The organism is Flavobacterium tibetense, assembly GCF_003293845.1.
Lineage (GTDB): Bacteria > Bacteroidota > Bacteroidia > Flavobacteriales > Flavobacteriaceae > Flavobacterium > Flavobacterium tibetense.
Window position 1 is genome coordinate 1 of the sequence record NZ_QLST01000009.1, and the last position, 57,671, is coordinate 57,671.

Here is a 57,671-nt window from a genome sequence, read left to right on the forward strand (position 1 = left end):
TTAGAAAACCCTCTAACTTTACGTTACTTGGCTTTGGATTTGTGCCCGTTTACAATAAAGGAAACAAGAATCAATACCAACTCGTAGTAGCCGAAAAGGCATGGAAAAACCTAAAGATGCGATTCAAAAGCATTACCCGAAAAACCACCCCAGCCAAACTAGAAGAACGTATCACCAAGATAAAGGAAATCCAACGAGGATGGCTAAACTATTTTCGAGGAACCAACATCATGGGAAAACTACGAGATATGGATGGTTGGCTGCGGAATCGCATCCGCTATTGTATTTGGCACGACTGGAAGAAACCTGAAAGGAAAAGGAAAAACCTGATTCGATTGGGGGTTGACCAAGACCACGCCTATGCATGGAGCAGAACTCGAAAAGGTGGTTGGGCGATTGCCCAAAGTCCCATTTTAGGAACAACTATTACCTTGAAACGCTTGAAACAAAAAGGATACGAATCCTTAACGGAAATCTACATTCAACTCAACCCATCTTTTTGCGAACCGCCGAGTACGTGACCCGTATGCTCGGTGGTGTGAGAGGCTCACCCTGTCAGTTTCTGGCAGGGCAGTCTACTCGATTGGCAATAGTGATTCATTTAAATTGTTTTTCCATTTCATTCCGTTGATTTTCCACTATCCAACTGTCAAATTTTTCCAAGTTCTCTTTTAAATCAGATGTCCTATCGCTAAACATTAAGCAACCTCTGTCATCGTACATCCAAAACCATTTTTTCGTTTTCGGTTGAAAAAAATAAATAAGTTGATGTATCGTTGGTGAAAACCCCATTTCGGTATTCGCTATTCCATTAAATATTTCAGAGTATTTAATTTCATTTCTTTCCGCTCTGCAAATCGTTAATTTTCCTTTTACACGCTCAATATTATCTTCGTGGTCAAAATATCTTGTTGCTAAATTTTCCTCAAACTGTTCAGTTTTTATGTTTTCCGATTTTAATAACTCGTAAATGTGGTTTGGTGTTCGCGCGAACATTTCATCTACAAAGTCATAAATTATCAAGTAGATTTCTGAATTTTCGCTAATATGGTTTTCAAATAATTCGGCAGCTCTTTTGGTCGCTTGATTTACTCGCTTTTTTGTTCCGTTTTCATATGGGTCTCCAAGTTCAAATCTCAAATGATATTTTAATCCACGTTCTATTGTATTAAAATCAGTCAAGTCAATCGCTGAATTCAAATATTCTAATTTTATTTCGAGGTCTTTTTTCATCATTATTGCCAACTTGTTTATATGTATGACTGCGTCATACATATCTCTCTATTTTTGGGTAGATATGTATGATAAAGATCATACATTATTTCAATTGTAAATATATAAAAATTATTACAATTCATCAACTGAGATTTAATCGGTTAAAAACAAAAACGGTATTAAAAGTAAAAGTAATTCCTATAACTCCAATCGGTTAATGCGAATAATGAAATTGTTTTGGTAATTAAACGAATACTTCTATATATATGTTTAGATAAAAAAAAATCCCGATTCATTCGGGATTTATTTATGCAGGATTTTGAGTTTTTGTATTGGCTTCCAATTTTTTCTCAACTACTTCCCAATTGATTACTTCAAAGAAAGCGTCAATATAATCGGCTCTTTTGTTTTGGTATTTTAGATAATAGCTGTGTTCCCATAAATCTAATCCTAAAATTGGAGTTCCTTTTACAGTTGCATTTGGCATCAACGGATTGTCTTGGTTGGTTGTAGTTGTGATTGCTAATTTTCCGTCATTGGTTACAACTAACCAAGTCCAACCTGAACCAAAATGATTAGTAGATGCTTGTATAAATTTTCGCTTAAACTCATCAAAAGAGCCAAAGTTACTATTTATAGCTTCAAGGGTTTTGTTATTTGGTTTTTTGGTACTTTTTGGAGTTAAAATCTCAAAAAACAAGCTGTGATTGTAATAACCGCCAGCATTATTTTTTAAAGTAGGATTAACATCTGAAACCAAAGCCAAAACTTCTTCAATATTTTTAGTTTCAATTTTAGCTTCTTTTAAAGACGCATTCATTTTATTGGTATAACCCACATAATGTTTAGAAAAGTGAATTTCCATAGTTTTTCCATCAAAATGCGGTTCTAAATCACCAAACTGATACGGGATTTCTACCAATGCAAATGTTCCAACATCAATTTTTACGTTTTTAGGTTCAATGTATGTTGGTGCTGAAATTTCTTCCGGTTCTGGAAGTTCAACTTCAACTAATCCGTTATTGTTATTGCAAGAAATAAAAAGAAATAAGAAACTTAAAGAATAGAAAATAGGTTTCATAAATTTCGTTCTTTCATTAATTGATTAATAATATCGATGTATTGTTGTTTGGCATCGTCAATGCTTAAATGCTTTACTTGCATCCAAGCATTTAGTTTAAAAGCATTAATAATATCTTGTGGATTTTGATACATAGTGTTGTGAGCATTACCGCTAGTAGCCTGTTTGTATAGTCCATACAAAATCAACTGTTGGTCTGGCGGAACCGAATCTTGTGGAATCAATTGCGCATTGTTAAAAGCTTCATCAAATAAAGTATCTAAATCTTTTTCAGCCATGTTTATTTTTTTGTAATTACTGTTTTTCCGCCAATAGCTTTTTGACCAAGAACTACATCAATTGGAGTTCCTAAAGGAAAATACATATCTACTCTTGAACCAAATTTGATAAAACCAGCGTCTTTTCCTTGAATTACTCGCATACCTTCTTCAGCATAATTAACAATTCTTCTCGCTAATGCACCAGCAATTTGGCGGTACATCACTTCTCCGTAGATTCTATTATCTATTACAACGGTTGTACGTTCGTTTTCTTCACTTGCTTTTGGATGCCAAGCTACCAAATATTTTCCTGGATGGTATTTGCTGTATTTTACAACACCATTTAATGCATAACGCGTAACGTGAACATTAATTGGCGACATGAAAATGGAAACCATTAAGCGCTTGTCTTTAAAGTATTCAGGTTCGTAAACTTCTTCAATTACTACTACTTTTCCATCAACTGGAGCCAAAACATGATTGTCGCTGTTGTCAATTTCTCTTTTTGGATTTCTGAAAAATTGTAGAACCAATACTAAGAAAACAATGGCAATCAAAATTAAAACTGTTTTTAACCAAGGGATTGCGATAAAATCTGTAGCGAAAATTACTCCAACTACCAATAGTAGTGTAATGAAAATGATTTTTGAACCTTCTTTATGAAACATAGCGTAAAATTAAATAAAACAAGTTAATAAAAGGAATTACAAATATAATACTATCTAATCGATCTAAAATACCTCCATGACCGGGCATGATTTTGCCGCTGTCTTTGATTCCAGCCACGCGTTTAAATTTGGACTCGATTAAATCGCCAAGTGTACTAAATACACTTACTATAATTGCAATTATAATCCAAATGTATAAAATATTGGCGCCAATGTAAAATTTAGCGAGTAAAATTCCACTCACAATTGTAAAAAACATACCACCAAAAAATCCTTCTACTGTTTTTTTAGGTGAAACAAGTGGCAGTAATTTTGTTTTTCCGAAGTTTTTTCCAACCAAATAAGCAAAAGTATCGTTACTCCAAATGAGAATTAAAATGGAAACCAAAATTTTAGGGTTGTAGCCTTTTGTACCCATTGCAATATAATTGGTAATGACAAAAGGAAAAATGAGGTAACCAAATAAAATTAAATATTTAGTTCCTATTTTAAAAGAGGATTCGTTTTGCTTGAAAAGAAATACCAGCAAACCTATAGAAACAATAGTGGTAAAGAGTGTGATGCTGTCGTTGATTGGGAAATTTTTATGTTGATTCCAAAGCATAACATAAGTCCCAGCGGCTAGCAGTAAACTTAAATAACGATTTATTGTTATAAGTTTTGAAAATTCAAATACACCAATGACTAAAAACATGCCAAAAAGAATTGCTAAACTTTCTTTGGAGTGTAAAATACAGCCTAATAGTACGATAATGTAAACGGCTCCAGATAATGCTCTTTTTAGCGTTTCATTCATTTTAGAGGTCTTCTAACAAAAGCAAATATAAGTTTTTATGAGTACTTCCATAATGAAGGAAATCTTCTTCTTTTGCTTTTTCAAAATACTTTATAGTGGTAATATTGGTTGGATATTCTTTTTCGTATTTGTTTTTAATGAAGCGCATACCATCACTTTTGTTACCTGCTAACTGACTCATAGTAGCAAAAACAACCATATTTGTTGGTAGTTCGTTTGGTTTCAAGTGGCTAATTTGCTTTGATGAAAATAAAATTGAACCTTCGTCAGCAATAAGATTTTCGCAAGAAGATAGAATGAAATTTGGATTTTTAACGTTTGTATGATTGATTTTGTTTTCGTCTAGCAAATAAAATAATCGAGAATCAAAACACAAAGCTTCACCTTCAAACCAATCGTTTTCTTCTAAAATATTAAGAAAGTTTTCATTAACTTCTTCGAGAGAGTCACAATAGATAAATTTCCCACCATTTTTCATGAAATTGTGAGTAAACATTTCGTCTATTGGTAAACTAACTTCTGGAGTGTATGGACTTTTATCTTCGTTTGTCTCATCACTCTTGGAATTGTCTCCTGAGTTCCCAAAAAATTTTCTAAAAAGGCTCATTAATTTTTTGTAGGTAATTTTCTAATATGAGCCAAAGATAAAAAAATCTTAGCTCAAATCGTTATTTGAACTAAGATTTTTACAAAATGTGATATTTTTTTATTCTACAATTGGATTCTCAGAAAAATCTTCAGTTTTTCCAAAAGGTCTTTTTCCAAAAATAGTCTCTAAATCGTCTTTAAAAATAACTTCTTTCTCAATTAAAATATCGGCTAATTGCGTAAGTTTATCTTTATTATCTTCTAATAAACGAATAGCTCTTTGGTATTCTTTTTCAATGATACCTGAAATTTCCTTATCAATTACTTGTGCTGTTTCTTCAGAATAGGGTTTTGAGAAACTGTACTCACTTTGACCCGTAGAATCGTAGTAAGTAATGTTGCCTAATTTTTCGTTCAAACCATAAATGGTTACCATGGCACGAGCTTGTTTGGTAACTTTCTCCAAATCACTCAAAGCTCCAGTCGAAATTTTATTAAACATTACCTTTTCAGCTGCTCTTCCGCCCATTGTAGCACACATTTCATCAAGCATTTGTTCCGGTCTAACAATTAGTCTTTCTTCAGGTAAATACCAAGCAGCACCTAAGCTTTGACCACGAGGAACAATAGTTACTTTTACTAATGGAGCGGCATGTTCTAACATCCAGCTCACTGTAGCGTGACCAGCTTCATGAACAGCAATAGCGCGTTTTTCATCTGGTGTAACAATTTTATTTTTCTTTTCTAAACCGCCTACAATTCTATCAACGGCATCTAAGAAATCTTGTTTGTCAACCGCTTTTTTGCCTTTTCTAGCAGCAATTAAAGCCGCTTCGTTACAAACATTAGCAATGTCAGCTCCAGAAAACCCTGGTGTTTGTTTGGCTAAAAATTCAGTATCTAATTCTTCTGATTTTTTTATTGGTTTTAAATGGACTTCAAAAATTGCTTTACGTTCTCTAATGTCTGGTAAATCCACATAAATTTGACGATCAAAACGTCCCGCACGCATTAATGCTTTATCTAATACATCGGCACGGTTGGTAGCAGCTAATACAATTACATTAGTATTGGTTCCAAAACCATCCATTTCAGTTAACAATTGGTTTAAGGTGTTTTCTCTTTCGTCGTTTCCGCCTGTCATGTTGTTTTTCCCACGAGCACGACCCACAGCATCAATTTCATCAATAAAAATAATAGCTGGAGCTTTTTCTTTAGCTTGTTTGAATAAATCTCTTACACGAGAAGCACCAACACCCACAAACATTTCCACGAAATCAGAACCTGATAAAGAGAAAAACGGAACTTTAGCTTCACCTGCAACGGCTTTCGCTAATAATGTTTTTCCTGTTCCTGGAGGTCCAACTAATAAAGCTCCTTTTGGAATTTTCCCACCAATGGAAGTGTATTTTTCAGGGTTTTTCAAGAACTCAACAATTTCTTCAATTTCTTCTTTTGCGCCTTCTAATCCAGCAACGTTTTCAAAAGTTACTTTAACGTCATTTTTTTCATCAAATAATTTCGCTTTCGATTTACCAATGTTGAAAATTTGTCCGCCACCGCCAGCACCACCACCTGACATTCTACGCATCATGAAAATCCACAATGCAGCAATCAGAATGAAAGGCAATAAGAAGCCAAGTAATTCACCCCACATACTCTCTGGTTCTTTGTCGTAGGAAGCAATTGTCCCTTTTTGACGCGCTTCTTCTATGGTTTTTTGGAACAGTTCTATATTTCCAATTTCAGTAAAATAATGAGGTCCTTTGGTATTGGTTTTTCCAAATACATCATCTTTTACTTTTTTGTGTTCTTCAGCAGTAAGTGCTTCTTCTTTCAAGAAAATACTAGCTCTTGTATTGGAAAAAGTTATTTTTTCAATTTGATTAGAATCTAAATATTGATAAAATTTAGATAAAGTAGTTGGTTTCGGATTACTAAAATCTAAACCTCTTCCAAATAATGAAATTAGTAATAAAATACCAATGGCTAATCCATAGAATAACCAAGGGTTTACCTTAAGTTTTGGATTTTTATTGTCTGACATATATTTTTAGTATTTACTTGCTATAGATGTAATTTTGGCATCGCCCCACAAACTTTCAATGTTGTAATATTCACGAATGTGCTTTTGAAATACATGAACTACTACATTCACATAATCCATTAAAACCCATTCGCCATTTTCTGTTCCTTCCACGTGCCATGGCTTTTCTTTAAGTTCTTTAGAAACTGCTTTTTGTATGGAATTTGTAATTGCTACCACTTGTGTGTTGGAATTTCCATTACAAATAATGAAGTAATCACATACCGTGTTGTCTAATGCTCTTAAATCTAAGATATCAATGTTTTCTCCTTTAACGTCTTCTATTCCTTTTAAGATATTCGCTACTAAATCGTCGTTGCTCGTATTTTTTGTCATCTAATATTATTAAGTTTTATGCAAAGTTATCAAATTTTGTCTTTAATTTTGAACCTTAACATAACATTAAAATTAATTCAAGTTATTTTTTCTTCATGAACATCATCAAACTCAGTGCCATTCCTTCTACAAATACTTTTTTAAAAGAGCTGTCAGCTACCGAAAATTTACCTGAATTCACTATTGTTGTAGCTGAAAACCAGCAAGAAGGCAAAGGACAACGAGGTAGTAATTGGGCTTCAGAAGGAGGTAAAAACTTGACTTTTAGCGTATTGGTTAAGAATTTTACAACAAAACACGATTCTGTTTTTGTGTTAAACATTTTGGTTGCCAATGCTTTACTAAACACGTTAAATAAATTTCAAATTCCAAATGTATCCATCAAATGGCCAAACGACATTTTGTCAGGGAAAAAGAAAGTGGCTGGAATTTTAATCGAAAATAGCTTTAAATCTGCAAACGAGATTACTTCTATCATTGGAATAGGATTAAATGTAAACCAAACGAATTTCGAAAACTTACCACTAGCAAGTTCATTGGCAGTTGTTGCTAATACATTATTTGATAAAGACCAACTTTTAACCGAAATTGTAACTGAAATCAAATTGCTTTTGGAAGAATTAAGTCATTCTAATGCAGAATTTCTTTGGAAAACGTATCATCAAAATCTTTTCATGAAAGACAAAGTCGCTAGTTTTCAAGTGGGTAATGAAAAACCGTTTAGTGCTGTTATTCAGGGTGTTTCGGTTGAAGGAAAATTACTTTTGCTACAAGAAGATGATTTGGTTCACGAATATGATATCAAAGAAATTAAGTTACTGTATTAAACAAAAATAAACCTTTGTTAAACTTCTTAAAATGTTTTGCAATTTGAGTAACTTTGCAATCGTTTAAATTATGCCTCATGGACAAAAAAATATTTTCTTTCTTGTTTTCCACGCGTTTAATGGCCGTTTTGTTTATTGCTTTTGCTGTTGCAATGGCGGTTGGAACTTTTATAGAAAACGAATACAATACAGATACAGCTCGAATTTTAGTCTACAACGCTTGGTGGTTTGAAGCTATCATGGGAATTTTCGCGATTAACTTCATTGGAAATATCAAACGTTACCAATTACATAAAAAAGAAAAATGGGCTACTTTATTGTTGCACTTGTCTTTCATTTTCATTTTGGTTGGCGCTTTTGTTACGCGCTATATTAGCTACGAAGGCATGATGCTAATTCGTGAAGGCGAAACGGAAAATCGAGTATATTCAGACGTGCCGCACATTACTGCTTTTGTTGATGGTGATTTTCAAGGCGAAACAAGACGTAGATTTTTTGAAAAGAAAAAATACTTTTCACCTGTTACCAATAACAATTTCACGATGAAAGGTGAATTTAATAGTATTCCTTTTGAAATTGTGTACGAAGATTACATCATGAATGCTACCGAAACACTTGTGCCATCAGAAGATGGTGAATTGTACTTGAAAATGGTAGAATCAGGAACGGGAAGTCGCCACGAGCATTATTTGAAAGCAGGTGAAGTGCAAAATATTCATAATGTGTTGTTTGCTTTCAATAAATTTACAGAAGGAGCAATTAATATTTCTATAGTTAACGGTGCTTACTTGTTGCAAACGCCATTCGAAGGAAATTATATGATTATGGCATCGCAAACGCAAGGAGCAGTAGTGAAAGATTCGGTACAACCTTTAAATTTACGTTCGTTGTATAGTTTAGCTGGAACCCAATTTGTGTTTCCAGAACCTGCTATTAAAGGAAAAATGGAATTGAAATCGAATAATGATTTCAAAGACAAAATGACAAATGATGCTTTGTTAGTAAAAGTAAAATCGCAAGGTGAAGAACAAGTTTTAACCTTAATGGGCGCTCGTGGTATGCAAGGAATTCCGCAAAGTGTGAAAGTAGGGGCTTTAGATTTTACGTTGTTTTTTGGTAGTAAAGTATATGAATTGCCTTTTAAAATCAAATTAGAAGATTTTATTGCAGATAAATATCCAGGAACTGAAAATAGTTATTCGGCATTTAAATCGAAAATTGAAATTATTGACCAAGAAAAAAACAAAACCTTCCGCGATAGTGTTTTTATGAATAATATTTTAGACTACAGAGGCTATCGTTTCTTCCAAGCTGGTTTTGACCAAGACGAAGGCGGAACGCATTTATCTGTAAATCACGATGGACTTGGAACTGGATTAACTTACATTGGTTACTTTCTTCTGTATTTTGGTTTGATGGTTATTTTATTTGATAAAAATACCCGTTTTGGCGATTTAAAAACGAAAATCGAGAAAATCAAACAGAAAAAGGCTTCGATGTTGACTGTATTGGCGTTTTTTGTCTTTGGAAGTACTATTGCGCAAAATCATTCGCACCAACCTACAGACCAAAAACAAATTCTAGAGTTTTTACAGAAATTTAAAGTTTCGGAAGAACATGCGGCTAACTTTGGAAAAGTAGTCATTCAAGATAGAGGAGGCCGTATGAAGCCTATCAATACATTTTCTTCAGAATTACTTCGTAAAGTTTCTAAAAGTGATACCTATGAAGGAATGACTTCGGATCAGGTTTTCATTTCTATGACGCAATTTCCACAGTATTGGTATAATGTGCCGATTATTTACTTGAAAAGAGGAAATGATAGCATCAGGAAAATTGCCAATATTGAATCGTCTGCTAAATATGCTTCATTGATAAACTTTTTTGATGAGCAAGGCGCTTATAAATTAGCTCCGTATTTAGATGATGCTTATGGAGCTGCTATTCCAAATCAATTCCAAAAAGATTTTATTGAGACTGATAAAAAAGTAAACTTATTGTATTCGGCATTAACAGGCGAAATCATGCGTGTTTTCCCCATTCCAAACGATAAGAATAACAAATGGGTTTCTTATTTGGAATTAAATGAACCAACAGGAACTGCTCTGGATTCTATCAAAAACGTAATGCCATTTTATTTGGACGCGGCAAGTAAAGCTTCGCAATCAAACAATTATGAAATAGCGAATAGTTTATTGGTAGGATTAAAAAAATACCAAGAGAAATTTGGTGCAAAAGTAGTTCCATCAGAAGATAGAATCAATTCGGAAATTTTGTACAACAAATACGATATTTTCAAACGTTTGTTTTATTTGTATTTAATTGGAGGTGTTTTCATGATGATTTTCACTTTGTTCCAAATGTTTTCAAATAACAAAGTAGTGCGTTATGGTGTGAATTTCTTCTTTGGTGTAGTTGGATTTTTCTTCCTTTTGCATACTTTGGGATTAATCGCTAGATGGTATATTTCAGGTCACGCACCATGGAGTGATGCTTATGAAAGTATGATTTATGTAGCTTGGGCAACCATGTTGTTTGGTTTATTATTTGGAAATCGTTCAAAATTAACCGTTGCTTCAACAGCATTTGTAACTTCAATGATTTTGATGATTGCACATTGGAATTGGATGGATCCAACGATTGCCAACTTACAACCAGTTTTAAATTCGTATTGGTTAATGATTCACGTTGCGGTTATTGTAGCTAGTTACGGACCATTTACTTTGGGAATGATTTTAGGAATTGTTACCTTGTTCTTGATTTTGTTTACAAATGAAAAAAACAAAGCCAAAATGAAGCTTTCTATTGATGAATTAAGTTATATCAATGAAATGGCGCTTGTGGTTGGTTTAGTGATGTTAACCATTGGAAACTTCTTAGGTGGTCAATGGGCAAATGAGAGTTGGGGACGCTACTGGGGTTGGGATCCAAAAGAAACTTGGGCATTAATTAGTATTATGGTGTATGCCTTTGTAATTCACGCAAGATTAGTTCCAGGATTAAGAAGCAGATGGGTTTTCAATGTAATGGCAGTATTTGCTTTTTATTCTATTTTGATGACGTATTTTGGAGTGAATTTCTACTTATCAGGATTGCATTCGTATGCTAGCGGTGATAAAGTGGTAACGCCAACATTTATATACGTTTCATTAGCATTAGTGACATTATTAAGTGTGTTGTCTTACTTTAAGTTTAAAAAGTATTATAAGAAATAGTTTTAAACAAGAAACCAACTTTTAAAGTTGGTTTCTTGCTTTTGTTGATAATGTAGTTTTCTTTTTTCGTTCTTTAATTTTGTTTAGTTTTTCATCTCTGTAATGATTGTGAACGGTATTGATAAAACCTAAAATAATTCCTAATCCTAAAATGATGTAGAAAATAGTAAAAAGCTTTCCTTCATCGGTTTGAGGAGAAAAATCACCATAACCCACAGTTGTTAATGTAATTACACAGAAATAAAGTGAATCAATGTAATTCCATCCTTCTAAATAATGGTATACAATAGTTCCAAAAACAATTATTCCAATTGTTGTAAGTAATAAATCTCTATACTCGTCATCTTCTAAGAATGATAATAAGGTCTTTAGGAAAAACATATAATTTTAAACTATTTTTTAATGAAATTACTAACTAACTAGGCAAAATTAACAAAGGTGTTAGCTTTGATTTTAAAACCGAATTAGTCGTAAATTTTCTTGAAATGACATCAACCAAATTTCTCGTTCCTTTTTGAATGATTAACAGCGTTTCTGGGCTCGTTACATGTTCAATTTCAGAAAAAGAATTGTTAGAATAAATAATTTTTGTCTTGATATCCAAATTTGGAAAATGCGATTTTAGTTCTTCTAAATGTTGATTTACTTTGGTTTCGTCATCACTATCATTTACAATGGTAAAAAAGGTAATATGATCAATTTTCTTTGATAAAGCATTTATAACCGTTTCTAATTTTCTGTAGTTCACTGGAAATTTGTAATGCGTAGCAAACTTGATTTTGGTTACAGATGTAATTTCTTTGTCGCAAGGCAAAATTACCTTAATGAAATCGGTTTCATCAATAATTTTTTGAATGGTTCCTTTGGTAAAATAATGCATAATGGAATCATGTGTTTTTAAACCCGTAACAACCCAATCGTCATAATCTATTGAAGTGTATTCGGATATGAACTCAACCACATTTCTCTCAGTAACCATTAAATCAAATGCTTTATTTTCAAATGCTTTAGTTTGTAATTCTAGTTTCTTAATAGCTTCTTTTTTTTCGTCAGACATTAAGGCTCTTTTTTGGTCAGAATCTACAAAAGCTGGAAAAACTCTTGTAACTTCGTGTGCTAAAACAATATCACCATCTATCAATGAAGAAAAATGTTGGATAGAAGGATATAACGGTTTAGTCTCTTCTGAAAGATCGACTAATGCAACAAGTCTATTTTTTCTCATGATAAAAAGTTTTAAAGTTTACCTAGCTAATTTACAAAAATTAAACTACTTTTAATAACTGTTTAAGTTAATTTTTACTTAATTAATACTAACTTTGGTTAAAAATAGAATATGAAACATTTAATAACTTTGTTAATGATAACTCCGTTTATTTGGAGTTGTTACAACCAAGCTCAAAAGAAAACCAATAACGAATCTTCAAGCAGTCAAACGATGAGCAAACAAACTATTTACCAATTCCAAGTAGAAGATTTAGAAGGAAATACTTTCGATTTTTCTACTTTAAAAGGAAAGAAAATTTTAGTGGTAAATACCGCATCAGAATGTGGATTAACACCGCAATACGAACAATTACAAGCGATTTACGAAAAACACAAAGACAAAAATTTTGTAATTATAGGTTTTCCTGCTAATAATTTTGGGTCGCAAGAACCAGGAACCAACCAACAAATTGCTACTTTCTGCCAAAAGAATTTCGGTGTTTCATTTCCAATGATGTCAAAAATATCGGTGAAAGGAAATGACATGCATGCTGTTTACCAATTTTTAACACAAAAAGCTAAAAATGGTTTAGAAGATAGCGAAGTACAATGGAATTTCCAGAAATATCTAATCAACGAAAAAGGGGAATTAGATAAAGTAGTGTCACCAAGAACGTTGCCAACAGACGCTGAAATAGTGAATTGGATTGAAAGTTAATCAAGCATTTTCTGCATAAAAACAGAATGCAACCAGCGATTAAACTTAAAGCCTGATTCTTTAATAATACCAACGGTTTCAAAGCCAAGTTTTTCATGAAACTTCACGCTACCCTGATTTTCCGAATCAATAACGGCAATCATAGTGTGAAGTTTTTGGTTTTTAGCTAGAGCAATTAAAGCTTCTAAAAGTTGATGACCAATTTTTAATCCTTGAAAATTGGGATGCACATAAACCGAATGCTCAACAGTAAACCGATATGCCTCACGAAAACGAAATTCGCTATAATAACCAAAACCTACAATTTTATTGTCTAAAACAGCCACTAAAATCGGAAAATCCTTTTGTAACTTATCATCAAAAATGGCTTCTTGTTGGGCAAGTGTTCGCGGATGATAATCATACAAAGCAGTAGAATGGATGATGTTATAATTGATGATTTCCAAAATAGCAGCACAATCGGTTACTACATAAGGTCGGAGTTCTAATTGCATTATTAAATTATTTGCTGTAAAAGTACTAAAACCTTTGCAATTTTGTAAATTTGTATTTTATTTCCAAGAAAAATGATATATCCCAAAATTCCTTTAGCTCAAAGCGTTATCGAAATTTGCAAAGCCAAAGGAATCCAACACATCGTAATTTCACCAGGTTCAAGAAATGCACCGCTAACTATTGGGTTTACCAATAATCCGTATTTTACTTGTTACAGTATTGCAGATGAGCGTTGTGCGGCTTTTTTTGCTATGGGAATTGCCCAACAAATCCAAAAACCTGTTGCCGTAGTTTGTACTTCGGGTTCGGCGGTTTTGAACTATTACCCAGCAGTAGCCGAAGCTTTTTATAGCCAAATTCCATTGGTGATTTTAAGCGCTGATAGACCACAAAATAAAATTGATATTGGCGACGGACAAACCATTCGTCAGGAAAATGTATTTGCAAATCATATCTTATTTTCAGCAAATTTGACCGAATTAACTTCCAAAGAAAACGATAGTTTAATCAATCAAGCGATAAATTCGGCTGTTGAAAATCGTGGACCAGTTCATATTAATATTCCTTTTGAAGAACCACTTTATGATACGGTGGAAATATTGGAAGTACAACCAGAATTAATTCCTAATTTAAAGCCTTCGAATGATTTTGAATTAGAGAAAACGTTTATTTCCCAATGGAATCTAGCCAAAAAGAAATTGATTTTGGTTGGTGAATTATTTCCAAATACATTAGAAAAAGAAATTATCCAAAAATTAGGCGAAGATGAAAGTATTGTAGTAGTAACAGAAGCTACTTCTAATTTGCATCATCCCAATTTTATTACCAATATCGATTCTTTAATAACGCCATTTTCAACCGAAGATTTTGAGGCTTTTCAACCTGAAATTCTAGTAACTTTCGGCGGAATGGTAGTTTCCAAACGAATCAAAGCGTTTTTGAGAAAATTTCAACCCAAAAATCATTGGCATGTTGATAAATTGCGAGCTTATGATACTTTTGGTTGTTTGACCCAACATTTCAAAACGCATCCGAATTTGTTTTTTAACCAACTTTTGACTGAAAATACAGCATCAGATTACCAAAAACACTTTCTTACGATTCATAATTTCAGAAAGCAAAAAAGGGAAATTTATACCTATGAAATTCCGTTTTCTGATTTCAAAGTATTTGATTTTTTATCAAAACATTTGCCTGAAGTTTGTCAGTTGCAAATTAGTAACAGTTCGGCTATTCGTTACATGCAATTATTCGACTTGAACCCAAATACAACTGTTTTCTGTAATCGTGGTACTAGTGGCATCGACGGAAGTTCATCAACAGCAATTGGAGCGGCTTTAGTTTCGCCAAAATCAACCATTTTGATTACAGGCGATATTAGTTTCTTTTATGATAGTAACGCGCTTTGGAACAATTATATCCCGAAGAATTTTAAAATTATATTAGTTAATAACAGTGGTGGCGGGATTTTCAGAATTTTACCTGGTCATCAAGAAACACCAACATTCAATACTTTTTTTGAAACTTCGCACCATTTGAATGCTTCACACTTGGCAAAAATGTTTGATTTTCAGTATTTCAATGCTAATTCATCGGAAGATTTAGAGAGAAATTGGGAAGCATTTATTACTAATGAGAATCAACCTTCAATTTTAGAAATCTTTACACCAGAAAAGGAAAACAATAAGATTTTACTTGAATTTTTCAAAAAAATAACTTGAAAAAAATCGTTTGTAATATTTTTTTAATTAAATTTGGGTAAATCAAAAAAACAATTAAATTAAAAATTATGAGTAAAAGAGATGAATTAATCGCAAAATATGCGGCAGATTTAAAAGACAAATGTGGTGTTACACCAGATATGGATTTGTTAACAAAAGTTACGATTGGTTGTGGGCCATCAATTTATAATGCAGATTCATCAACTGTTGCTGGTTCTGATCAAAAAGAGTTAGATACAGTTAAAAATAATTTCTTAATCAAGAAGTTAGGTTTAAAAGATAGTGCTGATTTAGATAAAGCTATTGATGCAGTTATGGAACAATATGGTCGTTCAAATAAGAGTAAATACAGAGCAGTAGTTTACTATTTATTAGCAAAACACTTCAAAAAAGAAGCTATTTATAAATAAGATTTTCTTTTTCTAATAAAAAGCTCGGTTTTCCGAGCTTTTCTTTTTTACATTGCTACTTATTTTTTAATTTAGCCTTTTAAAATCTATAACTTGATGATTACACAAGAACAATTTCAAGCCGAGTTACAAATTATCATTGAAAACGCCATAAGAGAAGATGTTGGAGATGGTGATCATAGTTCGTTAGCTTGTATTCCAAGTTTGGTTACTGGAAGAGCCAAATTGCTTGTAAAAGATCAGGGAATTATTGCAGGAGTAGATTTTGCTAAAATGATATTTCAGTATGTGGATCAATCATTAAAAGTTGAAACTTTTATAAACGACGGAACTCCAGTAAAATATGGCGATATTGTTTTTCATGTTTCGGGAAGTTCGCAATCCATTTTAAAAGCAGAACGTTTGGTTTTAAATTCCATGCAACGAATGAGTGCCATTGCTACCAAAACTAAATCATTCGTAGACTTATTGGAAGGAACAACTACCAAAGTTTTAGATACCAGAAAAACGACTCCAGGAATCAGAGCGATTGAAAAATGGGCGGTTAAAATTGGTGGTGGCGAAAATCATCGTTTTGCGTTGTACGACATGATTATGTTGAAAGACAATCATATCGATTTTGCAGGAGGCATTCCGCAAGCCATTCAAAAAACGAAAGAATATCTAAAAGCAACGAATCGCGATTTAAAGATTATTGTTGAAGCAAGAAATTTAGATGAAGTTACTCAAATTTTGACTGCTGGCGGCGTGTATCGTATTTTGTTAGATAATTTTGATTATGAAACTACAAAAGATGCCGTGAAGCTAATTGGCGACCAATGTTTAACTGAATCTTCAGGAAATATCAACGAGAAAACCATCAGAAACTATGCTGAATGTGGTGTGAATTATATTTCATCAGGAGCTTTAACACATTCCATTTATAACTTAGACTTAAGTTTAAAAGCTTTCTAATGTCGGAAGTAATAGAAAATAAACTCGAAAAAATTCCAGTTGTGAAACAATTGGTTCGTTTTGCTAAGAAAATTTCGGTTTCTTCTTTGCAAGGATTGAGTTTGTATGATATTTTAGAATTATATGTTTTAGGAATTTTTAAAGGCGCATTTTCCTATAGAGCAAGTGCTATTGCTTTTAGTTTCTTTATGGCATTATTTCCGTTTGCGTTGTTTATTTTAAATTTGATTCCGCACATTCCAATAGAAAATTTTCAGCAAGATTTCTTGCAATTTGTTGAGCAAGGCGTTCCACCAAATACATATGATGCTATTTATCTAATCATTGAAGATATTTTAAATAATAGTTACCAAGGCTTGTTGTCTTCTGGTTTTATTTTGTCAATTTTTTTAATGACAAATGGGGTTAATGCTATTTTAGGAGGTTTTGAAATGTCAAGTCATATCACCATTACAAGAAGTTTTTTCAAGCAATATTTCATTTCACTAGCAATATCTATCGCACTTTCATTGATTTTATTGGTTACAGTAGCAGCTATTATTGTTTTTGAAGTTGTTATTCAAAAGATAAAACATCAAGGTTTTATTAGTAATGATTTGTTTTTATTGGAATACGGACGCTATTTGTTTGTGATTTTAATGATTTTATTTACAACTTCAATCTTATATAAATTTGGAACAAAAGAAGTTAGTAACATTTCTTTTATAAGCTATGGAGCTGTTTTTACAACGTTATTAATTGTTTTATCTTCCTATATTTTCGGAATTTATGTAGAGAAATTTGCCAATTATAATGAGTTGTATGGTTCTATTGGCACACTTCTTGTTTTGATGTTTTATATCTGGATTAACTGCATGGTTTTGCTTTTAGGTTTTGAATTAAATGCAACTATCAGTAAATTGAAAAGAAAAAATTTATATATTTAACACAATTAAAAATTACTATTATGAAAAAACAAATGATTACCTTTTTTGTATTGATTGCAACAGCAATGACAATGAATGCTCAAAAAACCGTAGCTGGCGTTAAAGTAGATGACAAACTAGCTATTGAAGGTCAAAACTTAGTGCTGAACGGAGTAGGAACAAGAGTAAAAATGTTCATGGACATGTATGTTGGTGCTTTATATGTAGAGAAAAAAAGTACTAATGCCAATGAAATTATGGCTAGTAAAGATGGATCAGCGATTCGTTTAACAATCGTTTCTGGATTAATCAGTTCAGATAAAATGATTGATGCGGTTACTGAAGGTTTTGAAAATTCAACTGGAGGGAAAACAGCGCCATTAAAATCAAAAATTGATAAATTCATCAGTTTCTTTAAAGATGAAATCAAAAAAGGCGATGTGTTCACTATGGTAAATACTGATGAAGGTGTTGTAGTTTACAAAAACAATACTAAAAAAGGAACCATCGAAGGAAACGATTTCAAAAAAGCCTTATTCGGAATTTGGTTGTCAGCAAAACCAGCTGACAAAAACTTGAAGAAAGCGATGTTAGGACAATAGTCTTAAATAAAAATAATTAAAAGAACACTTTCATTTTGGAAGTGTTTTTTTATACTAAAATCTTTCGTTGTTCTGATTTTCAAATTATCTTTGTTTCATGTTGTACTTTGTTGAAGTGGTTTTGCCTTTAGCAGTTCCCAAAAATTTTACTTACCAAATTTCTGAAACCGAGTTCCATTATATTCAAATTGGAATGCGAGTGGCGGTGCCTTTTGGTAAAAGTAAAATTTACACCGCATTAGTCATTACTAAACATCACAATCCGCCGCAATTATATCAAGCCAAAGAAATTCATCAAATTTTAGATGAAAAACCCATTGTAAATGAAACTCAAATTGCACATTGGCAATGGATAGCTTCATATTATATGTGTTCGTTGGGAGAAGTTTTTAGAGCTGCGTTGCCAACGGGTTATATTTTGGAAAGTGAAACCATAGTAACTGCATCAAAAAATCAAACCGAAACTAATGGACTTCAAGATGATGAGTTTTTGATTTTTGAAGCTTTACAACAACAATCATCGATTTCGATTCAAGATGTGGTGAAGATTTTGGGTAAAAAAACGGTTTTGCCAGTTATTAATAGAATGTTAGCCAAAGGGGCTTTGGAATTGCAAGAAGAAATCAACGAGCAATACAAACCCAAGTTAATGCGCTACATCAAAATGCCCGAACATTTGTTGCAACCAGAAGCTTTAACCCAAGTTTTAGCAATGGTAACCAAAGCCAAAAAACAACACGAATTGGTTTTGAAATACTTCCAATTGCAAGCCCAACATAAAAAACCAATTTCGGTTAAGCATTTACTAGATTTTTCCGGAAGTGCTGCTGCTATTGTGAAGGCTTTGGTAGAAAAAGAAATTTTTGAAGAATACTATTTACATCAAGACCGCGTAGTTTTTGAGAAAAAAAATGATGCCGATTTTACTCTAAGTGAACACCAACAAACCGCTTTTGATGCCATACAAACTAATTTTAATTCTAATGACGTTTGTTTGCTTCATGGTGTAACCGCTTCGGGTAAAACAGAAATTTACATCAAATTGATGGAGCAGTATTTGCATCAAGACAAACAAGTGTTGTTTTTATTGCCTGAAATTGCACTAACTTTTCAATTAGTGCAACGATTAACGGCTTATTTTGGAAATCAAGTAGCTGTTTTTCATTCCAAATATACCAATAACGAACGCATTGAAGTTTGGAATCAATTAGTAGCCAATTCCGAAAAAGCGAAAATTGTCATTGGTGTTCGAAGTGCATTGTTTCTACCGTTTTCAAATTTGGGTTTATTAGTCATTGATGAAGAACATGAAGCTACATTCAAACAGCAAGATCCAGCGCCACGTTATCATGCGCGTGATGCTGCAGTAGTTTTAGCCAAAATGCATCAAGCAAAAGTGCTTTTAGGAAGCGCCACACCAAGTTTGGAAACGTATTACAACACCAAAAATGGGAAATACGGTTTAGTAACTTTAAAAGAGCGTTTTGGAAATGTAGTGTTGCCTGAAATTGAATTGGTAGATTTAAAAGATTGTTATTTCCGTAAGCGAATGTCAGGACATTTTTCAGATACTTTATTGAAAGAAATCACAGAAACATTGGCTTTGGGTGAACAAGTTATTTTGTTCCAAAACCGCAGAGGTTATTCGTCTTATGTGGAATGTATTCCGTGTGGTCATGTGCCGCATTGCCCGAGTTGTGATGTGAGTTTAACGTATCATAAATTCAAAAACCAATTGCGTTGTCATTATTGTGGTTATTCGATTGCGAATCCAACGCATTGTCACAGTTGTCAATCAGTAGATTTAACAACCAAAGGTTTTGGAACGGAGCAAATTGAATTGGAATTAAAAACCTTATTTCCAGAGAAGAAAATTGGTAGAATGGATCAAGATACCACTCGAGGAAAATTTGGCTACGAAAAAATCATCGATGCTTTCAAAAATCAAGAATATGATATTTTGGTAGGAACGCAAATGTTAGCTAAAGGATTGCATTTCGATAATGTTACATTAGTTGGAGTAATGAATGCCGATAATTTATTGAATCAACCGCATTTTAGAGCGTATGAAAGAGCATTTCAAATGCTAACTCAAGTCGCAGGTCGAGCAGGAAGAAAAGCCAAAAAAGGGAAAGTGATTATTCAAACGTATAATCCGTATCACAATACCATTCAGCAAGTGGTTTCTAATGATTATTTGGCCATGTTTAAAGAACAGTTGTACGAGCGACAAAATTTCAATTATCCGCCGTTTTGCAGAATTATCCGAATTACAGTAAAACATAGAGATTTTGAAAAATTGAAAGAAGGTGCTATGTGGTTGTACAATGTATTGCAACAACAATTACAAATTCCAGTTTTAGGTCCAGAAGAACCAGCCATAAACAGAATTAGAAATGAATATATTAGAACGATTTTGATTAAAATTCCAACAACTGCCAATTTGGGGCAAAAGAAGCAAGTTGTAGCGAAGTGTTTGTCAAGTTTTGAAGCCATTGCGGCTTATCGTTCTATTAAAGTTACTTTGAATGTTGATTACAGTTAAAGTGCTGCGATTGCAGTAGTAATTACATCTTTTTTGTTTCTACTAATAGGGATTTTTGTTGGACCAACTTCAGCAAATTTACTATTGAATTTGTCGATGCGTTCTACATTAACGATATAGGATTTGTGCACTCTAACAAATTTTCCTTCAGGTAATTCACTCTCAAAAGATTTCATTGTCGATAAAACCAAATGGTTTTCATCATCAGTTATGATTTTGATGTAATCACCGTATGCTTCAATCCATTTAATTTTTGAAGTGTAAATTTTTAATTTTTTCAGATTGCTTTTAATAATGATAGATTCACCATGATCTTCGGGTGCTTCATTACGCAATTGATGCAATTCCAAAGCTTTTTTAACCGCTTTTAGAAAACGTTCTTTGGAAATAGGTTTTTGTAAGAAATCTGTGGCTTCATAGTCAAACGCTTTTACTGCATAATCCGCTTTGGAAGTAATAAAGACAATTTGTGGTTTTACTTTCAATCCATCCAATAAATCAAATCCATTGATTAAAGGCATTTCAATGTCAAGAAAAATCAAATCAACTTTGTTGTGATTTAAACTGTTTTTTGCTTCCAATGCATTTGCAAAGTCGCCAACAAGATGTAAACTAGTAGAGTCATTTACAAGTTTAGTTATAGTCATTCTTTGAATGGTGCTATCGTCAACTACTATACAATTCAGTTTCATAGGCTCGTATTTTATGTCATAAATATACTGTAAAAAAAAATATAAATTTAGTTTTTTTATAAAAAATGTGAAATAATTCATGTTGAGTTTGAAAGTTCTAATAAAATGCTTACTTTTGCACCCAATTTAAAATAATTTAAATCATTATTATTATGAATCATTATGAAACTGTTTTCATCTTGAATCCCGTTTTATCTGAACAACAGGTAAAGGAAACAGTAAGCAAATTCGAAGATTTTCTTACTTCTAGAGGGGCTGAGATGGTATCAAAAGAGGATTGGGGCTTAAAAAAATTAGCTTATGAAATCCAACACAAGAAAAGTGGTTTTTATCACTTATTTGAGTTCAAAGCACCAGGAGAAATTATTATCGGTTTTGAAACGGAATTCCGTAGAGATGAGCGTATTATGCGTTTCTTAACAGTAGCTTTAGATAAGCACGCTGTTTCTTGGGCAGAAAGAAGAAGAACAAAGTTAAAATCTAAATCAAACTAATTATGTCTACACTAGAGCAATCTGCAAAAGGGAAAAAAGAGGGTGATATTAGATATCTAACTCCTTTAAATATTGAGACAAACAAACAAAAGAAATATTGTCGTTTCAAAAAATCAGGTATCAAGTATATCGATTATAAAGATGCTGATTTCTTATTGAAATTCGTTAACGAGCAAGGTAAAATTTTACCAAGACGTTTAACTGGAACTTCATTAAAATACCAAAGAAAAGTTTCTGTAGCTGTTAAAAGAGCTCGTCACTTAGCTTTAATGCCATACGTGGCCGATTTATTAAAATAATAATTAACGAATAGTTGTTGTCTCGATAACAATCGGGACTAACTTCTAAAATAAAGGACAACAACATGGAACTTATTTTAAAACAAGACGTTGCTAACTTAGGATTTAAAGACGATGTAGTTACTGTAAAAAACGGTTACGGACGTAACTTTTTAATTCCTCAAGGTTTTGCTATTTTAGCAACGCCTTCAGCTAAAAAAGTATTAGCTGAAAACTTAAAACAAAAAGCACACAAAGAAGCTAAAATTGTTGCTGATGCAAAAGCTTTAGCTGAATCTTTGAAAGCTTTGGAAATCAAAATTACTGCTAAGGCTGGTGGTGATAAATTATTTGGTTCTGTATCTAATGCAAACATCGTTGAGGCGTTGGCTGCTAATGGTCACTCAATCGATAGAAAATTTGTTACTAGCGGATTAGTGAAACGTGTTGGTAAATATACTGCAAGTATTAGACTTCACAGAGATGTAATCGTTGAATTACCATATGAAATTGTTGCTGAAAAAGCATAATTTTATAAAAAATATGAATTAGCCTTCCTTTTTTGGAGGGCTTTTTTTTTATATTTACCACATGAAATACATTAGATTAACCAAAGAACAATTAGAAGAGTTACATCCTGAATTCATTACTTTTTTAGCTACACAGTCTATTGATAAAAAGGAATGGGATGAAATTAAAACCAATAAACCAGAAGTTGCTGAACAAGAAATTGATGTTTTTTCCGATTTAATTTGGGATAAAGCCATGACCAATGTTTCTTACATCGATCATTTTTCTGCTAATTACATTTTTTTATTTAAATGTGAGGCAACTATAGTGTATTCGTATGTTATTAATACCTCTAATGCTACAGTGGATTTCCTTTCAGCTGAAGGAATTCAATGGTTGAGTGAAAATATGTTTTCTGATGAAGTAGCCATTCAACGAGGAAAAAAAGATATTTCTGAAGATAGAAATGGTGCTTTGTTTGCCATAATAAAACAAGGTGGAATCATTAGTAAAGGAGAATTATTTAGTAAATTAGACTTGCTTTTAAACCAATAATTTTATGTCGGTTCAACAACAAATTCAAGCGCTTAGAGAGGAGCTCAATCAGCATAATTACAATTATTACGTTTTAGATAACCCAACAATTTCAGATTTTGAATTCGATACTAAATTGAAGCAACTTCAAGATTTAGAAGCACAATATCCCGAGTTTTTTGATGAAAATTCACCTACACAGCGCGTGGGTGGCGCAATTACGAAAAATTTTGAAACCATTCCTCACGAATTCCGAATGTATTCCTTGGATAATTCCTATTCCAAAGAAGATTTATTAGATTGGGAAAATCGTTGTCAAAAAATATTAGGTGATGTTCCGTTAGAATTTACTTGCGAATTGAAATATGATGGTGCTTCTATTAGTATTTTATACGAAAACGGAAAATTGAAAAGAGCAGTGACTCGCGGTGATGGCTTTCAAGGCGATGATGTTACAAACAATGTAAAAACCATTAAATCGGTTCCTATTCAATTGAAAGGCGATTTTCCAACCAAATTTGAAATCAGAGGTGAAATTATTTTACCATTTGCTGGTTTTGAAAAAATGAATCAAGAGTTAATCGAAATTGGTGAAACACCTTATTCTAACCCTAGGAATACAGCTTCAGGAAGTTTGAAATTGCAAGATAGCGCTGAGGTTGCTAAACGTCCGTTAGATTGTTTGTTGTATACTTTGGTGGGGAATAATTTGCCCATTCAAACGCATTATGAAGGTTTAGAAAAAGCGAGAACCTTTGGTTTTAAAGTTCCAATGCAATCCAAATTGGCTAAAAATATTCAAGAAGTTTTTGAATTTATTGATTATTGGGATAAAAACCGTCACAATTTACCTTATGAAACTGATGGAGTAGTGGTTAAAGTCAACCAAATTCAATACCAAGAAGAGTTGGGTTATACGGCAAAATCACCGCGTTGGGCAATTGCCTATAAGTTCAAAGCCGAACAAGTGAGTACGATTCTAGAGTCTATTTCTTACCAAGTAGGAAGAACTGGAGCGATTACGCCTGTTGCTAATTTGCAACCCGTTCAGTTAGCAGGAACAATAGTAAAACGCGCTTCATTACACAACGCAGATCAAATTGCGAAATTAGACATTAGAGTTGGTGATACGGTTTTTGTTGAAAAAGGAGGAGAAATTATTCCAAAAATTATTGGAGTTTCTCTTGATCATAGATCACATAATTCTGTTCCAACGAAATATATCGATACTTGTCCAGAATGTCAAACAGCATTGGTAAGAACAGAAGGTGAAGCCCAACATTATTGTCCGAATTTTTACGGTTGTCCGCCGCAAATTATTGGAAGAATTCAGCATTTTATCACCAGAAAAGCCATGGATATTGATGGATTAGGTGGAGAAACAGTAGCTTTATTGTTCAATAATGGTTTGGTTCAAAATTATGCCGATTTATACGAACTCAAAAAAGAGCAAATCATTCCATTAGAACGAATGGCCGAAAAATCAGCTGAAAATTTGATTAATGGAATCGAAAAATCCAAGCAAATTCCTTTTGAACGTGTTTTGTACGCATTAGGAATTCGTTATGTGGGAGAAACTGTTGCCAAAAAATTAGCCAAACATTATGAGAATGTTGACGCAATTTCTAAAGCTTCCATGATGGAATTGATTTTGGTAGATGAAATTGGAGAAAAAATTGCACAAAGCGTAGTTCAGTTTTTTGAAAACCCAATAAACCAAGAAATTATTGGTCGTTTAAAATCAGTTGGATTGCAGTTTGAAATTAACAAAAAAAATAGTACCTTAGTATCCAGTAAGTTAGGAGGTAAAACTTTTGTGGTTTCGGGTGTTTTTCAAACTTTTTCAAGAGATGATCTAAAAAAAGCAATTGAAGACAACGGCGGAAAAGTAGGTAGTTCCATTTCTTCAAAAACAGATTTTGTTGTTGCTGGTGATAATATGGGGCCAGCAAAGCTAGACAAAGCCAATCAATTGAAGATTCCAATTATCACTGAATTTGATTTTTCGAAAATGATTCAAAATGAGTAAAAACCCGGCCATATATTTGTATCTAACATCAGGATTGCTTTTTCTGTTGGCCATTTTTTTTCGAAATGAAGAATTTATGTTGGTTACTAAACCAATAATTATTCCTTCCATTCTGTTTTATTATTATTTAGAAACTAAAGGGAGAGTTAATAGTGTTTTTGTCATATCACTGATTTTGTTTTTTATTGGCGATATGCTGTTTCTTATCAATTTTGATGATTTTTATATTATTGGGTTGCTTATTTTTTTACTTCCTTATTTGTTTGTTATTCACTTTTTATACCAAGATATTAAGGAAATCATAGCTAAAAGAAAAAACAAGAAAATCGATTATACGTTTATCGTTATATTGTTGCTTTTAGTAAATTTATTGGTTACGGTATTAATTAATTTAGAATCTTCTTCATTCATAGAAGAGGTTTTCTTTCTTTTGTTTGGTATAGAATTGGTTGCAATGGGAGTAATGGCTGCTATGATTTATTTTCATTCTTCAATAAAAAGAAACTTCTTTTTAGCTATAACGGTAGCAACTTTCATCATGTCTGATTTGTTTTTCATTCTAAACAAGAATGTGCAAAATTTGTTGGTTTTTGAGTTAATAAATGGTTTAGCTCAAACAGCATCTTATTATTTTTATGTAAAATATTTTTTGGAACGCAAAAAACAAGTTAGTTATGAAAGTTAAAGATATTGCTCTTGTTTTGTTTTTCATTGCCAATGCATGTTATCTTTTTTTCTTTAGAATTATGGAAAACAAAGACATGTCTTTAGTGTTTAAACCTATGATAATTCCTTTTATTTTTCTGTATTATACTATTGAATCTAAAAAGAAAAAAAATCCATTGCATTTATTGCTTTTGGGTTTAATTTTTATTGCAGATAATATCAATTTATTGCTTGAAACTATTTTTTATCAATTCGCAATTTTGATTTATCTAATTGTCTTAGTGATTTTGTTTTTCTTAATTGTTAAAGATGCTAAAATCATTAATCAAAACTCTAAATTGTCCAAATATCTCGGACTTCTTTTTATAGTTGCTATAGCTTTTGCTTTAATTACCAAAATAACGTCAGTTTTCATTGTGAAAACAAAGTTTCATAGCTACTATTTAATTTTAAATTACATAGTATTTTTTGTAGGGGTTTTAGCAATGAGCTTTTATAATTTTATAAAGTTTAAGAGTAAAAGCGCTAAATTTTTATTGTTAGCTCTTGGTTTTATGTTTTTGTCAGATATGTTATCAGTAACAAAAACCTATTATTTGAAATATGATGTCTTTGTTTATCTGAGTATGTTATTAGAGTTGCCTGTATATTACTTTTTTGCTCAATTTTTCATTGAGCGAGACAAAAATGCTGAAAAAATTAAAGAATAATATTTCTTGTTTTTGTATCGTAATGTTTGTCACTTGAGAAATAGAAATCAATTCTTCCTAAGTTTATTCCAAAACAACCTACTTGATTAATTAAAACCGGTTGACCATCGCGATTGGTTTCTACAATTGGTTTATCTAAAAAGGTATGTGTATGACCACCAATAATCAAATCGATGTTTTTTGTTTTTTGAGCCAATAACACATCACAAACTTTTTCTGGGGCGTTAGTGTATTTAAAACCCAAATGCGAAAGACAAATGACCAAATCACATTTCTCTTGTTCTTTCAAAGTTTGTGTCATTTCTTCAGCAATTTCAATTGGATTTAGATATTTGGTTTCTTTGTAAAGTTTTTTGTCCACTAAACCATTCAACTCAACGCCTAATCCAAATATCCCGATTTTAATTCCGTCTTTTTTGATGATTTTATAGGGTTTCACTATTCCGTCTAAAATAGTGTTTTTGAAATCATAATTAGCGGATACAAAATCAAATTTCGCATGAGGTAATTGCGCATAAAAACCATCAATTCCATTGTCAAAATCATGATTTCCCATGGTTGCTACATCATATTGCATCATGCTCATTAATTTGAATTCCAATTCGCCGCCATAATAATTAAAATACGGAGTTCCTTGAAAAATATCACCAGCATCTAAAAGCAAAACATTCTCTTCTTCTTGTCTGATTTTTTGAATGGCATTTGCTCTTCTCGCTGCTCCGCCCATTCCAGGATTTTTAGGATGATCAACTGGAAAAGGATCAATGTGACTATGCGTATCATTGGTATGAAGAATAGTTATTTTTTTAGTTTTTTTGGTAGTAAAACTACTCAAAGTTAAACCGCTAAAACTTAGAAAAGCCGAACTACTTACGGTTTGCTGTATAAAATTTCTTCTTTTCATAAGTTACTCGATGATGATTTTAGGTTCAGTTAGATTAGGAATGGTATCCACTCGTTTGAAGTAGTCAATAAATACATTTCTGAGTTTGTAATCCAAATCATAATTTTTGGAACTCGATTTTAAAAAAATCATGTTGTCACCGCCATTAGCTAAATAATCGGAAGTTAGAACATAGTATATTTTGTTTTGGTCGAGCGGTTGTTGGTTTATTTCGATTCGCTTAATCGTTTTTTCGTCCTTTTCAAGGAAAATTTTAATTCCTGCCAATGGATGAGGTTTCTTGTCCAAAATCATATAATTTGCCAATTCAGCTATTGCTTTTCCATCTAATGTTAAAACTACTATACTATTTTCAAAAGGCATGATTTCGTATGCTGTTCTAGTGGTTACATTTCCTTTTGGAATTATAGCCCTAATTCCACCATGATTTAAAATGCAGATGTCGATTGTTTTATTTTCTCTTTGAAAAAAAATGGGATTGCTCATCAATAGTGTCGTTTCTGCAAAAAAGTTTCCAATATTGGTTTCCCATTTGCCTTTACTTTTATCTTGAGTGATTGGGTTGTAGGCTAAAATACTATCTAAATCTTTATTGATGTGATTTTTATAGGGTGACACAAAAGCGTCAATTTCTGCATCAGTTTCAAAGCTCTCATTAATGTTGATTTGCTTGCCTTGAATCTCATATAAATGATTTATTTTTGACTTACAAGAAGCAATCAAAGTAAATGTTAATAATATAACAAAATAGCACAAATAATATTTTTTCTTTTTTACATTTACCATTCCTTTGTAGCTTTAAATATTTAATTTTGTTCAATTCGTAAATTTACTATGTTTTCTAAAATAATAAAGGAGTTTTTTCTAAAAAAGTTGGTTAACAAAAAGCTAACGCAACATGAACTAAATGAAGCTGATGGCAAAATAACGACCATCGGAATTTTAGTAGATGAAACCTATTTTGAGAACAAAGAACATTTATACCAACAATTTTTAGCTCAAGGATTTTTACCTGAAAACATAGTTTTGTTGTCTTTTAAAAACAAATACAAAGCCAAAGAAACGGTAAAAGAACCTTATTTTTCGCTAACCAATGTGGGTTTGTCTGGAAGAATAAACAAAAAGGAAGTTCAAGATTTCATCAAAACACCTTTCGATATGTTGGTTAGTTTTTACGATGAACGAAAAGCACCATTAATGTTGGTAACCAAACAATCCAAAGCTAAGTTTAAAGTTGGTTTTTCATCAGTCGACAAACGAATGTTTCATTTGATGATAGCATCACAAGTGGAAAAGCAAGAAGAGTTTACATCAGAATTATTCAAATATTTGAGAATATTAAATAAAATTTAAATGCAAAAGTTTATTGGTACTGGAGTGGCATTGGTAACTCCTTTTAAAAATGATTTTTCGGTTGATGTTGAGGCGTTAACTAGAATTGTGAATTACGTTATTGATGGTGGAGTAGAATATTTAGTTGTTTTAGGAACTACTGCTGAATCTGCAACACTTTCAGTTGAAGAAAAAGAATTGGTTATTGCAACCATTGTAAACGCCAATGCTGGAAGATTGCCTTTGGTATTAGGTGTTGGTGGAAATAACACTGCTAAAGTAATTGAAGAGTTAAAATCAAGAGATTTCTCAAATTTTGATGCTATTTTGTCGGTTTCGCCGTATTATAATAAACCTACACAAGAAGGAATATACCAACATTTCAAAGCAGTAGCTGATGCATCACCAATTCCAGTGATTTTGTATAATGTTCCTGGAAGAACTGCTAGTAATATGTTACCAACAACCGTAGCAAGAATTGCTAATGATTGCAAAAATGTTATTGGAATTAAAGAAGCGGCGGGTGATATTGTTCAAGCTATGAAATTAATTCAAATCACTCCAAAAGGGTTTTTAGTGATTTCAGGAGATGATATGATTACGTTACCAATGGTTTTAGCGGGTGGAGCAGGAGTGATTTCTGTGATTGGAGAAGGTTTTCCAAAGGATTTTTCTGAAATGGTACGTTTAGGATTGCAAAGAAAAGTAGATGAAGCTTATCAATTGCATTACAAATTAGCTGACGCTATTGATATGATTTTTGAACAAGGAAATCCAGCTGGAATTAAGGAAGTGTTTAAATCATTGGGATTATCGGAAAACACAGTGCGCTTGCCTTTAGTTTCTGTAAATGACGACTTGGCTAACAGATTGGATAACTTCACCAAAATTAATAGCTAAAAAAAGATTTTCGTAGTATTTAAATAATGCCTAAATTTGCAGTTGCTTTTTAGCGAATAAAAAACAAGTAGAAATAGAATGAACAAAATATTAATTGTTTTACTAGCATTAACAACACTAACTTCCTGCAGTGAGTATCAAAAAGCTTTAAAGAGCGAAGATCCTGCTGTTAAAGCTGAAGTTGCCAAGAAATTGTATGATGATGGTAAGTATACCAAAGCTATTCGTTTATATGAACAAGTAGCGCCTTCTTACAAAGGAAAACCGCAAGGAGAACAAGTATTTTATTACTTTTCAAAGTCTTATTATGCTACTAAACAATATTATTTAGCAGGTTATCAATTAGAAAATTACGCTGCAACATATCCAAAAAGCGAGAAAAGAGAAGAAGCTGCTTTTTTAGGTGCTGAATGTTATTACAGATTATCACCTATTTACAGTTTGGATCAAATAGATACACAAAAAGCATTAAGCAAACTACAAAAGTTTATTGATACGTATCCAAACTCTGAATATCTTCCAAAAGCAAATGAATATGTAAAAGAATTGCGAGAAAAAGAAGAAAAAAAGGTGTTTGAAGTTGCTAAACAATACAATTTAATATCTGATTATAAGGCAGCAATTAAAGCTTTTGACAATTTTATAGCTGATTATCCTGGAACACCATTCAAAGAACAAGCCTTGTTTTATAGATTTGATGCGGCTTACAAATTAGCAATTAATAGTGTCCCAAATAAAAAACAAGAAAGATTGAACTTTGCATTAAATGCGTATTCAAGTTTACTAAAGTTTAAAAGCGATACTGAATTTAAAGAGAAAGCAGACAAAATGTTTGCTGCTATTGAAACCGAGTTACAACAATTTTCTAAATAAAATTAAATCATGGATTTAAAAAAAACCACTGCTCCAGTAAATACAATTACGTATAACAAAAATGTAATTGAAGAGCCAACAGGAAATGTTTATGAAGCAATTACTATTATTGCAAAAAGAGCAGGTCAAATCAATACGGAGATTAAAAAAGAGCTTATCGAGAAGTTAGAAGAATTTGCTACTTACAACGATAGTTTAGAGGAAATCTTTGAAAATAAAGAACAAATTGAAGTTTCTAAATTCTATGAAAAATTACCTAAACCACATGCTTTAGCAGTTCAAGAATGGTTAGAAGGTAAAATCTATCATAGAGAAGCAAAATAATAATGACTATGTCTGTTTTACGCGGTAAAAAAGTTTTGCTAGGAGTTTCTGGTGGAATTGCCGCTTATAAAACGGCGCATTTAGTCAGACTTCTTATTAAAGCAGGTGCTCAAGTACAAGTTGTAATGACGCCTGCTTCAAAAGATTTTGTTACCCCTTTAACATTAGCTACGCTTTCAAAAAATCCTGTTTATTCTACATTTTTAAATGAAGAAGCAGCAGATGCCTCATGGAATAATCACGTAGAATTAGGACTTTGGGCTGATTTGATGTTAATCGCACCCGCTACAGCGAATACACTTTCTAAAATGGCAAATGGGAATTGTGATAACTTATTAATCGCAACGTATTTGTCAGCAAAATGTCCAGTTTATTTTGCACCAGCAATGGATTTGGACATGTACAAACATCCATCAACTTTGGATAGTTTTTTTAAGTTAAATAAATTTGGTGATATCATTATTCCTGCTGAATCTGGAGAATTAGCAAGCGGACTTTCAGGTGAAGGTCGAATGGCAGAACCCGAAAATATTATTGCCTTTTTAGAACAAGATTTAGCTTCAAAATTACCACTAAATACAAAAAAAATTCTAATTACTGCAGGTCCAACCTACGAAGCCATTGATCCAGTTCGTTTTATTGGAAATCATTCCTCTGGAAAAATGGGGTTTGACATCGCTCAAAAAGCTGCAGAGAGTGGAGCGGAAGTTATTTTAGTAAGTGGACCAACACATCAAAAGATTTCGCATCCCAATGTAAAAGTAATTCCAGTAGTTTCTGCTGAAGAAATGTATGAGGCTTGTCATCAGTATTTCAATGAAGTAGATGTAGCTATCGCAGCTGCAGCTGTTGCAGATTACCGACCAAAAAATAAAGCCGCTCAGAAAATAAAAAAGTCAGATGCTGCGTTTGTAATTGAAATGGAGAAGACAAAAGATATTTTAGCTTCTTTAGGTGAAATTAAAAAAAATCAGTTTTTAATTGGTTTTGCATTGGAAACAGAAAATGAAATTGAACATGCAAAGCAGAAAATTCAGAAAAAAAACTTAGATTTGATAGTTTTAAATTCATTAAATGATACGGGAGCAGGTTTTGGACATGCAACCAATAAAATCACGTTTATTGATAAAAATTTCAATATTGAGCCAATGGATTTGAAATCAAAAGAAGCTGTGGCGCAAGATATAATCAACAAAATTATCCAACATTATGAAATATAAAGGGTTAGCTTTTCTGTTTGTTTTATTCGTTTCTCATTGGACAATTGGGCAAGAATTGAATTGCACTGTCACGGTCAATGCAGATAGAATGACAGATGTTAATCCGCAAATATTCAGGAATTTAGAGAAGCAAGTCTCTGAATTTTTGAATAATACCAAATGGACAAATTTGGAATACCAGCAACAAGAAAAGATTGCTTGTAACTTTTTTATTAATGTTTCTGAGTTTAAAAATAATAACATGGCAGCCACGATTCAAGTGCAATCGTCTAGAGCTGTTTTTAATTCTACTTATGCTTCGCCCATTTTAAATATAAACGATAAAGACTTCAATTTTAGATATTTAGAATTTGAACAATTGGTGTTTGATCAAAATTCTTTCAATTCCAATTTAACTTCCGTTTTAGCCTTTTATGCCAATATTATTATCGGTTTGGATATGGATTCTTTTGCAGAAAATGGAGGTTCAAAGTATTTAGAAATTGCATCCAATATCATGAACGTAGCGCAATCAAGTGGTTTTAAAGGTTGGACACAAGCCGAAGGAAATAACAATAACCGATATTTTCTTATTTCAGATATCTTATCGAATACCTTTGCTCCTTACAGAAAAGCATTGTATGAATATCATTTCAAAGGATTGGACGTAATGAGTGAGGATTTACAAAAAGGAAAAGAGAATGTGATGTTAGCCATTACAATATTAAGTGATATTCATAAAGTTAGACCCAATTCATTTGTGATGCGAACCTTTTTTGATGCAAAAACAGATGAAGTGGTAAGTATCTTTTCTGGCGGACCAAGAGTGGATGTGGTGAAACTTTCAGAAACTTTAAATAGGATTTCGCCTTTGAATTCGGTAAAATGGAATAGAATTCGATAATTTTTTTCTTAAATTGCAATTCTATGTTGTTATCTCTCTCTATTAAGAATTACGCACTTATTGAACATTTGGAAGTTGACTTTTCCAATCAATTTTCTATAATTACTGGTGAAACTGGAGCCGGAAAATCTATTTTATTAGGTGCTTTAGGATTGGTTCTAGGAAACAGAGCGGATTTATCTTCATTAAAAGACGACCAACAAAAATGCGTGATTGAAGCGCAATTCCAACTTTCAAAATACCAATTACAAACTGTTTTCGAATCCAATGATTTGGATTATGATGACAATACCATTATTCGTAGAGAAATTTTACCAACAGGAAAATCAAGAGCTTTTGTAAATGATAGTCCGGTGAATTTGCAACAATTGCAAGAGTTGGCAACCTATTTAATTGATATTCATTCGCAAAATGAAACGCGAGCTTTGGTAAATGAAGCGTATCAAATTGAAGTTTTGGATTTGGTAGCCCAAAATGAAGCTTTTTTGAAGCAATACCAAAACGAATTAAAGCAATACAAATTACTTCAAAAACAATACAACCAACTAGTTTCTGACAAAGATTCGTTGGTAAAAGAACAGGAATACAATCGCTTTTTGTTGGAAGAATTACTGCAAGCCAATTTAACTTCGGGAGAACAAGAACTTTTGGAAGAAGAATTGGAAAAGTTAAGTAATGTAGAATTCATCAAGGAAAATCTCGATAAAATTCTAGCTGTTGCCAATGAAGAACAAATCGGATTGTTATCTTTATTGAGTGAAACCAAACAAGCTTTTGGAAGAATTCAAGGATTTTCAACTAGTTTTAAAGATTTGTCAGAGCGAATTAATAGCATAGGAATTGAATTTCAAGATGTTTTGGATGAAACTTTCCGCGAATCTGACAAAATTATTAATGATCCAGAACGTTTGGAATGGGTTCAGAACAAACTACAAGCGATTTATAATTTGCAGAAAAAGCATCAAGTTACTTCGGTTGATGATTTATTAATAATCCAAAATCAATTGGATGACAAGGTTGTTTTGGTTGACGAATTAGATACTACAATTCAAAAATTAGAACAAGAAATTGCATCCCAATTAGAAAAAGTAAAGGATATTGCTAATTTGATTTCTGACCAACGAAAGAAAGTTGCCCCAAAATTAACTGCTGAAATGGAAGTTGTTTTGACTCAATTGGGAATGCCCGATGCGCAATTAGTTTTTGATTTCCAAAAGGCCAATTCTTTCTTATCAACTGGAAACGATTTGGTTATTTTGCAATTTTCTGCCAATAAAGGAATGCCTTTAGGAACGCTGAAGAAAGTAGCATCAGGTGGAGAAATGTCGCGAATTATGTTGGCATTAAAAGCGGTTTTAGCTAATTATTCCAATTTACCAACTATTATTTTCGACGAGATTGACACCGGAGTTTCAGGAGAAATTGCCATCAAAATGGGTGAAATTATGAAAACAATGAGTCAGCGCTTACAAGTATTTGCGATTACACATTTACCTCAAATTGCTGCCAAAGGAAACCAACACTATAAAGTATTTAAATTTAATCAAGGAGAAACTACGATTTCTGAATTGAAACAACTTTCAGAAAACGAAAGAATTACTGAGATTGCAGAAATGTTATCAGGAAAAGCCATTACAGATTCAGCAATTGTTCACGCAAAAGCCTTGTTAAATTAAATTTTTACTACTTTTGTTTTATAAAATACGAACAACAAATAAACCAGAATACTATGTATAACTTATTAAAAGGAAAAAGAGGAATTATATTTGGAGCTTTAGATGAAAATTCAATTGCTTGGAAAACAGCGGAACGCGTTCATGAAGAAGGAGGAACTTTCGTTTTAACTAATGCGCCTATCGCTATGCGAATGGGAACTATCAATCAGTTAGCTGAAAAAACAGGTTCACAAATTATTCCAGCAGATGCTACTTCAGTTGCGGATTTAGAGAATTTGGTAGAAAAAGCAATGGAAATTTTAGGTGGTAAAATTGATTTTGTTTTACACTCAATTGGAATGTCAGTAAACGTAAGAAAGGGAAATCATTATACGAATCAAAATTACGATTTCACACATAAAGGTTGGGATGTTTCTGCAGTTTCTTTTCATAAAGTAATGCAAGTGTTGTACCAAAAAGATGCCATGAGCGAGTGGGGAAGTATTGTAGCACTAACGTATATGGCTGCGCAACGTGTTTTTCCAGATTATAACGATATGGCGGATAACAAGGCGTATTTAGAGTCAATTGCTAGAAGTTTTGGTTATTTCTTTGGTAGAGATAAAAAAGTAAGAGTAAATACCATTTCTCAATCACCAACACCAACAACGGCTGGTCAAGGCGTTAAAGGTTTTGACGGCTTTATCGCTTATGCAGATAAAATGTCGCCATTAGGAAATGCAACAGCTATGGATTGTGCTAATTATACAGTAGCTATGTTCTCTGATTTAACAAAAAGAGTAACACTTCAAAATTTATACAACGATGGCGGTTTCTCTAATATGGGAGTAAGTCAAGCCGTTATGGAGACTTTTATTGAAGAATAAAAATCACATTTTATAATTATTTTGTTACAAAAACCGCTTATTAGCGGTTTTTGTCGTTTTTTTAGGTAATTGAACAGTTTTGTAGTAATTTTCATTTATTAGTTGTGTTTTTTTTTTTGTAATTTTACACTTGCTTAACAATTAATTAATTTAATATGAAGAAAATTACTTTTATGATTTTAGCTATTTTTTCTTTTGCATTTATCAATGCTCAAGTTAATGGCTATGTCTTTACTCAAACAGCGGGTACCTTTACCCCAATAACTGGTGGTACTGTATTAGTTACTCCAGCTTCTGATGATGCCCAATATTCAGTTGTTTTACCAACAGCATTCACTTTTAACGGTGTCCCTTACACAGATGTTAGGGTTAGTTCTAATGGATTTTTAACTTTTGGTACTACAAATCCAGGTACAACAAATTATACCCCACTAAGTTCAACAACTGCTTATGGTGGAGCTGTTGCAGGTTATGGTAGAGATTTAAATTCTGCAGGAGCAGGTTCTGAAATTAGATGGGAGCAAGTGGGAGATGAGATTGTTTTCCAATGGCTTAATGTTAGAAGATATAATGTTACGGGTGAACAAATGAATTTTCAAATCCGATTAAATACGGTAAATAGTGAAGTTAAAGTTGTTTATGGTGTAGTTGTTGCAGGATCAAATACTACATATCCTCAAGTAGGTTTGAGAGGTGCAACAAACGCTGATTTCAATAATAGAACTGTAGTTGCTGCAACTGGAGATTGGATTAATTCAACAGCTGGAGCTGCAAATACTTCTACATGTTATATTAATTCAGCTAATTCGGCTACAATTCCTTCAAATGGATTGACTTATACTTGGGCTTTACCTTCATGTCCAGCCCCAACAAATGTAGTTGTATCAAATGTAACTACAACAACAGCAGATTTTTCTTGGACAGCAGGAGGTACAGAATTTGACTGGGAATATTTAATTTTACCAGCAGGTTCTCCGGCACCAACGGGTTCAGGTAATGATATAGATGCAGATTCGTTTACTGAATCAGGTTTGTCTCCAGCAACAGCTTATGCATTCTGGATTAGAGCTTATTGTAGTTTCTCTGATCAAAGTAACTGGGTAGGGCCTTTTAATTTTACTACACCTTGTGATTCTTTTAATACTTTCCCGTTTACTGAAACTTTTGAAGTGGCTTCTCCTTCAAGAACATGTTGGTCAAACTTACAAGTAGCTGGTGCTGCAAACTGGACATATGCTACAGGGTCTTCTGGAGGTCTTATTACTACAGCTTTTGAGGGAACTTTAAATGCACGTTTTGTTTCTGTTTCAGGTACTAATACTCCTATTACTAAATTAGTTTCTCCAGTATTTGATATGTCAACTTTAACAAATCCTAGATTAAAGTTTCATTACGCTCAAGAAGTTTGGTTTGGAACCCAAAATGAGTTAAAAGTATACTACAGAGTTTCATCTACAGACCCTTGGGTGGAAATAGCTCATTATACGACAAATGTTACTGCTTGGACTGAAGTTATTTTAACTTTACCAAATCCATCAGCAACTTATCAAATAGCATTTGAAGGAATTAATAATTGGGGTAGAGCAAATGTCGTTGATAATGTAATCGTTGAAGAATCTCCTTTATGTGTAGAGCCAACAGCTTTAAATGTTTCTGGAATTACAGCTTCGTCGGCCATTTTAGGTTGGACAGAAACAGGTTCTGCTACTTCTTGGGATATTGAATGGGGAACATTAGGATTTACTCCAACAGGAACACCAACTATTTCTGGCGCAACAAATCCTCAAGCTATTTCTGGATTAAGTTCTAATACAGCTTATAGTTTCTATGTAAGAGCTAATTGTGGAGCAAATGGTTTTAGTACTTGGGTAGGTCCATTTAACTTTACAACAAATATTGAAGTTGTTTGTGGTACGCCTGTTAATACAACCCATTGTTATACTAACAATGATGCTACTACGTGGACTTTTACTTCAGATGATGCAAGTCCATTAAGAATCACTTTCAACGCTGGTGGTATGGAAGCTTGTTGTGATGAGATTATTATTTATGATGGGACAGATGCGACTGGAACCATATTATATCAAGGCAATAATGGTGGGAATTTAGCCGGATTGACTGTTGACTCAACAACTGATTCAATTCACATTGTTATTGATGCTGATGGTTCGGTAAGTTGTGGTTCAGGAAGTACATGTTGTACGGCTCAATTTGATTTTACTGTAACTTGTGCAACTTGTGTAAACCCAACAGCTACTTTCACAAGTGTGCCTGATTGTGTAAATAGTGAATTTTCAATTGATGTAAATTTAACTAACTTAGGTTCGGCAACTTCTGTTTCAATATCTGATGGTACAACAACATTAACAAATATTTCAACAACAGGAATTCAAACTTTTGGTCCTTATACAGATGCTTCTAATGTAACAATCGTTATAACTAATGAACAAGATGGTGCCTGCACAATAAATTCAGGTAACATTACGAATATTTGTCCTCCAACAAATGATACTTGTGCAACGGCAATTCCAGTTGATTGTAGTGATGTTGTTGTAGGTTCAACATCAAATGGTGCTACTGATACAGGTAATAATGCTTCTGCCGATGTTTGGTATTCTTATTCTGGGGCAGCAGGAAATATTACTGCTAGTTTATGTACAAACACATCATTTGACACAATTATAAGAGTTTTTGATTCATGTGGAGGTACTCAGATTGCTGTGAATGACGATTCATGTGGGTTACAATCTAGTGTTACTTTTGCTGCAAATGGAACTTCTACATATTATATTATGGTTGAAGGTTTTGGAACGGCAACTGGTAACTTTGAATTAACTGTGTCATGTGTATTGAATGCAAATTCTTTTGACAACAACAATTTTATGGTGTATCCAAACCCTGTGAAAGATGTATTGAATTTGTCTTACACTTCTGAGATTTCTACTGTAAGAGTAATGAATATGTTAGGTCAAGAAGTAATTTCTAGAAGATTAAATGCAGCTAATGCTCAAGTTGATATGTCACAGTTAAGTGCAGGTACTTACATTGTAAATGTAACTATCGGTGATACTGTTAAAACAATTAAAGTTGTTAAGCAATAATAAATAAAAGTTAAGTTGAAAAGTCCCGATTTATTCGGGACTTTTTTATTGGTAGATAATGTATCTTTGTTAAAAGTTTTGTTATGTTTTCTTTTATTATTCCAGTTTATAATCGACCTGATGAAATTGATGAACTTTTGGAGAGTCTGTCGCAATTAGACTATGAACATCCTTTTGAAGTGGTTATTGTTGAAGATGGTTCAACAGTTACTTGTGACTTTGTTTTAGGAAAATATAAAGGGAAATTAGATATTGCTTACTACTACAAAGAAAATTCAGGACCAGGTGATTCTAGAAATTATGGCATGCGATTGGCAAAAGGAAATTATTTCCTAATTCTTGATTCCGATTGTATTTTACCTAAGGAATATTTAACCCAAGTTTCAAAAAGTTTAGAAAACTCTTATGTGGATTGCTTTGGTGGTCCAGATCAAGCATTGGAATCTTTTTCAGTTATTCAAAAAGCGATTAATTTCAGTATGACTTCTTTTTTAACTACTGGTGGTATTAGAGGCGGAAGTGAACAAGTAGCTAAATTTCAGCCGAGAAGTTTCAACATGGGATTGTCTAAAAAAGCTTTTGAAGCTTCAAATGGCTTTGGAAACATTCATCCTGGGGAAGATCCTGATTTATCTATTCGTTTGTGGAAATTGGGTTTTGAAACGAAACTAATACCTGAAGCTTACGTCTATCACAAAAGAAGAATTGATTGGAATAAATTTTTTATCCAAGTAAATAAATTTGGAAAAGCACGCCCAATTTTGAATTATTGGTATCCAGAATATACAAAGTTCACCTTTTGGTTACCAACTTTGTTTTGCATCGGTTTATTAATGAGTATTATATTTGCTTTGTTTGGTATTAAAATATTTTTACAACTTTATGTTACTTATTTTGTTGTACTTTTTTTAGCAGCACTTTGGAATACCAAAAAGTTAAAAATTGCGTTATATAGTCTAGTGGCGGTAACTATACAATTTTATGGCTATGGAACTGGATTTTTAATTGCTTATTGGAATATTTTCATTAGAAAATTAAAACCAGAGATAGTACATCCAGAATTGTTTTTTAAAATAAACAAATGACAAAAATAATAGGTTTAACAGGCGGAATAGGAAGCGGAAAATCAACCGTAGCTAGTTACATAGCTTCAAAAGGAATTCCTGTTTACATTGCTGACGAAGAAGCTAAAAAAATCATGGAACTACCTGAGGTTATTTCGGAAGTACAGCAATTGTTTGATGAAGATGTTTTGTTAGAAAATAATCAATTGAATCGCACTAAAATTGCGGAAATCGTTTTTAAAAATCCTCAAAAACTCCAAGAGTTAAATGCTGTTATTCATCCCAAAGTAAAACTGCATTTTATAAATTGGCTCAAGCAATATGAAGATTTTCCGTTTGTAGTAAAAGAAGTTGCCATTTTATTTGAAACAGGTGGCGATGCATCATGTGATAAAATTATTTTAGTTACAGCTCCAGAAGAAGTTAGAATTCAAAGAGTGATGCAACGCGATAAAACCAATAGTATTAACGTTAAAAATCGTATTAAAAACCAACTTTCAGATAAAGAGAAAAAAGCAAAAAGTGATTTTGTTATCGAGAATATTGACATGAATAATACTATGAAACAAGTAGACAAAGTATTGAAAATATTGAATGAAAACGGATTATAGGCTAATGTTAATGTTTGGTTAATGTTGCTTTGCCTCAAATGTTAAAATGTTAAATTTGTATCAATGAATAAGAAAAGATTTCGACTCTTAGTGTTTTTAATGAGTTTGTCGTTAATAGGTATAATTGTAGTGCAATTGTACTGGATTTCGAGTTCGTTAGACCAAAGTGAGGAACAATTCAAGTTTCATGTACAACAAGTTATTGGTAATGTTGCTGAAAAAATTAATAGTGAAGAATTAAAATCTTTCATTGTTGAATTCAATAAAATTAAAGATAGTACGGGTAAAACACCAGATTCAAGTGTGTTGAGAGAAATTTTTTTCTACGAAAAAGATGCAAAAACCAACGAAACTATCATTTATACCAATACTATAATTGCTGAAAATTACGGAATTACAGGCTCGTTCTTTGATAAAAATGCTGATTCAATAAAAATTAGAAATATTATTGCTAATCGAAAAACGGAAGTATACAATGGTTCTTTTATAGATAATCCAAGCTTACAAATGAATAAAAAGCCGGATCAAACCATACAAAAGATTGGAAATTTGTCAGCTCTTGATAAAGCTAATTTTGAGGTTATGTTCAAAGATGTAGTATCTTTTCGTTCACTTCAAGACAGAATTACTAATGAAAAGTTGGAGCAATATTTAAGAGAAGAATTGGACAATTATGGTGTAAAAACGCCGTTCGAATACGGAATTTATAGCAATGGTTTAGCAACTAAAATTCGCTCAACTAAATTTAAATATGACAGAGAATTAACATACGGAATTCCTATTTTTAAAGATAATGAAGGCGCAACCCAATACCAGCTATTGGTTTCTTTTCCTCAGAAAAGTAAGTTTCTTTTCTCTTCTTTAATTGGGATTTCTTTAATTTCATTATTGTTTACCTTGGTAATTATTTTAACCTATTCAAGTGCGTTGAACCAATTAATCAAACAAAAACAGATTTCTGAAATTAAAACAGATTTCATTAATAACATGACGCACGAGTTTAAAACGCCAATTGCGACAATCAATCTAGCTTTGGACGCTATTAAAAATCCAAAAATTATTGACGATAAGGAAAAAGTACAGCGTTATTTGCAAATGATTAAAGACGAAAACAAACGTATGCATGCGCAAGTAGAAAATGTACTTAGAATTTCTAAATTAGAAAAAAATGAATTAGACATTTCTAAAGAACCTGCAGATGTTGTAGAAGTATTAGAAAACGCTATTGAACATATTAGCTTGATTGTGGAAGACAGTCAAGGAAAAATAACAACGCATTTTAAAGCTACTAGAACAACAATTTTATTAAATGAAGTTCATTTTACTAATGTTTTAGTAAACATATTAGATAACGCAGTAAAATACTCAACAGAGGCTCCTGTAATTGATATTTTTACCGAAAATATCAAAGATTACATTTTGATTAAAATTCAAGATCAAGGTGCCGGAATGAGTAAAGTAGCTCAAAAAAGAGTTTTTGAAAAATTCTATCGCGAACATACTGGTGATTTACATAACGTGAAAGGTCACGGTTTAGGTTTGGCTTACGTAAAACAAATCGTGGAAGATCACAACGGACAAATCACGGTAGAAAGTGAAAAAGGAAAAGGAAGTACATTTACATTGAAAATGCCATTAATAAATTAAAAAAAAAATATAAAAAAGACTATGGAAGCTAAAAAGATTTTATTAGTTGAAGACGATCCCAACTTTGGTGCAATATTGAAAGATTATTTAATTATAAACGATTTCGATGTTACATTGGCTAAAAACGGAATGGAAGGTTTCGAAAAATTCAAAAAAGATACTTTCGATTTGTGTATTTTAGACGTGATGATGCCCTACAAAGATGGCTATACTTTAGCAAGAGAAATTCGTGAGAAAAATCAAGAGGTGCCAATTATATTCTTAACCGCTAAAACATTAAAAGAAGATGTTTTAAAAGGGTATAAAGTAGGTGCTGATGATTACCTAAATAAACCATTCGATTCAGAAGTTTTGCTAATGAAAATCAAAGCGATTATTCAACGTAAAGCCACCGAAGTTAAACCAGATAATAACAAATTTGAGTTCATAATTGGAAGCTTTCATTTGAATTCAAAATTACGTTTCTTATCTTTCAACGGACAAGAACCAGTAAAATTGTCGCCAAAAGAATGCGAATTATTGAAAATGTTAGCTTTACACGAAAATGATTTAATGCCTAGAGAACTTGCATTAACAAAAATTTGGAGAGACGATAACTACTTCACATCAAGAAGTATGGATGTTTACATTGCCAAATTAAGAAAGTATTTGAAGCAAGACGAAAACGTAGAAATCCTAAACATTCATGGCGAAGGTTTTAGATTAGTAATAAAAAAATAAACAATTAAGCTCTGAATAATCAGGGCTTTTTTTTTGGAACGTAATCCTGCTATACATTACAACTCCTCACAAAAAAAGGGTTTTAGTAAACTATAAAATGTGCTTCTTAGGTCGCAATTGTATAGCAACAAAAACTCCTTTTTTTCATTGCTATCAGGCGTAGCAAATTAGTTTTCAGTAGATTTTTATTATAAAATCAATTCCAAAGCAAAACAAACTTTATCGTCCTTTGAAATAGTATATGTATTTTCGTTCTTCGAAATCGCAACTTCATCATTTAAGTTTAATTCTTTTAAGAAATTCATTTCAAACCCTTTAATTTGCTGTTTTAAAACGAATTTTCTATCCATTAGATTCAGACACCATTCTAAGTATTTTACATTGTTAGCATGATTTACAATATCTAAATCCGATAGTTGAACCGTATAATCTACAATTTTTTCAAACGGAACATCTAAATTAATACGTTGCACCGATTTTTCAGTAGCGCTGTTTTCAGGATATTTAATGAAATGTTCGTGCGGCAAAGCCAAGTTTTCTGGTCTTCTAATTTCGGTATTTAAAACCGCCCAATAGGTTTCACAACCCGCTAATTTTTCATCGCCTAAATACAATTCCAAACATCTTGTTGAACGCGAATTTTCTAACGATTTAATCCAAGTTTTAACACGAACTTTATCGCGCCATTTAGGCAATCGGTTGATTTCTAAACGCATTTTACTCATTACCCAAGCTTGATGATGCGATTGCATATCGCTAAAACTTATGCCGCCTAAATCAGCATGTAAACCAGCTGTAATTTGAAAAATATTGCACAAATCGGTATATTTCAACAAACCGTTTGGGTAGCATTGTAGAAAATTAATTTCGTAGTCTAATTCTAAAATTGAAGTAAATTGGGTTGATATGGGCATTTTTTATTTTTTAATTATATCATTTATAAAATTTATAATCTCTTTTCTATCAGCTAAATAATCAAACCAACTTACATTTTCAGTTCGTTTGAACCACGTAATTTGACGTTTGGCAAAACGTCTGGTGTTCATTTTGATTTGTTCGATAGCGAAATCTAAGGTAGTTTTTTCATCGAAATAATCAAATAATTCGCGGTAACCAACGGTTTGTAACGCATTCAACTGTTTGTTTGGATACAAATTTTTAGCTTCTTCCAAAAGTCCTTCTTTTAGCATGATATCCACACGTTGATTGATTCTTTCGTACATTTTTTCTCTATTAGCTTCTAAACCAATGATAATAGGAGTGAAGTTACGCTTGTTTTTTCTAATTCCAATGAAGCTAGAATACGGTTTTCCAGTTCCCAAACAAACTTCTACAAAGCGTTTCATCCGTTGCGGATTTTGCAAGGTTTGCGGATTTTCAGTTTGTAATTTTTGATAATATTCTGAATCTAGCTTTTGAAGTTGTTCTTGTAAATATTCGATTCCTAGAATATCAAATTTTGCATTTATTTCAGCTCTGACTGAAGCATCTATGTCTGGAAACTCATCAAATCCTTTTAAAACGGCATCCACATACAATCCAGAACCGCCAACCATAATTTGTACGTTATTTTTCTCAAATAATTCGTCCAATTTAGCTAACGCTTCTTGTTCAAAATCACCAACCGAATACGATTCAAAAATGGATTTATTTTGGATAAAATGATGCGGTGCTCCAGCCAATTCTTTTTCATTTGGAACAGCGGTGCCAATTTTCATTTCTTTAAAAAATTGTCGACTATCACAAGAAATAATATCGCAACCAAAATGTTGAGCCAAGGCAATACTTAATGCAGTTTTGCCAATAGCTGTTGGTCCGATAATGGTGATAAGATAGTTCATGAAAAAACGATAATAACGATTTTTTAGCCCAGATTAAAATGGAAAGCTTTTTGTGGTTGTGTGCCAATTTTTCTTGATTTGCAAAAGCGACCCAAGAAGCTCTTTGCAAAGCTATAGAAAAATGGTGCAAAAGCGCAAAAACTTGTAATGAAAAGCTGGAAATAGCTTCTGATTATAATTCATGACCGCATTCTGAACAAAATTTAGCCGAAATACTGTTTTCTTCTGAAGCACAATTTTTGCAAATTCTTTTGTTCTTTTGTTCTCTAATAAGATTATTTTTAGCAATTTCAGCCGTTACAATACCTGTTGGAACTGCAATGATTCCGTATCCCATAATCATTACGAACGAAGCTATAAATTGGCCTAATGGTGTAATGGGTGAAATATCGCCATAACCAACTGTTGTTAATGTAACAATGCACCAATAAATAGCTGTTGGAATGCTTGTAAATCCAGATTCTGGTCCTTCAACCACATACATAATGGAACCAATTAGAATACAACTAATCAATACGAAATACATAAAAACTAAAATACGACCTCGACTGGCCATAATAGATTCACGTAAATGAACAGACTGACTTGAAAATTGCGGATGATTTAATATTTTGAACAAACGCAATAAACGCAACGCTCTAACAACAGTTAAAACACTTGTTCCTGTAATGAAGAAAGACAAATACATGGGTAAAGTAGCAATCAAGTCAATAATTCCGTAAAAGCTAAAAATGTATTTTGTAGGTTTTTTTATAGTTAGGATTCGTAAAATATATTCAATACTAAAGAAAATAGTAATTATCCATTCTAAAAACACCAATTCATCATGGTACTTTACATCGAATCCTTGAATGGTTTCGAGCATGACCAAAATCACGCTCAAAAGGATTAAACCCAATAAGATTAAGTCGAATAAACGACCAGCGAACGTATTTGTACCATAAATAATGATATACGTTTTTTGCCTAAAAAGCTCATATTTTGATTTAAATGCTTCTCTCATACTACAAAGTAACGCATTAAAAATGAATTATTTTCATCACTTTTCTTTTTCGCAAATACGTTTGAATGATGGTTTTAGTATCTCTATTGTGTTGCATTGAAATAATTATATTTTTTAAAATTTCAATGTTATTGATTTGATAATTTAAATGGTAAAAGCAATACCCTTTGTAAATTCCGTTTTCGATTAAAACAGCACTTCGCTCATTGTGAGTTCGACCGCGATCAACAATAACCATATTTTGATTTTCAAAGCTATTCTCAGCTAAAAATTCCTTTACTTTTTCGTTATAAATTTCAGGACTTTCTTCACCAATACAAGCACCGTTACATTCTTTTATTTTGTATTGAAAACAAGCATTTTTAGTTTCATATAAACCGTTTATTTTTTGACACAAATGGTATTTTTCTGTAATGCGAAACAAAGCATTTTTGCCTTCTTGTAAGCTGGTGAACGAAGTAATTTCTTTCTTTCTGCCATCGGCTTTTTCCACTCGAAGTGCTAAATAACCCTTTTCATTTTTAAATGAATATAAAGCATATTGGAAAATACTTTTGCGTTGTGCCCTGTTGTAAATAGGTTTATTCACTTTAATTTCTTCACTTTCTTTTAATAATGCAATCAATTCATTACCCGTTTCTTCATAGGTAACGGCATAAACATCGCGTTGTATTTTTTTAGATTTGCTATTGGTTCCAGTGAAGTGTTGGTTGACTCTTTTCTTGATGTTTTTACTTTTTCCAATGTAAATCAAATCGCCATTTTCGTTGTGAATGTAGTAAATACCCGTTTTTGATGGCAGTGCTTCAACAATATCCAAAAGCTTGGGCAACATACCCGGTTTAATCTCAGTTTTGACAAAACTTTTAACGATTTCTTTCTCAGTATCTTTAGCTAATAACAATTTGAATAATTGTACAGTTGCCAAAGCGTCGCCACTTGCACGATGTCTATCCGCCATTGGAATTCCCAATGAACGTACTAATTTACCCAAACTATAGGAGGGTTGTTCCAAAATTAATTTTTTGGAAAGTTCAACGGTACAAAGCGTTGGCATTTTAAAATCATAACCCAAACGATTGAATTCAGTACGTAAAATGCGGTAATCGAAAGAAGCATTGTGCGCCACTAGAATACAACCTTCGGTAATTTCGATGATGCGTTTGGCTACTTCATAAAATTTAGGAGCAGAGCGCAACATAGCATTGTTAATCCCTGTAAGTTTAACAACAAAAGGTTGGATTGGCTTCTCAGGATTGATTAAGCTTATGAATTGGTCAATTACTTCATGGCCATCAAATTTATAAATGGCGATTTCCGTAATACCTTCTTCATTGTATTGTCCTCCGGTGGTTTCTATGTCGAGTATTGCGTACAAATTAGTTTACAGTATTCAGTCTCAGTTTACAGTTAATTGGCACATTGACAAATTGCCTTATTGATAATTTCTCGTTCCAAAGATACTACTTCCAATTCGAACCATCGTACTTCCACATGAAATTGCCAGTTGATAATCGCCCGACATTCCCATTGAAAGAGTGTTCAGTTGGCAGTTTTCAGTGCTCAGTTGACTTACTTTGTCGAAAATGGATTTTAAATTTTGGAATTCTTTTTCGATTTGGTTTTGGTTTTCGGTGAACGTTGCCATTCCCATTAACCCTACAATTCGAATGTTTTTATAGTTTTCATTGTCATTCTGAACTTGTTTCAGAATCTCGTCTAATTCTTGTTCATCTAATCCAAATTTACTTTCTTCTTCTGCAATATGAATTTGCAACAAACAAACAATCACACGATTATTTTTAGCCGCTTGTTTATTGATTTCTTGTAATAATTTCAAACTATCCACTCCGTGAATTAAGCTTACAAACGGAGCAATGAGTTTCACTTTTCTAGATTGTAAATGCCCAATAAAATGCCATTGTATATCTTTTGGCATTTGCTCGTGTTTTTCCACTAATTCTTGGACATAATTTTCTCCAAAAATACGTTGCCCAGCATCATATGCTTCCATTAAATCCGCCACAGGTTTGGTTTTTGAAACCGCTACTAAGGTAACGTGAGGTGGAATTTGGGATTTTATTTGAGTTAGGTTATTTGAGATTGACATTTTTTAATTGAGTTTTCTTCTACAAAAATACTATTTAGGGAAATTATAAGACAACCAAATCATAAATATAATTATTAAACCTAAAGAAGCTAAAGAACCAAACAAAATTCCATTTCCAATTTGATGTATATTTGATTTTTTGAATACTATTTTTAAAAATAATCCAATTAATAAGCAAGCAGAAAATAAAAAAAGAATTAGATATGTATTATCTAATAGTTTTAGATTTAAAACTAATAAAAATTGAAAAAAAATTGTACCAATAAAGGAAATTTTTGACATGCTTGAATTTATTAATGTGATTTCTCTTTCGTCGAAATGACAAAATTGTGTCTTTTTTCTTTTCTCTTGATTCTTTTTTCTAAAAAAAATCTACAACTCATACACCACCAAACCACTTCTAAATTTCGGTTCGATATACGTTGATTTTGGAGGCATGATTAAATTGTTATCGGCTAATACTTTGATTTCGTTGATGTCGGAAGGGTAGAGTAGGAAGCCCACTTCAAATTCGCCTTCGTCTATTTTGTTTTTTATGGTTGAAATCGGTTGTTTTCCTGGAAGATAGGAAATGCGTTCATCGGTTCGTAAATCTTCAATTCCTAGTAGTGGATTTAGTACTTTTTCGTATAAAATTTGGGCGTCCAAGTTATTTAAAATAGATTCTCCTAATCTCGATTTCGTTAGTTCGGAACAGGCTTCCGCTTGATTTGACAATTCTGTATCTAACTGTTTGTAAAACAAAGCATAAAAATTTCCATCCAAATACATACCAAATTCAAATTTGTTTTCAGGCTTCCATAATTCTTGTTTTTTGTTTTCTATGGTGAAGTTTTTGGCTAATTCCATAAGAAAATCAGCGTTGGAATGTCCGTTCAAGTCGCGAATCAATCGGTTGAATTCGTAAATTTTGACGTTACTTTCGGCAATTAAGAAACTCATGAAATAATTCAGGTTTTCGTTGCCCAAATGTTTGTTTTCTTCCAATAATAATTCCGCCGAAGCCGAACGATGATGTCCGTCAGCTATATATAAGTTGGGAATATTCTCGAAATGTTCTTGTAACCAATCAATTTCACTTTGGGTATCAATTTTCCAAAGCGTGTGTTTTTCCTTATTGGTAGTTGAAAATTCGTAAACTGGTTCACTTTGTTTTCGTAAATGAATGAAGGTATTGATTGCTACACTATCAGGATACGTAATCAAAACAGGTTCGGTGTTGAATTGGGTTTGATGTAAATAATCTTTGAACATTTCCACACGATATTGCAAGGTGTCTTCGTGTTTTTTTATGACATTGTTTTGGTAATCTCCCACAGCAGTTCCAGCTATAATTCCAGTAAATGTGTTGGTTTTCTGTTTGATTTCGTATAAATAAAAAACGGGCGTTTCTTCTTGCATAAAAACACCTTCGGTTTTGAAATCTTGGTATTTTAAGGCAACACCTTTAAAACGCTTTTCCGAATTCACTTTATGTGCATGCAAATAAGCAGGATTAATCACATGCAAAAATGAATACGGATTAAAATCTAACCATGCAGCAAGCTCAGCCGGACTGTAATCATCATAATTTCTGCAAGTTACCAAACTTACTTTGTCTCGAACGGGTCGGAGCGCTTTGAAAGGTTTTATTTTGGCCATTTGTTTAGTTTACAGTCTCAGTCACAGTAAACAGTTTATACTGCGACTGAAAACTGTGACTGTTTACTTTGTAAATTGTTTCGAAACTTTTTCTGCTTTTTTGCTTTCAGAGTAATCGTAGAAACCTTCACCTGATTTTACGCCTAATTTTCCAGCCATTACCATGTTTACTAATAACGGACATGGCGCGTATTTTGGATTTTTGAATCCGTCGTACATTACGTTTAAGATCGACAAACAAACGTCTAATCCTATGAAATCAGCTAATTGTAATGGTCCCATTGGATGAGCCATTCCTAATTTCATTACCGTGTCGATTTCGTAAACACCACCAACACCGTTGTATAACGTTTCAATAGCTTCGTTAATCATTGGCATTAAAATTCTATTTGCCACGAAACCTGGGTAATCGTTCACTTCTGTTGGCGTTTTTCCTAATTTCACTGATAAATCCATGATGATTTTGGTCACTTCATCAGAAGTATTGTAACCGCGAATAATTTCTACCAATTTCATAATCGGCACTGGATTCATAAAATGCATTCCAATAACTCGTTCTGGATGCACTACATGAGCGGCTATTTGCGTAATAGAAATGGAAGAAGTATTGGTTGCTAAAATTACGTTATGATCACAAACTTCACTCAATTGTTTGAAAATATTGAATTTCAATTGTACGTTTTCAGTAGCCGCTTCAACAACTAAATCACAACCTACAACGCCATCTTTAACGTCGGTATACGTGATGATATTTCCAATGGTTTTGTGTTTGTCTTCTTCGGTGATACTTCCTTTGGCTACCATTCTGTCAAGGTTAGCGGCAATAGTTGCCATTCCTTTTTCGATTGATTTTTCTGAAATATCGATTAATTTTACGGTAAATCCGCTTTGTGCGAAAGTATGAGCAATTCCGTTACCCATAGTTCCTGCTCCTATAACTGCGATTGTGTTCATTATATTATTTTGTTTCAGGTTTAAAGTTTCAAGTTAATTTTTTAGTCTACTTTCCATCGATTCAATAATCATATAAGCTACTCTTAAAGCTTCGGTTCCATCTTCTAAAGTTACAATTGGAGTAGTATCATTATTGATAGCATCTGCGAAAGTTTCCAATTCGTCTAAAATGGCGTTATTTGGACTCACAGATGGATTGTCAAAATAGATTTGTTTTTTTACGCCTTCTGCATTTTGTAAAATCATGTCGAAATCACCGGGAACTTCTGGTGCATCTTTCATTTTTACAACTTCACACACTTTGTCCAAATAATCTACAGAAATGTAAGCATCTTTTTGGAAGAAACGCGATTTACGCATATTTTTCATCGAAATTCGGCTTGAAGTTACATTAGCAACACAACCATTTTCAAATTCAATTCTAGCATTACAAATATCTGGAGAATCCGAAATTACAGCAACACCACTAGCACGAACGGCTTTTACCTTGGATTTAACCACACTCAATATCGCATCAATATCGTGAATCATTAAATCTAAAACCACAGGAACATCCGTACCACGTGGATTAAATTCAGCCAAACGATGCGTTTCTATAAACATTGGGCTTTGAATTTTATCTTTCACCGCTGTAAATGCTGGATTGAAGCGTTCTACATGTCCGACTTGTCCTTTTACGTTGTGTTTTTTTGCTAAAACGATGATTTCTTCGGCTTCTGCAACAGTGTTTGAAATCGGTTTTTCTAAAAAAACATGTTTTCCAGCTTGAATGGCTTCTTTGGCACATTCGTAGTGTGATAGCGTTGGAGTTACAATATCAACAACATCAACAGCAGCTATTAGTTCCGAAATCGTGTCGAACTTTTTATATCCAAACTCTGCCGCAACTTTATTGGCATTTTCTTCAAAAGGATCATAAAAACCTACTAATTCATATTTATTGGATTGATTTAATAATCGCAAATGTATTTTTCCAAGATGACCAGCACCTAAAACTCCAACTTTTAGCATAAAAAATTAATTTTATCAAAAGTACAATTTTAGTTTAAAGTTCAAAAGTTTAATGTTTAAAAGTTAGTATATTTTATGATTTGCTTTTTGATATTTTTCAATCTAATTTTACCCAATCAAATTACTACCCAAATTGAAAGATACTAATAAACATCAAGGACTTAGAAATCAGTTGGTCAAACAATTGCAGGACAAAGGAATTACTGATAAAAACGTATTAGATTCTATTAGTAAAATTCCGCGTCATTTGTTTTTAGAGTCTAGTTTTGAAGATTTTGCTTACCAAGACAAAGCATTTCCAATTGGTGCAGGCCAAACCATTTCACAACCGTATACAGTTGCTTTCCAAAGTCAGTTATTGGAAGTGAAAAAAGAAGCAAAAATATTAGAAATTGGAACGGGTAGCGGTTATCAAACGGCTGTTTTGTGTAAAATGGGAGCGAAAGTATATTCTGTAGAACGTCAGAATGAATTGTTTAAAACGACTTCATTGTTATTACCTAAATTAGGTATTCGGCCTAAATTTTTATCCTTTGGTGATGGTTATAAAGGATTGCCTCAATATGCACCATTTGATGGAATTATCGTAACAGCCGGCGCTCCATTTATTCCGCAAGCATTGATGGCTCAATTGAAAATTGGTGGTCGATTGGTCATTCCTGTTGGTGAAAACGAACAAATTATGACACTTTTAATCAGAAAAAACGAAACCCAATTTGAAAAACACGAATACGGTGATTTTCGATTTGTTCCACTTTTGGAAGATAAAAATTAGGTGAAAGAAGTTAGAAATTAGGAATTGACAATTAGATTTTTTCTGTAAACTGCGACTGCGACTGAAAACTGGATACTACTTCAAGCTCGTAAGTTTTTGTTTTAGAATTTCGAGTTCGTCTAAAATTTCGGTAATTTGATTTTCTTTTTTATCGTTACCAACTTCAATTCCTTTTTCTTGAAGAATTTCAGTAATGGCTTGAATGGCAAACGAATTTAAGTCGAAATTTTTATCTAATTTCACTTTGTACCAAGCTACTAATAGCTTTTTTAAGTCTATTTTCAGAATTTGCGCTAAAGTTTGCACTTGTTTTTTGGTAGGAATACGAAAGCCATTTTCAAACTTACTAATCAAAGCTTGATCAATTTTGGAAAGTTCAGCCAATTTTCTAGTTGATAATTTTTGGTCTAAACGAGCTTGTTTTAATAAGTCTTTCATTGGTAAAACCTTAGAAGCGTTTCTTAACTCGGTCTAAATCGCGTTGGGTATCTTTTTCTTTTAGTGTTTCGCGCTTGTCGTAATTTTTCTTTCCTCTACACAATGCAATTTCTATTTTCGCCAATCCTTTTTCATTGGTAAATAAACGTAGAGGGACAATAGTTAAACCTTTGTTATCACTGTCTTTTTCAAGCTTTTTTAATTCTTTTTTGTTCAATAGCAATTTACGCTCGCTTTTGGCTTTGTGGTTGTAATGTGTGCCGTATAAATATTCTTCAATTGTGGCATTGATTAAGAATAGTTCGTGGTTACTGAATTCGCAAAAACTTTCTGCAATAGAAGCTTTTCCAAGTCGGATGGATTTGATTTCGGTTCCAGTTAATACAATACCAGCGGTGTATTTGTCTAGTATTTCGTAGTCAAACTTAGCTCTCTTATTTAATATGTTAATCGTTTTTTGCATAGGAGTGCAAATTTAGCATAAAATGCTTGAGTTTGAAACCCTTTCTATATTTAGTGTTAAAATAATTTTCAATCTATGATTTATGTCAGGATTTCTGGTTTTTTTCTAAAATACATTTGTACTATAATTTTAAAAACAAGAAACATGAAAAGAATAATTTTTGCTGTAATGGCAGTGTCTTTATTAGCTGTGAATTTTGTAAATGCACAAGAAGAAGAAACAAAATCAGATGATTTCAAAAGATGGCAAGTACGTTTTAGAGGTGTTGGAGTGGTACCAAATGAAAGTGCTACTATTGGAGTAATTGGTGGTGATGTATCCATTTCAAATGCTTTAATTCCTGAATTAGATTTCACTTATTTCTTTACCAAAAATATTGCTGCAGAGCTAATTTTAGGAACTGCTAAACACGATGTTCAAGCTATTGAAACGGCTGCTGGAACAGTTGATTTAGGAAGTGTTTGGTTATTACCGCCAACTTTAACCGTGCAATATCACTTTTTAGGTCATAAAGAGACTACTTTTAAACCTTATGTTGGAGCTGGAGTTAATTACACCTTATTTTATAATGCAAAATCAGGAATTGTTAAAGATGTTTCGTATGATAATGCTTTAGGTTATGCTGCTCAACTAGGATTTGATTTAATGTTAGACGATAAGTTCTTCATTAACATGGATGTAAAGCATATTTTCTTATCAACAGATGTTACGGTTGATGCATCTAATTTGGTACCAGATTTAAGTATTCCTGCTGAGGTGGATATTAATCCTTGGTTGATTGGAATAGGCTTTGGAATGAAGTTTTAGTATTTAAGAATAAAAATCTTATTAAACCGCTTAATTTTTTTGAGCGGTTTATTTTTTTTGTCATTTTTTTTTGTACTTTTAAACTTAGCAAACCAACTTAACTGAAGAACATGAACGAGTACCAATTAATTGACAAGGAAAGTATAGTAGACTTACATTTTCCAAAAAATGAAGTCTTAGAAGATATTGACGATATCAAACAAAGAAAACAAGATTTAGATCGCGCCTTAACTTTAGGTAATTTGGAGCACGTAAAAATGAAAATTTACTTTGAAGATGACGCGGGCAATAAAATGGTAGAAACCACCATTTGGGGAGTTACAGATAGTAGAGTAATTTTGAAACAAGGTGTTGTTATTCCTGTTAATCGTATTCATAAGATAATTTAGAAACAGATTAAAATTTAAAAAGCCGATTTTCATTTGAAAATCGGCTTTTTGCTTTTATCTGTATTTATCATTCAATCCTTTTTCGGCTAGAATCATCGGGATGATTTTTTCCAAGCGGGTGATTTGTGTTTTTTCTTGTTTGGCAGAAATAATGTGTTCAATGAATTCGCGTTGTTTGTAAGGAGAAAAAGCTTGAAATTTTGTAGCCAATTCCGAATTAACATCGAGTGCTTTCTGAAGGATTTCAGGAATAATCGTTTCTTTTTTAGCTTTTGGAATGGATAAACCTTTTTCTTCTATTGCTATTGCTTCTGAAAGGTATTCCAAAATTATTTTTTCATCAATTTCTTCTTTCGATTGAAAACGCATTTGACGCAATGATTTCGTGTTATCTTCATTGGCGTTGATTAGCAATTGCTTTTCATCTTTCAAGAAAACACCATTGTAAAACCAAATCCCAAAATACGATTTGAAACCACCAATGCCAACCACATTTTTATCTTTATAAGTGTAAACAGGTCCGCCCCATTTAGTAGTTTCTACCAAAGGCATTTTTCTTACTATAGCATGAAGCATTTCAATTTCTTCATCCCATTGATTGGTTTTATTCCAAGCGTTTTTTACTTCCATTATTGGTCTTTTTTTGCCGTTAACTCCGCAATTTTCACAATGACTTCAGTTGCTTTTACCATACTTTCTACTGGAACATATTCATATTTTCCGTGGAAATTATGTCCTCCAGCAAAAATATTGGGACAAGGTAATCCCATATACGATAATTGCGAACCATCTGTTCCACCGCGAATAGGTTTGATTATTGGTGTAATTCCTAATTCTTTCATCGCTTTTTCTGCAATTTCTACGATGTGAAAAACAGGTTTCACTTTCTCTTTCATGTTGAAATATTGGTCTTTGATTTCAGTAATTACAATGTCTTCACCAAATTGCTTTGCCCATTTTTTATTCATTTTTTTGGTCAATTTATGAATGAACTCTTTCCTTTTAGTGAATTTCTTCATGCTGTGATCGCGAATTATCAAGGAAACCGTAGTTTCTTCAATACTTCCAGCAATATCCGTTACATGGAAAAAGCCTTCGTAATCTTTTGTTTTTTGTGGAACTTCTTTCTTCGGTAATTTGCTGATGAATTGGTTGGCCAATAACATCGAGTTAATCATTTTTCCTTTGGCATAACCAGGATGTACGCTTTTTCCTTTGAAAGTCACTTTCACACCAGCAGCATTGAAGTTTTCGTATTCCAATTCACCAATTTGACTGCCATCCATAGTGTAAGCCCAATCGCAACCAAATTTTTCCACGTCAAATTTATGAGCACCACGACCAATTTCTTCATCAGGCGTAAACCCAACACGAATTTTTCCATGTTTGATTTCCGGATGTTGAATCAAATATTCCATTGCCGACATAATTTCAGTAATTCCAGCTTTATCATCAGCGCCAAGAAGCGTTGTGCCATCGGTTGTAATTAGCGTTTGTCCTTTGTATAATAGTAAATCTTCAAAATAATTGGGAGACAACACGATATTTTGTTCTTTGTTCAAAATAATATCACCACCATCATAATTTTCTACAATTTGCGGTTTTACATTGGCTCCCGTAAAATCAGGCGTTGTATCAAAATGAGAAACAAAACCAATAGTTGGCACTTCATGTTCCACATTACTTGGAAGCGTTGCCATAATGTAAGCGTGTTCGTCAATGGTAACGTCTTGCATGCCCATTGCTTTTAATTCTTCCACTAATTTATTGGCCAAATCCCATTGTTTTGCCGTACTTGGCGTGGTTGGTGAATTAGGATCTGATTCCGTATCTATAGTAACGTAGCTGATGAAGCGATCGATGATATGTTGCATGATTTTTGATTTTATTCGTTTACAAAGATACTATTTCTACCGAAAACAGAAAGCCGTAAAATCTTAAAACTTAGTATCATTTTGTAATTCCGAATTACTATTTTTGCACAAACAACAACACAACATGTACAAATTGCTAATCCGTCCGTTACTTTTTCTTTTTGATCCTGAAAAAGTGCATTATTTCACGTTTTCATTAATTCGTTTTTTCAATAAAATTGGTTTTGGTTCACTATTTAAAGCTATTTATGAAGTTAAAGACGCTCGATTAGAACGCGAAGTTTTTGGAATAAAATTCAAAAATCCAGTAGGTTTAGCAGCGGGTTTTGATAAAGATGCCAAATTGTACCAAGAACTTTCGAATTTTGGTTTCGGATTTATTGAAATTGGGACATTAACACCAGTTGGACAAGAAGGAAATCCAAAAAAACGTTTGTTCCGTTTGAAAGAAGACAATGCTATTATTAATCGAATGGGATTCAATAACGGCGGCGTTTTGGAAGCAGTGGAACGTTTGAAGAAAAATAACGGTGTTTTAATTGGTGGAAACATTGGAAAAAATAAAGTTACACCAAACGAAGACGCGGTAAACGACTACGAAATTTGTTTTGAAGCCTTGTTTCCGTATGTAGATTATTTTGTGGTAAATGTAAGTTCACCAAATACGCCAAATCTTCGCGCACTTCAAGAAAAAGAACCACTAACAAAACTTTTACAAGTTTTGCAAAATTTAAATTCCAAAAAACAAATTCCAAAACCAATATTACTGAAAATCGCTCCAGATTTAACTGACGAACAACTTTTAGACATCATTGAAATTGTCAATGAAACCAAAATTGCTGGTGTAATTGCTACTAATACCACGTTATCAAGAGAAGGCTTACAATCCGAAAATAAAGCTGAAATGGGCGGCTTATCTGGAAAACCATTAACCAAACGTTCCACAGAAGTAATTCGTTTTCTTTCCGAAAAAAGTAATCAATCGTTCCCGATTATTGGTGTTGGTGGGATTCATTCCGCAGATGATGCCATTGAAAAACTAGAAGCTGGTGCTAGTTTGGTACAATTGTATACGGGTTTTATTTACGAAGGGCCAGCTTTAGTGAAAGCGATTAACAAAAAGATTTTAGCGAAGTTGTAATTATAAATGATTTTTCAAATCCATCATTCCATGTAAAAATCGGATGATTTCTATTTCATTTTCAGAAATGATTTGATAAAAAATTAGATGTTGACCCGTTTTAAAACCTAAAACATCATTTACAACCACATCATAAGATTTTCCTAGATTTGGATTATTTGCTAATTCTTGACAAGAGTTGATGAGAAGTGAATAGTAAATTTCAGCCTGATTTTCAGACCAAGTTGCAACGGTATAATCCCAGATGGTTTCTAAATCTTCAACGGCTTTGTTAGTTAAGTAAAACTTAGCCATTCTTTTTTTTAGATTTAAGAAATTCTAAATGTTTTTTAGAATCAAAGTCTGTAGCTCTTCCACTTTCTATTCCTTCTGTGATGGCATTGCGTAAGTTGATAATACGATTTTCTTCTTCTTCTAAAAGGCGCAAACCGGCACGTACAACTTCGCTTGCATTGCTATATCTGCCTTTTGAAATAGTAGTTTCGATGAAATTTTCGAAATGATTACCTATTGATATTGAGGTGTTTCTTCCCATTATTGACTTAATTTTAAGTAAAGTTAC

The 57,671-nt window shown here is 32.7% G+C and carries 62 protein-coding genes; 34 read left to right on the top strand and 28 right to left on the bottom strand.

The window, feature by feature from the left end:
* Window positions 1-521 (top strand): group II intron maturase-specific domain-containing protein (locus DPN68_RS08075; RefSeq protein WP_317047776.1); only part of this gene is annotated, 521 nt, incomplete at its 5' end.
* Window positions 522-597: 76 nt separating this feature from the next.
* On the opposite strand, the gene DPN68_RS08080 is transcribed toward DPN68_RS08075, so the two are convergent.
* The 8 genes from DPN68_RS08080 to rsfS form a co-directional block, all read right to left on the bottom strand.
* Window positions 598-1,236, bottom strand: a complete 639-nt coding sequence (locus DPN68_RS08080; protein ID WP_113989147.1) for a DUF3885 domain-containing protein — start codon at window positions 1,234-1,236, stop codon at window positions 598-600.
* 286 nt (window positions 1,237-1,522) lie between these two features.
* Window positions 1,523-2,296, bottom strand: a complete 774-nt coding sequence (locus DPN68_RS08085) for a superoxide dismutase (RefSeq protein WP_113989148.1) — start codon at window positions 2,294-2,296, stop codon at window positions 1,523-1,525.
* Window positions 2,293-2,574: an acyl-CoA-binding protein gene (locus DPN68_RS08090; protein ID WP_113989149.1), complete on the bottom strand. Its 282-nt coding sequence runs from the start codon at window positions 2,572-2,574 to the stop codon at window positions 2,293-2,295. The genes DPN68_RS08085 and DPN68_RS08090 overlap by 4 nt, the downstream gene beginning before the upstream one ends.
* A gap of 2 nt (window positions 2,575-2,576) precedes the next feature.
* Entirely contained in the window at window positions 2,577-3,224 is a 648-nt protein-coding gene (locus tag DPN68_RS08095) for a phosphatidylserine decarboxylase family protein (RefSeq protein ID WP_113989150.1), read from the bottom strand.
* Window positions 3,214-4,020: a phosphatidate cytidylyltransferase gene (locus DPN68_RS08100; RefSeq protein WP_113989151.1), complete on the bottom strand. Its 807-nt coding sequence runs from the start codon at window positions 4,018-4,020 to the stop codon at window positions 3,214-3,216. The genes DPN68_RS08095 and DPN68_RS08100 overlap by 11 nt, the downstream gene beginning before the upstream one ends.
* Window position 4,021: 1 nt before the next feature.
* Window positions 4,022-4,627 carry an LUD domain-containing protein gene (locus tag DPN68_RS08105; RefSeq protein ID WP_113989152.1) on the bottom strand — a complete coding sequence of 202 codons (606 nt, stop codon included), beginning with the start codon at window positions 4,625-4,627 and terminating at the stop codon, window positions 4,022-4,024.
* 99 nt (window positions 4,628-4,726) lie between these two features.
* A complete protein-coding gene (gene ftsH / locus DPN68_RS08110) occupies window positions 4,727-6,655 on the bottom strand; it encodes an ATP-dependent zinc metalloprotease FtsH (protein WP_113989153.1) in 1,929 nt (642 codons plus the stop codon).
* A gap of 6 nt (window positions 6,656-6,661) precedes the next feature.
* Window positions 6,662-7,030: a ribosome silencing factor gene (gene rsfS, locus DPN68_RS08115; protein WP_113989154.1), complete on the bottom strand. Its 369-nt coding sequence runs from the start codon at window positions 7,028-7,030 to the stop codon at window positions 6,662-6,664.
* 95 nt (window positions 7,031-7,125) lie between these two features.
* On the opposite strand from rsfS, the gene DPN68_RS08120 reads away from it, so the two are divergent.
* The gene (locus DPN68_RS08120; protein ID WP_113989155.1) at window positions 7,126-7,857 is read left to right on the top strand and encodes a biotin--[acetyl-CoA-carboxylase] ligase; all 732 of its coding nucleotides are present in this window, start codon (window positions 7,126-7,128) and stop codon (window positions 7,855-7,857) included.
* A 77-nt stretch (window positions 7,858-7,934) separates the two neighbouring features.
* A complete protein-coding gene (gene ccsA, locus DPN68_RS08125; RefSeq protein WP_113989156.1) occupies window positions 7,935-11,072 on the top strand; it encodes a cytochrome c biogenesis protein CcsA in 3,138 nt (1,045 codons plus the stop codon).
* Window positions 11,073-11,093: 21 nt separating this feature from the next.
* Here ccsA and DPN68_RS08130 read toward each other — a convergent pair whose 3' ends face one another.
* Window positions 11,094-11,453, bottom strand: coding sequence for a potassium channel family protein (locus tag DPN68_RS08130; protein ID WP_113989157.1), 360 nt, complete (start codon window positions 11,451-11,453; stop codon window positions 11,094-11,096).
* Between the two features lie 34 nt (window positions 11,454-11,487).
* Window positions 11,488-12,297 (bottom strand): hypothetical protein, encoded by an 810-nt coding sequence (locus DPN68_RS08135; RefSeq protein WP_113989158.1) that lies wholly within the window; start codon window positions 12,295-12,297, stop codon window positions 11,488-11,490.
* Between the two features lie 111 nt (window positions 12,298-12,408).
* Here DPN68_RS08135 and DPN68_RS08140 point away from each other — a divergent pair, with 111 nt between their 5' ends.
* Entirely contained in the window at window positions 12,409-12,996 is a 588-nt protein-coding gene (locus DPN68_RS08140; protein ID WP_113989159.1) for a glutathione peroxidase, read from the top strand.
* Here DPN68_RS08140 and DPN68_RS08145 read toward each other — a convergent pair.
* Window positions 12,993-13,490, bottom strand: coding sequence for a GNAT family N-acetyltransferase (locus DPN68_RS08145; RefSeq protein ID WP_113989160.1), 498 nt, complete (start codon window positions 13,488-13,490; stop codon window positions 12,993-12,995). The genes DPN68_RS08140 and DPN68_RS08145 overlap by 4 nt on opposite strands.
* Before the next feature lie 72 nt (window positions 13,491-13,562).
* On the opposite strand from DPN68_RS08145, the gene menD reads away from it, so the two are divergent.
* The 6 genes from menD (at window position 13,563) to priA (ending at window position 20,628) form a co-directional block, all read left to right on the top strand.
* A complete protein-coding gene (gene menD, locus DPN68_RS08150; protein ID WP_113989161.1) occupies window positions 13,563-15,212 on the top strand; it encodes a 2-succinyl-5-enolpyruvyl-6-hydroxy-3-cyclohexene-1-carboxylic-acid synthase in 1,650 nt (549 codons plus the stop codon).
* A 68-nt stretch (window positions 15,213-15,280) separates the two neighbouring features.
* Window positions 15,281-15,622 carry a DUF2853 family protein gene (locus DPN68_RS08155; protein ID WP_113989162.1) on the top strand — a complete coding sequence of 114 codons (342 nt, stop codon included), beginning with the start codon at window positions 15,281-15,283 and terminating at the stop codon, window positions 15,620-15,622.
* A gap of 96 nt (window positions 15,623-15,718) precedes the next feature.
* Window positions 15,719-16,576, top strand: coding sequence for a carboxylating nicotinate-nucleotide diphosphorylase (nadC, locus tag DPN68_RS08160; protein WP_113989163.1), 858 nt, complete (start codon window positions 15,719-15,721; stop codon window positions 16,574-16,576).
* Entirely contained in the window at window positions 16,576-17,502 is a 927-nt protein-coding gene (locus tag DPN68_RS08165) for a YihY/virulence factor BrkB family protein (protein ID WP_113989164.1), read from the top strand. Before nadC ends, DPN68_RS08165 begins: the two co-directional genes overlap by 1 nt.
* Before the next feature lie 20 nt (window positions 17,503-17,522).
* Complete coding sequence (locus DPN68_RS08170) at window positions 17,523-18,083, top strand: chalcone isomerase family protein (protein WP_113989165.1); 561 nt, start codon at window positions 17,523-17,525, stop codon at window positions 18,081-18,083.
* A 97-nt stretch (window positions 18,084-18,180) separates the two neighbouring features.
* Entirely contained in the window at window positions 18,181-20,628 is a 2,448-nt protein-coding gene (priA, locus tag DPN68_RS08175; RefSeq protein WP_113989166.1) for a replication restart helicase PriA, read from the top strand.
* Here the strand turns inward: priA and DPN68_RS08180 are convergent.
* Complete coding sequence (locus tag DPN68_RS08180; RefSeq protein ID WP_113989167.1) at window positions 20,625-21,320, bottom strand: LytR/AlgR family response regulator transcription factor; 696 nt, start codon at window positions 21,318-21,320, stop codon at window positions 20,625-20,627. The genes priA and DPN68_RS08180 overlap by 4 nt on opposite strands.
* A 152-nt stretch (window positions 21,321-21,472) precedes the next feature.
* Between DPN68_RS08180 and rpsF the strand changes: the two genes are divergently transcribed.
* From rpsF to DPN68_RS08215, 7 genes are all read left to right on the top strand, one after another.
* Window positions 21,473-21,814, top strand: coding sequence for a 30S ribosomal protein S6 (gene rpsF, locus DPN68_RS08185; RefSeq protein ID WP_113989168.1), 342 nt, complete (start codon window positions 21,473-21,475; stop codon window positions 21,812-21,814).
* A 2-nt stretch (window positions 21,815-21,816) separates the two neighbouring features.
* Window positions 21,817-22,113 carry a 30S ribosomal protein S18 gene (rpsR, locus tag DPN68_RS08190; protein WP_045971798.1) on the top strand — a complete coding sequence of 99 codons (297 nt, stop codon included), beginning with the start codon at window positions 21,817-21,819 and terminating at the stop codon, window positions 22,111-22,113.
* Window positions 22,114-22,178: 65 nt separating this feature from the next.
* The gene (gene rplI, locus DPN68_RS08195; protein WP_113989169.1) at window positions 22,179-22,622 is read left to right on the top strand and encodes a 50S ribosomal protein L9; all 444 of its coding nucleotides are present in this window, start codon (window positions 22,179-22,181) and stop codon (window positions 22,620-22,622) included.
* Between the two features lie 61 nt (window positions 22,623-22,683).
* The gene (locus DPN68_RS08200) at window positions 22,684-23,157 is read left to right on the top strand and encodes a DUF6495 family protein (protein ID WP_113989170.1); all 474 of its coding nucleotides are present in this window, start codon (window positions 22,684-22,686) and stop codon (window positions 23,155-23,157) included.
* A 4-nt stretch (window positions 23,158-23,161) separates the two neighbouring features.
* Window positions 23,162-25,165, top strand: a complete 2,004-nt coding sequence (gene ligA, locus DPN68_RS08205) for an NAD-dependent DNA ligase LigA (protein ID WP_113989171.1) — start codon at window positions 23,162-23,164, stop codon at window positions 25,163-25,165.
* On the top strand, window positions 25,158-25,850 hold the full coding sequence (locus DPN68_RS08210; protein ID WP_113989172.1) for a lysoplasmalogenase family protein: 693 nt from the start codon (window positions 25,158-25,160) through the stop codon (window positions 25,848-25,850). Before ligA ends, DPN68_RS08210 begins: the two co-directional genes overlap by 8 nt.
* A gap of 61 nt (window positions 25,851-25,911) precedes the next feature.
* A complete protein-coding gene (locus DPN68_RS08215) occupies window positions 25,912-26,541 on the top strand; it encodes a hypothetical protein (RefSeq protein WP_133256583.1) in 630 nt (209 codons plus the stop codon).
* Here the strand turns inward: DPN68_RS08215 and DPN68_RS08220 are convergent.
* Complete coding sequence (locus DPN68_RS08220) at window positions 26,531-27,445, bottom strand: metallophosphatase (protein ID WP_113989174.1); 915 nt, start codon at window positions 27,443-27,445, stop codon at window positions 26,531-26,533. The genes DPN68_RS08215 and DPN68_RS08220 overlap by 11 nt on opposite strands.
* 3 nt (window positions 27,446-27,448) lie before the next feature.
* The gene (locus tag DPN68_RS08225; RefSeq protein WP_113989175.1) at window positions 27,449-28,231 is read right to left on the bottom strand and encodes a 5'-nucleotidase C-terminal domain-containing protein; all 783 of its coding nucleotides are present in this window, start codon (window positions 28,229-28,231) and stop codon (window positions 27,449-27,451) included.
* Between the two features lie 48 nt (window positions 28,232-28,279).
* Here DPN68_RS08225 and DPN68_RS08230 point away from each other — a divergent pair, with 48 nt between their 5' ends.
* The 13 genes from DPN68_RS08230 to DPN68_RS08290 all read left to right on the top strand — a co-directional run bounded on the left by DPN68_RS08230 (window position 28,280) and on the right by DPN68_RS08290 (window position 42,662).
* Window positions 28,280-28,798 carry a DUF6913 domain-containing protein gene (locus DPN68_RS08230; RefSeq protein WP_113989176.1) on the top strand — a complete coding sequence of 173 codons (519 nt, stop codon included), beginning with the start codon at window positions 28,280-28,282 and terminating at the stop codon, window positions 28,796-28,798.
* Complete coding sequence (dapA, locus tag DPN68_RS08235) at window positions 28,799-29,677, top strand: 4-hydroxy-tetrahydrodipicolinate synthase (RefSeq protein ID WP_113989177.1); 879 nt, start codon at window positions 28,799-28,801, stop codon at window positions 29,675-29,677.
* A 78-nt stretch (window positions 29,678-29,755) separates the two neighbouring features.
* Entirely contained in the window at window positions 29,756-30,550 is a 795-nt protein-coding gene (locus DPN68_RS08240; protein ID WP_113989178.1) for an outer membrane protein assembly factor BamD, read from the top strand.
* 9 nt (window positions 30,551-30,559) lie between these two features.
* A complete protein-coding gene (locus tag DPN68_RS08245; RefSeq protein ID WP_113989179.1) occupies window positions 30,560-30,874 on the top strand; it encodes a DNA-directed RNA polymerase subunit omega in 315 nt (104 codons plus the stop codon).
* Window positions 30,875-30,882: 8 nt separating this feature from the next.
* A complete protein-coding gene (gene coaBC, locus DPN68_RS08250; RefSeq protein WP_113989269.1) occupies window positions 30,883-32,094 on the top strand; it encodes a bifunctional phosphopantothenoylcysteine decarboxylase/phosphopantothenate--cysteine ligase CoaBC in 1,212 nt (403 codons plus the stop codon).
* A complete protein-coding gene (gene porD, locus DPN68_RS08255; RefSeq protein WP_113989180.1) occupies window positions 32,084-32,977 on the top strand; it encodes a type IX secretion system protein PorD in 894 nt (297 codons plus the stop codon). Before coaBC ends, porD begins: the two co-directional genes overlap by 11 nt.
* A 23-nt stretch (window positions 32,978-33,000) precedes the next feature.
* Window positions 33,001-34,653 (top strand): DNA repair protein RecN, encoded by a 1,653-nt coding sequence (gene recN / locus DPN68_RS08260; protein ID WP_113989181.1) that lies wholly within the window; start codon window positions 33,001-33,003, stop codon window positions 34,651-34,653.
* Between the two features lie 53 nt (window positions 34,654-34,706).
* Window positions 34,707-35,519, top strand: a complete 813-nt coding sequence (locus tag DPN68_RS08265) for an enoyl-ACP reductase FabI (protein WP_113989182.1) — start codon at window positions 34,707-34,709, stop codon at window positions 35,517-35,519.
* 155 nt (window positions 35,520-35,674) lie between these two features.
* Complete coding sequence (locus DPN68_RS08270; RefSeq protein WP_113989183.1) at window positions 35,675-38,620, top strand: T9SS type A sorting domain-containing protein; 2,946 nt, start codon at window positions 35,675-35,677, stop codon at window positions 38,618-38,620.
* Window positions 38,621-38,703: 83 nt separating this feature from the next.
* Entirely contained in the window at window positions 38,704-39,705 is a 1,002-nt protein-coding gene (locus DPN68_RS08275; protein ID WP_113989184.1) for a glycosyltransferase, read from the top strand.
* Entirely contained in the window at window positions 39,702-40,295 is a 594-nt protein-coding gene (gene coaE / locus DPN68_RS08280; protein ID WP_113989185.1) for a dephospho-CoA kinase, read from the top strand. The genes DPN68_RS08275 and coaE overlap by 4 nt, the downstream gene beginning before the upstream one ends.
* Window positions 40,296-40,358: 63 nt before the next feature.
* Window positions 40,359-41,942 (top strand): sensor histidine kinase, encoded by a 1,584-nt coding sequence (locus tag DPN68_RS08285; protein ID WP_113989186.1) that lies wholly within the window; start codon window positions 40,359-40,361, stop codon window positions 41,940-41,942.
* Window positions 41,943-41,963: 21 nt separating this feature from the next.
* The gene (locus tag DPN68_RS08290; protein ID WP_113989187.1) at window positions 41,964-42,662 is read left to right on the top strand and encodes a response regulator transcription factor; all 699 of its coding nucleotides are present in this window, start codon (window positions 41,964-41,966) and stop codon (window positions 42,660-42,662) included.
* A 188-nt stretch (window positions 42,663-42,850) separates the two neighbouring features.
* On the opposite strand, the gene DPN68_RS08295 is transcribed toward DPN68_RS08290, so the two are convergent.
* The 8 genes from DPN68_RS08295 to DPN68_RS08335 form a co-directional block, all read right to left on the bottom strand.
* Window positions 42,851-43,576 (bottom strand): acyl-[acyl-carrier-protein] thioesterase, encoded by a 726-nt coding sequence (locus tag DPN68_RS08295; protein ID WP_113989188.1) that lies wholly within the window; start codon window positions 43,574-43,576, stop codon window positions 42,851-42,853.
* Window positions 43,577-43,579: 3 nt separating this feature from the next.
* Window positions 43,580-44,503 (bottom strand): tRNA (adenosine(37)-N6)-dimethylallyltransferase MiaA, encoded by a 924-nt coding sequence (gene miaA / locus DPN68_RS08300; protein WP_113989189.1) that lies wholly within the window; start codon window positions 44,501-44,503, stop codon window positions 43,580-43,582.
* A 172-nt stretch (window positions 44,504-44,675) separates the two neighbouring features.
* Entirely contained in the window at window positions 44,676-45,506 is an 831-nt protein-coding gene (locus tag DPN68_RS08305) for an ion transporter (RefSeq protein ID WP_113989190.1), read from the bottom strand.
* Between the two features lie 16 nt (window positions 45,507-45,522).
* The gene (locus tag DPN68_RS08310) at window positions 45,523-46,884 is read right to left on the bottom strand and encodes an exonuclease domain-containing protein (RefSeq protein WP_113989191.1); all 1,362 of its coding nucleotides are present in this window, start codon (window positions 46,882-46,884) and stop codon (window positions 45,523-45,525) included.
* A 57-nt stretch (window positions 46,885-46,941) separates the two neighbouring features.
* Window positions 46,942-47,616 carry a YggS family pyridoxal phosphate-dependent enzyme gene (locus DPN68_RS08315; RefSeq protein WP_113989192.1) on the bottom strand — a complete coding sequence of 225 codons (675 nt, stop codon included), beginning with the start codon at window positions 47,614-47,616 and terminating at the stop codon, window positions 46,942-46,944.
* A gap of 372 nt (window positions 47,617-47,988) precedes the next feature.
* Window positions 47,989-49,257: a DUF1015 domain-containing protein gene (locus DPN68_RS08325; protein ID WP_113989194.1), complete on the bottom strand. Its 1,269-nt coding sequence runs from the start codon at window positions 49,255-49,257 to the stop codon at window positions 47,989-47,991.
* A 63-nt stretch (window positions 49,258-49,320) separates the two neighbouring features.
* Complete coding sequence (locus DPN68_RS08330; protein ID WP_113989195.1) at window positions 49,321-50,211, bottom strand: 3-hydroxyacyl-CoA dehydrogenase family protein; 891 nt, start codon at window positions 50,209-50,211, stop codon at window positions 49,321-49,323.
* Window positions 50,212-50,244: 33 nt separating this feature from the next.
* Entirely contained in the window at window positions 50,245-51,222 is a 978-nt protein-coding gene (locus DPN68_RS08335) for a Gfo/Idh/MocA family protein (protein ID WP_113989196.1), read from the bottom strand.
* A 133-nt stretch (window positions 51,223-51,355) separates the two neighbouring features.
* Here DPN68_RS08335 and DPN68_RS08340 point away from each other — a divergent pair, with 133 nt between their 5' ends.
* Entirely contained in the window at window positions 51,356-51,997 is a 642-nt protein-coding gene (locus DPN68_RS08340) for a protein-L-isoaspartate(D-aspartate) O-methyltransferase (protein WP_113989197.1), read from the top strand.
* A gap of 75 nt (window positions 51,998-52,072) precedes the next feature.
* Here the strand turns inward: DPN68_RS08340 and DPN68_RS08345 are convergent, their stop codons facing one another.
* The gene (locus DPN68_RS08345; RefSeq protein ID WP_113989198.1) at window positions 52,073-52,435 is read right to left on the bottom strand and encodes a helix-turn-helix domain-containing protein; all 363 of its coding nucleotides are present in this window, start codon (window positions 52,433-52,435) and stop codon (window positions 52,073-52,075) included.
* Window positions 52,436-52,445: 10 nt separating this feature from the next.
* Window positions 52,446-52,898, bottom strand: coding sequence for an SsrA-binding protein SmpB (smpB, locus tag DPN68_RS08350; protein ID WP_113989199.1), 453 nt, complete (start codon window positions 52,896-52,898; stop codon window positions 52,446-52,448).
* Between the two features lie 144 nt (window positions 52,899-53,042).
* On the opposite strand from smpB, the gene DPN68_RS08355 reads away from it, so the two are divergent.
* Entirely contained in the window at window positions 53,043-53,705 is a 663-nt protein-coding gene (locus DPN68_RS08355; RefSeq protein WP_113989200.1) for an OmpW/AlkL family protein, read from the top strand.
* Window positions 53,706-53,815: 110 nt separating this feature from the next.
* On the top strand, window positions 53,816-54,094 hold the full coding sequence (locus DPN68_RS08360) for a hypothetical protein (RefSeq protein ID WP_113989201.1): 279 nt from the start codon (window positions 53,816-53,818) through the stop codon (window positions 54,092-54,094).
* A 54-nt stretch (window positions 54,095-54,148) separates the two neighbouring features.
* Here DPN68_RS08360 and DPN68_RS08365 read toward each other — a convergent pair whose 3' ends face one another.
* The gene (locus DPN68_RS08365) at window positions 54,149-54,724 is read right to left on the bottom strand and encodes a YdeI/OmpD-associated family protein (RefSeq protein WP_113989202.1); all 576 of its coding nucleotides are present in this window, start codon (window positions 54,722-54,724) and stop codon (window positions 54,149-54,151) included.
* Window positions 54,724-55,968, bottom strand: coding sequence for a peptidase T (pepT, locus tag DPN68_RS08370; RefSeq protein WP_113989203.1), 1,245 nt, complete (start codon window positions 55,966-55,968; stop codon window positions 54,724-54,726). Before pepT ends, DPN68_RS08365 begins: the two co-directional genes overlap by 1 nt.
* A gap of 124 nt (window positions 55,969-56,092) precedes the next feature.
* On the opposite strand from pepT, the gene DPN68_RS08375 reads away from it, so the two are divergent.
* A complete protein-coding gene (locus DPN68_RS08375) occupies window positions 56,093-57,109 on the top strand; it encodes a quinone-dependent dihydroorotate dehydrogenase (RefSeq protein ID WP_113989204.1) in 1,017 nt (338 codons plus the stop codon).
* Here the strand turns inward: DPN68_RS08375 and DPN68_RS08380 are convergent, their stop codons facing one another.
* Window positions 57,110-57,403, bottom strand: coding sequence for a type II toxin-antitoxin system RelE/ParE family toxin (locus DPN68_RS08380; protein ID WP_113989205.1), 294 nt, complete (start codon window positions 57,401-57,403; stop codon window positions 57,110-57,112).
* Complete coding sequence (locus DPN68_RS08385) at window positions 57,396-57,644, bottom strand: type II toxin-antitoxin system ParD family antitoxin (protein WP_113989206.1); 249 nt, start codon at window positions 57,642-57,644, stop codon at window positions 57,396-57,398. The genes DPN68_RS08380 and DPN68_RS08385 overlap by 8 nt, the downstream gene beginning before the upstream one ends.
* Window positions 57,645-57,671 lie beyond the last annotated feature (27 nt).

Coding starts and splice junctions, on each gene's coding strand:
- DPN68_RS08080 (WP_113989147.1), bottom strand. CDS start 1,236: ATGATGAAAAAAGACCTCGAAATAAAATTAGAATATTTGAATTCAGCG.
- DPN68_RS08085 (WP_113989148.1), bottom strand. CDS start 2,296: ATGAAACCTATTTTCTATTCTTTAAGTTTCTTATTTCTTTTTATTTCT.
- DPN68_RS08090 (WP_113989149.1), bottom strand. CDS start 2,574: ATGGCTGAAAAAGATTTAGATACTTTATTTGATGAAGCTTTTAACAAT.
- DPN68_RS08095 (WP_113989150.1), bottom strand. CDS start 3,224: ATGTTTCATAAAGAAGGTTCAAAAATCATTTTCATTACACTACTATTG.
- DPN68_RS08100 (WP_113989151.1), bottom strand. CDS start 4,020: ATGAATGAAACGCTAAAAAGAGCATTATCTGGAGCCGTTTACATTATC.
- DPN68_RS08105 (WP_113989152.1), bottom strand. CDS start 4,627: ATGAGCCTTTTTAGAAAATTTTTTGGGAACTCAGGAGACAATTCCAAG.
- ftsH (WP_113989153.1), bottom strand. CDS start 6,655: ATGTCAGACAATAAAAATCCAAAACTTAAGGTAAACCCTTGGTTATTC.
- rsfS (WP_113989154.1), bottom strand. CDS start 7,030: ATGACAAAAAATACGAGCAACGACGATTTAGTAGCGAATATCTTAAAA.
- DPN68_RS08120 (WP_113989155.1), top strand. CDS start 7,126: ATGAACATCATCAAACTCAGTGCCATTCCTTCTACAAATACTTTTTTA.
- ccsA (WP_113989156.1), top strand. CDS start 7,935: ATGGACAAAAAAATATTTTCTTTCTTGTTTTCCACGCGTTTAATGGCC.
- DPN68_RS08130 (WP_113989157.1), bottom strand. CDS start 11,453: ATGTTTTTCCTAAAGACCTTATTATCATTCTTAGAAGATGACGAGTAT.
- DPN68_RS08135 (WP_113989158.1), bottom strand. CDS start 12,297: ATGAGAAAAAATAGACTTGTTGCATTAGTCGATCTTTCAGAAGAGACT.
- DPN68_RS08140 (WP_113989159.1), top strand. CDS start 12,409: ATGAAACATTTAATAACTTTGTTAATGATAACTCCGTTTATTTGGAGT.
- DPN68_RS08145 (WP_113989160.1), bottom strand. CDS start 13,490: ATGCAATTAGAACTCCGACCTTATGTAGTAACCGATTGTGCTGCTATT.
- menD (WP_113989161.1), top strand. CDS start 13,563: ATGATATATCCCAAAATTCCTTTAGCTCAAAGCGTTATCGAAATTTGC.
- DPN68_RS08155 (WP_113989162.1), top strand. CDS start 15,281: ATGAGTAAAAGAGATGAATTAATCGCAAAATATGCGGCAGATTTAAAA.
- nadC (WP_113989163.1), top strand. CDS start 15,719: ATGATTACACAAGAACAATTTCAAGCCGAGTTACAAATTATCATTGAA.
- DPN68_RS08165 (WP_113989164.1), top strand. CDS start 16,576: ATGTCGGAAGTAATAGAAAATAAACTCGAAAAAATTCCAGTTGTGAAA.
- DPN68_RS08170 (WP_113989165.1), top strand. CDS start 17,523: ATGAAAAAACAAATGATTACCTTTTTTGTATTGATTGCAACAGCAATG.
- priA (WP_113989166.1), top strand. CDS start 18,181: ATGTTGTACTTTGTTGAAGTGGTTTTGCCTTTAGCAGTTCCCAAAAAT.
- DPN68_RS08180 (WP_113989167.1), bottom strand. CDS start 21,320: ATGAAACTGAATTGTATAGTAGTTGACGATAGCACCATTCAAAGAATG.
- rpsF (WP_113989168.1), top strand. CDS start 21,473: ATGAATCATTATGAAACTGTTTTCATCTTGAATCCCGTTTTATCTGAA.
- rpsR (WP_045971798.1), top strand. CDS start 21,817: ATGTCTACACTAGAGCAATCTGCAAAAGGGAAAAAAGAGGGTGATATT.
- rplI (WP_113989169.1), top strand. CDS start 22,179: ATGGAACTTATTTTAAAACAAGACGTTGCTAACTTAGGATTTAAAGAC.
- DPN68_RS08200 (WP_113989170.1), top strand. CDS start 22,684: ATGAAATACATTAGATTAACCAAAGAACAATTAGAAGAGTTACATCCT.
- ligA (WP_113989171.1), top strand. CDS start 23,162: ATGTCGGTTCAACAACAAATTCAAGCGCTTAGAGAGGAGCTCAATCAG.
- DPN68_RS08210 (WP_113989172.1), top strand. CDS start 25,158: ATGAGTAAAAACCCGGCCATATATTTGTATCTAACATCAGGATTGCTT.
- DPN68_RS08215 (WP_133256583.1), top strand. CDS start 25,912: ATGGAAAACAAAGACATGTCTTTAGTGTTTAAACCTATGATAATTCCT.
- DPN68_RS08220 (WP_113989174.1), bottom strand. CDS start 27,445: ATGAAAAGAAGAAATTTTATACAGCAAACCGTAAGTAGTTCGGCTTTT.
- DPN68_RS08225 (WP_113989175.1), bottom strand. CDS start 28,231: ATGGTAAATGTAAAAAAGAAAAAATATTATTTGTGCTATTTTGTTATA.
- DPN68_RS08230 (WP_113989176.1), top strand. CDS start 28,280: ATGTTTTCTAAAATAATAAAGGAGTTTTTTCTAAAAAAGTTGGTTAAC.
- dapA (WP_113989177.1), top strand. CDS start 28,799: ATGCAAAAGTTTATTGGTACTGGAGTGGCATTGGTAACTCCTTTTAAA.
- DPN68_RS08240 (WP_113989178.1), top strand. CDS start 29,756: ATGAACAAAATATTAATTGTTTTACTAGCATTAACAACACTAACTTCC.
- DPN68_RS08245 (WP_113989179.1), top strand. CDS start 30,560: ATGGATTTAAAAAAAACCACTGCTCCAGTAAATACAATTACGTATAAC.
- coaBC (WP_113989269.1), top strand. CDS start 30,883: ATGTCTGTTTTACGCGGTAAAAAAGTTTTGCTAGGAGTTTCTGGTGGA.
- porD (WP_113989180.1), top strand. CDS start 32,084: ATGAAATATAAAGGGTTAGCTTTTCTGTTTGTTTTATTCGTTTCTCAT.
- recN (WP_113989181.1), top strand. CDS start 33,001: ATGTTGTTATCTCTCTCTATTAAGAATTACGCACTTATTGAACATTTG.
- DPN68_RS08265 (WP_113989182.1), top strand. CDS start 34,707: ATGTATAACTTATTAAAAGGAAAAAGAGGAATTATATTTGGAGCTTTA.
- DPN68_RS08270 (WP_113989183.1), top strand. CDS start 35,675: ATGAAGAAAATTACTTTTATGATTTTAGCTATTTTTTCTTTTGCATTT.
- DPN68_RS08275 (WP_113989184.1), top strand. CDS start 38,704: ATGTTTTCTTTTATTATTCCAGTTTATAATCGACCTGATGAAATTGAT.
- coaE (WP_113989185.1), top strand. CDS start 39,702: ATGACAAAAATAATAGGTTTAACAGGCGGAATAGGAAGCGGAAAATCA.
- DPN68_RS08285 (WP_113989186.1), top strand. CDS start 40,359: ATGAATAAGAAAAGATTTCGACTCTTAGTGTTTTTAATGAGTTTGTCG.
- DPN68_RS08290 (WP_113989187.1), top strand. CDS start 41,964: ATGGAAGCTAAAAAGATTTTATTAGTTGAAGACGATCCCAACTTTGGT.
- DPN68_RS08295 (WP_113989188.1), bottom strand. CDS start 43,576: ATGCCCATATCAACCCAATTTACTTCAATTTTAGAATTAGACTACGAA.
- miaA (WP_113989189.1), bottom strand. CDS start 44,503: ATGAACTATCTTATCACCATTATCGGACCAACAGCTATTGGCAAAACT.
- DPN68_RS08305 (WP_113989190.1), bottom strand. CDS start 45,506: ATGAGAGAAGCATTTAAATCAAAATATGAGCTTTTTAGGCAAAAAACG.
- DPN68_RS08315 (WP_113989192.1), bottom strand. CDS start 47,616: ATGTCAATCTCAAATAACCTAACTCAAATAAAATCCCAAATTCCACCT.
- DPN68_RS08325 (WP_113989194.1), bottom strand. CDS start 49,257: ATGGCCAAAATAAAACCTTTCAAAGCGCTCCGACCCGTTCGAGACAAA.
- DPN68_RS08330 (WP_113989195.1), bottom strand. CDS start 50,211: ATGAACACAATCGCAGTTATAGGAGCAGGAACTATGGGTAACGGAATT.
- DPN68_RS08335 (WP_113989196.1), bottom strand. CDS start 51,222: ATGCTAAAAGTTGGAGTTTTAGGTGCTGGTCATCTTGGAAAAATACAT.
- DPN68_RS08345 (WP_113989198.1), bottom strand. CDS start 52,435: ATGAAAGACTTATTAAAACAAGCTCGTTTAGACCAAAAATTATCAACT.
- smpB (WP_113989199.1), bottom strand. CDS start 52,898: ATGCAAAAAACGATTAACATATTAAATAAGAGAGCTAAGTTTGACTAC.
- DPN68_RS08355 (WP_113989200.1), top strand. CDS start 53,043: ATGAAAAGAATAATTTTTGCTGTAATGGCAGTGTCTTTATTAGCTGTG.
- DPN68_RS08360 (WP_113989201.1), top strand. CDS start 53,816: ATGAACGAGTACCAATTAATTGACAAGGAAAGTATAGTAGACTTACAT.
- DPN68_RS08365 (WP_113989202.1), bottom strand. CDS start 54,724: ATGGAAGTAAAAAACGCTTGGAATAAAACCAATCAATGGGATGAAGAA.
- pepT (WP_113989203.1), bottom strand. CDS start 55,968: ATGCAACATATCATCGATCGCTTCATCAGCTACGTTACTATAGATACG.
- DPN68_RS08375 (WP_113989204.1), top strand. CDS start 56,093: ATGTACAAATTGCTAATCCGTCCGTTACTTTTTCTTTTTGATCCTGAA.
- DPN68_RS08380 (WP_113989205.1), bottom strand. CDS start 57,403: ATGGCTAAGTTTTACTTAACTAACAAAGCCGTTGAAGATTTAGAAACC.
- DPN68_RS08385 (WP_113989206.1), bottom strand. CDS start 57,644: ATGGGAAGAAACACCTCAATATCAATAGGTAATCATTTCGAAAATTTC.